The sequence below is a fragment of the Hydrogenophaga sp. genome (genome assembly GCF_011390835.1).
Classification (GTDB): Bacteria; Pseudomonadota; Gammaproteobacteria; order Burkholderiales; family Burkholderiaceae_C; genus Hydrogenophaga.
Genome location: NZ_JAABRQ010000005.1, coordinates 1 through 55,933, shown reverse-complemented (window position 1 = coordinate 55,933; position 55,933 = coordinate 1). Strand labels below are relative to the sequence as shown.

The 55,933-nt window shown below is 64.9% G+C and carries 54 protein-coding genes and 2 tRNA genes; 41 read left to right on the top strand and 15 right to left on the bottom strand.

Features of this window, described 5'->3' with window-relative positions; all coding sequences use genetic code 11:
- The first annotated feature begins 301 nt into the window (after positions 1 to 301).
- From GPT34_RS04995 to GPT34_RS04985, 3 genes are all read left to right on the top strand, one after another.
- On the top strand, positions 302 to 574 hold the full coding sequence (locus tag GPT34_RS04995; RefSeq protein WP_291010150.1) for a hypothetical protein: 273 nt from the start codon (positions 302 to 304) through the stop codon (positions 572 to 574).
- Positions 575 to 679: 105 nt separating this feature from the next.
- A complete protein-coding gene (gene xrtE / locus GPT34_RS04990) occupies positions 680 to 2,278 on the top strand; it encodes an exosortase E/protease, VPEID-CTERM system (protein WP_291010149.1) in 1,599 nt (532 codons plus the stop codon).
- Positions 2,279 to 2,579: 301 nt separating this feature from the next.
- The gene (locus GPT34_RS04985; protein WP_291010148.1) at positions 2,580 to 2,720 is read left to right on the top strand and encodes a hypothetical protein; all 141 of its coding nucleotides are present in this window, start codon (positions 2,580 to 2,582) and stop codon (positions 2,718 to 2,720) included.
- Between the two features lie 89 nt (positions 2,721 to 2,809).
- Here the strand turns inward: GPT34_RS04985 and GPT34_RS04980 are convergent, their stop codons facing one another.
- Positions 2,810 to 3,121: a DUF2853 family protein gene (locus GPT34_RS04980; RefSeq protein WP_291010147.1), complete on the bottom strand. Its 312-nt coding sequence runs from the start codon at positions 3,119 to 3,121 to the stop codon at positions 2,810 to 2,812.
- Between the two features lie 134 nt (positions 3,122 to 3,255).
- Positions 3,256 to 3,684 carry a hypothetical protein gene (locus tag GPT34_RS04975; protein ID WP_291010146.1) on the bottom strand — a complete coding sequence of 143 codons (429 nt, stop codon included), beginning with the start codon at positions 3,682 to 3,684 and terminating at the stop codon, positions 3,256 to 3,258.
- A 774-nt stretch (positions 3,685 to 4,458) separates the two neighbouring features.
- Here GPT34_RS04975 and GPT34_RS04970 point away from each other — a divergent pair.
- Complete coding sequence (locus tag GPT34_RS04970) at positions 4,459 to 5,868, top strand: NAD(P)-binding protein (protein ID WP_291010145.1); 1,410 nt, start codon at positions 4,459 to 4,461, stop codon at positions 5,866 to 5,868.
- On the opposite strand, the gene GPT34_RS04965 is transcribed toward GPT34_RS04970, so the two are convergent.
- The 3 genes from GPT34_RS04965 to GPT34_RS04955 all read right to left on the bottom strand — a co-directional run bounded on the left by GPT34_RS04965 (position 5,869) and on the right by GPT34_RS04955 (position 8,981).
- The gene (locus GPT34_RS04965) at positions 5,869 to 6,627 is read right to left on the bottom strand and encodes a 3-hydroxyacyl-CoA dehydrogenase (protein WP_291010144.1); all 759 of its coding nucleotides are present in this window, start codon (positions 6,625 to 6,627) and stop codon (positions 5,869 to 5,871) included.
- A 75-nt stretch (positions 6,628 to 6,702) separates the two neighbouring features.
- Positions 6,703 to 8,247 carry a HAMP domain-containing sensor histidine kinase gene (locus GPT34_RS04960; RefSeq protein ID WP_291010143.1) on the bottom strand — a complete coding sequence of 515 codons (1,545 nt, stop codon included), beginning with the start codon at positions 8,245 to 8,247 and terminating at the stop codon, positions 6,703 to 6,705.
- Complete coding sequence (locus GPT34_RS04955; protein ID WP_291010142.1) at positions 8,244 to 8,981, bottom strand: response regulator transcription factor; 738 nt, start codon at positions 8,979 to 8,981, stop codon at positions 8,244 to 8,246. Before GPT34_RS04955 ends, GPT34_RS04960 begins: the two co-directional genes overlap by 4 nt.
- 135 nt (positions 8,982 to 9,116) lie before the next feature.
- On the opposite strand from GPT34_RS04955, the gene GPT34_RS04950 reads away from it, so the two are divergent.
- The gene (locus GPT34_RS04950; protein ID WP_291010141.1) at positions 9,117 to 9,647 is read left to right on the top strand and encodes a sigma-70 family RNA polymerase sigma factor; all 531 of its coding nucleotides are present in this window, start codon (positions 9,117 to 9,119) and stop codon (positions 9,645 to 9,647) included.
- 234 nt (positions 9,648 to 9,881) lie between these two features.
- Here the strand turns inward: GPT34_RS04950 and GPT34_RS04945 are convergent, their stop codons facing one another.
- Positions 9,882 to 10,901, bottom strand: a complete 1,020-nt coding sequence (locus tag GPT34_RS04945) for an extracellular solute-binding protein (protein WP_291010140.1) — start codon at positions 10,899 to 10,901, stop codon at positions 9,882 to 9,884.
- Between the two features lie 181 nt (positions 10,902 to 11,082).
- Between GPT34_RS04945 and GPT34_RS04940 the strand changes: the two genes are divergently transcribed.
- A complete protein-coding gene (locus GPT34_RS04940) occupies positions 11,083 to 11,979 on the top strand; it encodes a patatin-like phospholipase family protein (RefSeq protein ID WP_291010208.1) in 897 nt (298 codons plus the stop codon).
- 225 nt (positions 11,980 to 12,204) lie between these two features.
- Here GPT34_RS04940 and phaP read toward each other — a convergent pair whose 3' ends face one another.
- A complete protein-coding gene (gene phaP, locus GPT34_RS04935; protein WP_291010139.1) occupies positions 12,205 to 12,747 on the bottom strand; it encodes a TIGR01841 family phasin in 543 nt (180 codons plus the stop codon).
- A 265-nt stretch (positions 12,748 to 13,012) separates the two neighbouring features.
- On the opposite strand from phaP, the gene GPT34_RS04930 reads away from it, so the two are divergent.
- The 23 genes from GPT34_RS04930 (at position 13,013) to GPT34_RS04820 (ending at position 37,406) form a co-directional block, all read left to right on the top strand.
- Positions 13,013 to 14,002 carry a histone deacetylase gene (locus GPT34_RS04930; RefSeq protein WP_291010138.1) on the top strand — a complete coding sequence of 330 codons (990 nt, stop codon included), beginning with the start codon at positions 13,013 to 13,015 and terminating at the stop codon, positions 14,000 to 14,002.
- Positions 13,995 to 14,444 (top strand): thioesterase family protein, encoded by a 450-nt coding sequence (locus GPT34_RS04925; protein ID WP_291010137.1) that lies wholly within the window; start codon positions 13,995 to 13,997, stop codon positions 14,442 to 14,444. Before GPT34_RS04930 ends, GPT34_RS04925 begins: the two co-directional genes overlap by 8 nt.
- Before the next feature lie 65 nt (positions 14,445 to 14,509).
- Positions 14,510 to 15,166 carry a nitroreductase gene (locus tag GPT34_RS04920; RefSeq protein ID WP_291010207.1) on the top strand — a complete coding sequence of 219 codons (657 nt, stop codon included), beginning with the start codon at positions 14,510 to 14,512 and terminating at the stop codon, positions 15,164 to 15,166.
- A 40-nt stretch (positions 15,167 to 15,206) separates the two neighbouring features.
- Complete coding sequence (locus GPT34_RS04915; RefSeq protein ID WP_291010136.1) at positions 15,207 to 15,554, top strand: FKBP-type peptidyl-prolyl cis-trans isomerase; 348 nt, start codon at positions 15,207 to 15,209, stop codon at positions 15,552 to 15,554.
- A 5-nt stretch (positions 15,555 to 15,559) separates the two neighbouring features.
- Positions 15,560 to 16,552, top strand: coding sequence for a D-glycerate dehydrogenase (locus tag GPT34_RS04910; protein ID WP_291010135.1), 993 nt, complete (start codon positions 15,560 to 15,562; stop codon positions 16,550 to 16,552).
- Complete coding sequence (gene rmuC, locus GPT34_RS04905) at positions 16,549 to 18,069, top strand: DNA recombination protein RmuC (RefSeq protein WP_291010134.1); 1,521 nt, start codon at positions 16,549 to 16,551, stop codon at positions 18,067 to 18,069. The genes GPT34_RS04910 and rmuC overlap by 4 nt, the downstream gene beginning before the upstream one ends.
- A complete protein-coding gene (locus tag GPT34_RS04900; RefSeq protein WP_291010133.1) occupies positions 18,066 to 19,235 on the top strand; it encodes an MFS transporter in 1,170 nt (389 codons plus the stop codon). The genes rmuC and GPT34_RS04900 overlap by 4 nt, the downstream gene beginning before the upstream one ends.
- A gap of 134 nt (positions 19,236 to 19,369) precedes the next feature.
- A complete protein-coding gene (gene mbhE, locus GPT34_RS04895) occupies positions 19,370 to 21,670 on the top strand; it encodes a hydrogen gas-evolving membrane-bound hydrogenase subunit E (protein ID WP_291010132.1) in 2,301 nt (766 codons plus the stop codon).
- Positions 21,670 to 22,113 carry an MnhB domain-containing protein gene (locus GPT34_RS04890; protein ID WP_291010131.1) on the top strand — a complete coding sequence of 148 codons (444 nt, stop codon included), beginning with the start codon at positions 21,670 to 21,672 and terminating at the stop codon, positions 22,111 to 22,113. The genes mbhE and GPT34_RS04890 overlap by 1 nt, the downstream gene beginning before the upstream one ends.
- Positions 22,110 to 22,538: an NADH-quinone oxidoreductase subunit K gene (locus tag GPT34_RS04885; protein WP_291010130.1), complete on the top strand. Its 429-nt coding sequence runs from the start codon at positions 22,110 to 22,112 to the stop codon at positions 22,536 to 22,538. The genes GPT34_RS04890 and GPT34_RS04885 overlap by 4 nt, the downstream gene beginning before the upstream one ends.
- Positions 22,539 to 22,546: 8 nt before the next feature.
- Positions 22,547 to 24,001 (top strand): proton-conducting transporter membrane subunit, encoded by a 1,455-nt coding sequence (locus GPT34_RS04880; RefSeq protein WP_291010129.1) that lies wholly within the window; start codon positions 22,547 to 22,549, stop codon positions 23,999 to 24,001.
- Between the two features lie 2 nt (positions 24,002 to 24,003).
- Positions 24,004 to 24,354, top strand: coding sequence for a Na+/H+ antiporter subunit E (locus tag GPT34_RS04875; protein ID WP_291010128.1), 351 nt, complete (start codon positions 24,004 to 24,006; stop codon positions 24,352 to 24,354).
- Positions 24,351 to 24,638, top strand: a complete 288-nt coding sequence (locus tag GPT34_RS04870) for a monovalent cation/H+ antiporter complex subunit F (protein ID WP_291010127.1) — start codon at positions 24,351 to 24,353, stop codon at positions 24,636 to 24,638. Before GPT34_RS04875 ends, GPT34_RS04870 begins: the two co-directional genes overlap by 4 nt.
- Positions 24,635 to 24,967 carry a monovalent cation/H(+) antiporter subunit G gene (gene mnhG / locus GPT34_RS04865; protein WP_291010126.1) on the top strand — a complete coding sequence of 111 codons (333 nt, stop codon included), beginning with the start codon at positions 24,635 to 24,637 and terminating at the stop codon, positions 24,965 to 24,967. Before GPT34_RS04870 ends, mnhG begins: the two co-directional genes overlap by 4 nt.
- A 160-nt stretch (positions 24,968 to 25,127) precedes the next feature.
- On the top strand, positions 25,128 to 27,998 hold the full coding sequence (locus tag GPT34_RS04860) for a monovalent cation/H+ antiporter subunit A (protein ID WP_291010125.1): 2,871 nt from the start codon (positions 25,128 to 25,130) through the stop codon (positions 27,996 to 27,998).
- Complete coding sequence (locus tag GPT34_RS04855; RefSeq protein WP_363356371.1) at positions 27,998 to 28,390, top strand: Na+/H+ antiporter subunit C; 393 nt, start codon at positions 27,998 to 28,000, stop codon at positions 28,388 to 28,390. Before GPT34_RS04860 ends, GPT34_RS04855 begins: the two co-directional genes overlap by 1 nt.
- The gene (locus tag GPT34_RS04850) at positions 28,390 to 30,051 is read left to right on the top strand and encodes a monovalent cation/H+ antiporter subunit D (RefSeq protein WP_291010124.1); all 1,662 of its coding nucleotides are present in this window, start codon (positions 28,390 to 28,392) and stop codon (positions 30,049 to 30,051) included. The genes GPT34_RS04855 and GPT34_RS04850 overlap by 1 nt, the downstream gene beginning before the upstream one ends.
- Positions 30,048 to 30,608 (top strand): Na+/H+ antiporter subunit E, encoded by a 561-nt coding sequence (locus GPT34_RS04845; RefSeq protein ID WP_291010123.1) that lies wholly within the window; start codon positions 30,048 to 30,050, stop codon positions 30,606 to 30,608. Before GPT34_RS04850 ends, GPT34_RS04845 begins: the two co-directional genes overlap by 4 nt.
- An 11-nt stretch (positions 30,609 to 30,619) precedes the next feature.
- Positions 30,620 to 30,895, top strand: coding sequence for a K+/H+ antiporter subunit F (locus tag GPT34_RS04840; protein WP_291010122.1), 276 nt, complete (start codon positions 30,620 to 30,622; stop codon positions 30,893 to 30,895).
- 12 nt (positions 30,896 to 30,907) lie between these two features.
- Positions 30,908 to 31,252 (top strand): Na+/H+ antiporter subunit G, encoded by a 345-nt coding sequence (locus GPT34_RS04835; protein WP_291010121.1) that lies wholly within the window; start codon positions 30,908 to 30,910, stop codon positions 31,250 to 31,252.
- Between the two features lie 234 nt (positions 31,253 to 31,486).
- A complete protein-coding gene (locus tag GPT34_RS04830) occupies positions 31,487 to 32,716 on the top strand; it encodes an efflux RND transporter periplasmic adaptor subunit (RefSeq protein WP_291010120.1) in 1,230 nt (409 codons plus the stop codon).
- A 12-nt stretch (positions 32,717 to 32,728) separates the two neighbouring features.
- Positions 32,729 to 35,881 carry an efflux RND transporter permease subunit gene (locus tag GPT34_RS04825; protein WP_291010119.1) on the top strand — a complete coding sequence of 1,051 codons (3,153 nt, stop codon included), beginning with the start codon at positions 32,729 to 32,731 and terminating at the stop codon, positions 35,879 to 35,881.
- 142 nt (positions 35,882 to 36,023) lie between these two features.
- Positions 36,024 to 37,406 carry an efflux transporter outer membrane subunit gene (locus tag GPT34_RS04820; protein ID WP_291010118.1) on the top strand — a complete coding sequence of 461 codons (1,383 nt, stop codon included), beginning with the start codon at positions 36,024 to 36,026 and terminating at the stop codon, positions 37,404 to 37,406.
- A gap of 146 nt (positions 37,407 to 37,552) precedes the next feature.
- Here GPT34_RS04820 and GPT34_RS04815 read toward each other — a convergent pair whose 3' ends face one another.
- From GPT34_RS04815 to earP, 4 genes are all read right to left on the bottom strand, one after another.
- Positions 37,553 to 38,437 carry a TIGR00730 family Rossman fold protein gene (locus GPT34_RS04815; RefSeq protein WP_291010117.1) on the bottom strand — a complete coding sequence of 295 codons (885 nt, stop codon included), beginning with the start codon at positions 38,435 to 38,437 and terminating at the stop codon, positions 37,553 to 37,555.
- A 40-nt stretch (positions 38,438 to 38,477) separates the two neighbouring features.
- Positions 38,478 to 39,356, bottom strand: coding sequence for an AEC family transporter (locus GPT34_RS04810; protein ID WP_291010116.1), 879 nt, complete (start codon positions 39,354 to 39,356; stop codon positions 38,478 to 38,480).
- A gap of 76 nt (positions 39,357 to 39,432) precedes the next feature.
- A complete protein-coding gene (gene efp / locus GPT34_RS04805) occupies positions 39,433 to 39,987 on the bottom strand; it encodes an elongation factor P (RefSeq protein WP_291010115.1) in 555 nt (184 codons plus the stop codon).
- 151 nt (positions 39,988 to 40,138) lie between these two features.
- Positions 40,139 to 41,251, bottom strand: a complete 1,113-nt coding sequence (gene earP, locus GPT34_RS04800) for an elongation factor P maturation arginine rhamnosyltransferase EarP (RefSeq protein ID WP_291010114.1) — start codon at positions 41,249 to 41,251, stop codon at positions 40,139 to 40,141.
- 41 nt (positions 41,252 to 41,292) lie between these two features.
- On the opposite strand from earP, the gene uvrC reads away from it, so the two are divergent.
- From uvrC to GPT34_RS04785, 3 genes are all read left to right on the top strand, one after another.
- On the top strand, positions 41,293 to 43,368 hold the full coding sequence (gene uvrC / locus GPT34_RS04795) for an excinuclease ABC subunit UvrC (RefSeq protein WP_291010113.1): 2,076 nt from the start codon (positions 41,293 to 41,295) through the stop codon (positions 43,366 to 43,368).
- Between the two features lie 143 nt (positions 43,369 to 43,511).
- A complete protein-coding gene (gene pgsA / locus GPT34_RS04790; RefSeq protein WP_291010112.1) occupies positions 43,512 to 44,081 on the top strand; it encodes a CDP-diacylglycerol--glycerol-3-phosphate 3-phosphatidyltransferase in 570 nt (189 codons plus the stop codon).
- A gap of 6 nt (positions 44,082 to 44,087) precedes the next feature.
- Positions 44,088 to 44,993 (top strand): DMT family transporter, encoded by a 906-nt coding sequence (locus tag GPT34_RS04785; RefSeq protein ID WP_291010111.1) that lies wholly within the window; start codon positions 44,088 to 44,090, stop codon positions 44,991 to 44,993.
- Here GPT34_RS04785 and GPT34_RS04780 read toward each other — a convergent pair.
- Positions 44,944 to 45,915, bottom strand: coding sequence for a LysR family transcriptional regulator (locus GPT34_RS04780; protein ID WP_291010205.1), 972 nt, complete (start codon positions 45,913 to 45,915; stop codon positions 44,944 to 44,946). The two genes, GPT34_RS04785 and GPT34_RS04780, sit on opposite strands and share 50 nt — an antisense overlap.
- A gap of 65 nt (positions 45,916 to 45,980) precedes the next feature.
- Between GPT34_RS04780 and GPT34_RS04775 the strand changes: the two genes are divergently transcribed.
- The 7 genes from GPT34_RS04775 to GPT34_RS04745 all read left to right on the top strand — a co-directional run bounded on the left by GPT34_RS04775 (position 45,981) and on the right by GPT34_RS04745 (position 51,529).
- Positions 45,981 to 46,880 (top strand): alpha/beta hydrolase, encoded by a 900-nt coding sequence (locus GPT34_RS04775; protein ID WP_291010110.1) that lies wholly within the window; start codon positions 45,981 to 45,983, stop codon positions 46,878 to 46,880.
- A complete protein-coding gene (locus tag GPT34_RS04770; protein WP_291010109.1) occupies positions 46,877 to 47,971 on the top strand; it encodes a tartrate dehydrogenase in 1,095 nt (364 codons plus the stop codon). The genes GPT34_RS04775 and GPT34_RS04770 overlap by 4 nt, the downstream gene beginning before the upstream one ends.
- Before the next feature lie 270 nt (positions 47,972 to 48,241).
- Complete coding sequence (locus GPT34_RS04765) at positions 48,242 to 48,514, top strand: HU family DNA-binding protein (RefSeq protein WP_066158910.1); 273 nt, start codon at positions 48,242 to 48,244, stop codon at positions 48,512 to 48,514.
- A 23-nt stretch (positions 48,515 to 48,537) separates the two neighbouring features.
- Positions 48,538 to 48,613 (top strand) — tRNA-Val (locus GPT34_RS04760).
- An 83-nt stretch (positions 48,614 to 48,696) separates the two neighbouring features.
- Positions 48,697 to 50,616, top strand: a complete 1,920-nt coding sequence (locus GPT34_RS04755) for a SurA N-terminal domain-containing protein (protein ID WP_291010108.1) — start codon at positions 48,697 to 48,699, stop codon at positions 50,614 to 50,616.
- A 65-nt stretch (positions 50,617 to 50,681) separates the two neighbouring features.
- Positions 50,682 to 50,757, top strand: a tRNA-His gene (locus GPT34_RS04750).
- 112 nt (positions 50,758 to 50,869) lie between these two features.
- Positions 50,870 to 51,529, top strand: a complete 660-nt coding sequence (locus GPT34_RS04745) for a DUF6538 domain-containing protein (RefSeq protein WP_291010107.1) — start codon at positions 50,870 to 50,872, stop codon at positions 51,527 to 51,529.
- 26 nt (positions 51,530 to 51,555) lie between these two features.
- Here GPT34_RS04745 and GPT34_RS04740 read toward each other — a convergent pair whose 3' ends face one another.
- Positions 51,556 to 51,909: a hypothetical protein gene (locus GPT34_RS04740; protein WP_291010106.1), complete on the bottom strand. Its 354-nt coding sequence runs from the start codon at positions 51,907 to 51,909 to the stop codon at positions 51,556 to 51,558.
- A 638-nt stretch (positions 51,910 to 52,547) separates the two neighbouring features.
- Positions 52,548 to 52,961 (bottom strand): hypothetical protein, encoded by a 414-nt coding sequence (locus tag GPT34_RS04735; RefSeq protein ID WP_291010105.1) that lies wholly within the window; start codon positions 52,959 to 52,961, stop codon positions 52,548 to 52,550.
- Positions 52,962 to 53,192: 231 nt separating this feature from the next.
- Between GPT34_RS04735 and GPT34_RS04730 the strand changes: the two genes are divergently transcribed.
- Entirely contained in the window at positions 53,193 to 53,945 is a 753-nt protein-coding gene (locus GPT34_RS04730; RefSeq protein ID WP_291010104.1) for a response regulator, read from the top strand.
- Positions 53,942 to 55,246, top strand: a complete 1,305-nt coding sequence (locus GPT34_RS04725; RefSeq protein WP_291010103.1) for an ATP-binding protein — start codon at positions 53,942 to 53,944, stop codon at positions 55,244 to 55,246. The genes GPT34_RS04730 and GPT34_RS04725 overlap by 4 nt, the downstream gene beginning before the upstream one ends.
- A gap of 142 nt (positions 55,247 to 55,388) precedes the next feature.
- Here the strand turns inward: GPT34_RS04725 and GPT34_RS04720 are convergent, their stop codons facing one another.
- A complete protein-coding gene (locus tag GPT34_RS04720; RefSeq protein WP_291010102.1) occupies positions 55,389 to 55,565 on the bottom strand; it encodes a hypothetical protein in 177 nt (58 codons plus the stop codon).
- Positions 55,566 to 55,933: the final 368 nt, after the last annotated feature.

Genomic DNA, 55,933 nt, shown 5'->3' with positions numbered 1-55,933 from the left:
TTTTTCTTGCTGAAACGGTACGGTGACCATGCTCCTTGAGCACCCGCGCGTGCAGCTTTGACCCGCCATTCAGCTGATCAAAGCCGAAGTGAGAGAAATCCTGGAGGTACGGGCTACACGTCCAGGTGGTCGTCTTGTCTCGCTCAGCCTATGCCGTCTTCAGAAAGATGTGAAAAATCTCACCTGAGCTGAGCGAAACATTTACTAACGAGTGAGGAGATAAGTTAACATATTTTCTCTGGGTCGATGTTCTCGGCAAATTTTTAGACGTTTCGTCCCGCATTTTCCATAGGAAAAAAAGATGATTTATAAGGCTCCTCTCGCACTGCTCGTAGGGTTGCTCCTCGCTAGCAACGCTATGGCTTTTGGTAACTCCAGCGGCATCAAGCGTGACTTTGCAATCAATAGCTTGAAAGAAAAAACAGAAAAACCTGACAACAAGGGAAGCAAGAACAACGCGACAGCGCCCAAACCGACGTCGGTACCGGAGCTGGACGGCAGCATGGCGGTGATGGCACTTGGGTTGACCCTCGCAGTGGGCGGCCTGATTCGAGAAAAGCGTCGCTCGCGCTGATTCTGTCTCAATCTGCCAACCGGCCGCTTCCCTTGGCAGGTTGAGCGGCCATTCACAATCCAGCACCTGGTCTGCATCGGGTGATGCTGGGTTGTCTGCTCGCCGATGCGAACCACCACCGCCCGCCTTTTCTTGCTGGTTCTGCTGATTGTTGGCGAGGCAATGGCAATCTCTGTTGCGTTTGATGCGCAGACCCTGCCGCAACAGCACGCCGCTGGCAACTATTGGTGGCTGGCCCACGCGGGGGCCGCATCAAAAATTCTGTTCATCTGGGTCGTTGCGCTGCTTGTGGCGCTGGGTCCCAGGCTGAAGCAATGGAGCCGGCAGCTGCAAGTGGCTGCCGATGGGCATCGCTACCATTTGTGGCTCTCGCTGCAGCTCAGCGCCTATCTGCTGTTTTTCGCCCTGACCTACCTAGTCTTTTCGACGACAACAAATCGTTGGGATGGGCGCGGAATCCCTCTGCCTCTTTTCTGGTTGGCCGCGCTGGCGTTTGTCGTAGTGCTTTGGCTGAACACAATCGCACCCATCAGATTCTGGTTCCGGTTTGTGCGGGAAGAGGTGATCACCATCGGATTTGCCAGCGTCATCGCCACGCTCACCTGGGGATTCACGCTGGTTACCCAGGGTCTGTGGGATCCATTAAGCGGTGCCACTTTTGACGCGGCGACCTCAGTGCTTCATCTGTTTTACGCCGATATCGTTGTCGACCCGCAGCAACGAATTCTTGGGGTCGGCGACTTCGTCGTTGAGATTGCAGCAGTGTGCTCCGGCTACGAAGGTATCGGCCTCGTGCTGATATTCACTGGGTTTTATCTGATCATCTTCCGCCAGGATTTTCGCTTCCCCCAAGCTTTGTTGCTGCTGCCGCTGGGCGTGGCCACGATCTGGCTGTTCAATATCTTTCGCATCGCGGCGTTGATTGGCATCGGTGCCGAGATTTCGCCAGAGCTGGCGCTTGGCGGGTTTCACAGCATGGCCGGCTGGATCAGTTTCGTCCTTGTCACCGCCTGCATCTTGCTCCTGGCTCACAACAGCGCCCTGTTCAGCCGTTCACCTCAACGATTAAGCGCACAACCGATCAATTTCAGGATGGCGCTGCTGATCCCGCTGGTTGTGCTGCTGTCGACGACACTTATTACTTCGGCCATGACGATCACGGTCGACTGGTGGTATCCACTGCGAGTCGTTCTCACCGCTTGCGCGTTGGCGCTTCTATGGCGGCACTATCGCCATATTCCGTTTCGGATCACATGGTTTGCAGTTGCAACCGGTGTGCTGGTGTTTCTGCTTTGGTTGCTGCTAGTGCCAGATGATCCCGTGGCGAGCACGATTACCGACCAGTATCTGCACGAAATACCTTCTGGTCTGTTGTTCGCCTGGTTGCTGTTTCGGACGCTGGGAGCTGTCATCACCGTGCCGCTCGCAGAAGAACTCGCTTTCAGAGGTTATCTTTTTGAGCTGCTGGGAACTGACCGCCAATCCAGCCGCCGGTCCCAGTATCCGTGGCTCGCCTTGATCGTGTCTTCTGTCCTTTTTGGCCTGCTTCACAGCGCCTGGTTGGCTGGTCTGCTCGCAGGGGTGGCTTACGGCCTGGTTCGCTGCTACCGCAACAATGTCGCCGACGCGTTTGTCGCCCATGCGATCACTAATGGTCTGCTGTCGGTTTACGTTGTAACCACGGGAAGTTGGTCACTTTGGTAGGTTTGACTTTTGTATGGGCATCGTGTGGGTCTTTGAGTGATTGCCTCTTGATCTGCGCGGGGGCCCAGCCCTATGGTCGCCGCCGCCCCTGCTATTTGAGATTCGGTGTATGGACTGGCGGGTGAGTGTGTTGGAGTCGCGCCGAACTCGGATCTGTCAGTGCAGGCCAGCCCCATCGGTGACATTGGTCGGCGCTTCGCTTCACAGATGACCTGCTCAGGATCGCCGACTGGCCGCAGAAAGATGCAGCGAGCCTCGCAGCCGATCACGGGCTCAGTTGTGCTGATGAATCAACACATTTGTGCCGGGTGAGAACGCCGACAACTACGACTTCACCAGTGGACTGCCGGTGCAGTTGCTCAAAATCCTGGCGCTCAAGCTCATGCCCTTGCTGGATGCCGAGGGAAACAGCTCGCCTTACGTGCTGGCCTGTCGCGGCTGAGTGCGGGGGGAGCACGGCAGCACCCGCGGAAACAGAGGCCCATGAAAAAACCGGTCATTTGACCGGTTTTTCAGAATTGCCTGAGGCGCTTAGCCAAGCTTGGCCAGCGAGCCAGTGGCCTCGGCCAGCAGGTAGTAGAAGGTGACGCGACTCTTGCGGTTCACACCTTTCATCTTCTCCGCCACGCGCGCAATGCCGGCGTCAGCGGCTTCGGCCGACAGGCCCAGCTTCTTGGCGGCGAAACCGTCGCGCACCGTGGCCAGTTCTTTCGGGTCGGTGCCCGAGACCAGCGATGAATCGGCATTGCGCAGGGCGATCCCGCAGTACTTGACGATGGCATTGACAGCGGTTTCGCTGGCCTGGGGGGCGTACTTGCGGACATCGGCGAGGTAGTCAGACATTTTTTCTCCTGATGATGGACGGATCGACTGGGTCGAACGGGACAGCGGGCCGGTATTCACCCCTGTGGTTCAAGTGTGCCGCACTCGGCCTGGCAATGGAAGCTGAAAGTAGTATTTTGTGCAGCAATCGGTGGTCAGGACTTGCCTACCACGGCGAGCGCCGGTGCCTTGCCCTGCCACTCGCCTACGATGCGCCAGCGGTCATCGGGTCCACGCACGAGTTCGAGCGTCTTGGGCTGCGCGGTCTCGCGGTAATGGCCCGAGACGTAGTCCTGCAAAAAGCGCACCCGCACCCGGTCGTCCTCCAGGGGAAGGACCTGCAGATCCTTGATCTGCACCTCGATGGACGTGCGCCCGCCCACGTTGCGGTAGCGGCTGGCGATCCAGTCCCGGCGAGACGCGCCGTCTGCAGGGGTGAACGCCTCGCCGTAGTGATCCAGGTAGGCCATCATGTTGCGGGCGGCCCAGTCCTGGCGCCAGGACTCCACCGCGCGGGTGACCTGATCCTCCAGCGGGACCTCCGGCGCCTTGATCGGCTCTGGAGCGCTGACGGCGGCTTGCACGGGGCTGGGGGCGGGCGCTTGTACCAGTGTGTCGGCCTCAAGCGGCGCTGCGGGGACTGGCTGAGCGTTTGGGCTGGGTGCGGGGGCCACGGCCGGCGACGCGGCGCTCGCCAAAGAGGTGGCGGGCGCTGGTGCAGCCTGCTGGGTTGACCACAATGCCCATCCAGCGATCATCGCGCCCAAGCCCAGCAAGAGCATGGTGGGCCAGCTCCGTCGTTGGCCGGGGCCATCTGGCGCCAGCGCTTCCGGTCCGGACGAGGCTTTTGGCGTCATCGCAGCCGCCCAGGGCGCCGCGTCTTCCGTTTCGCTGGGCGCTTGCCCCAGCCGGCGCTGAGTGGCGGCCTCCCTGGCCTTTTCAATTGCGTACCTGATGCGTTCCATCTGACAGATTTCTTTCTATTCCGGAGGGGAGCCCTGCGGTCACTCCACGACCCAATGGCATGCCCTCAACGAGCACACCCGGCCAGCAAACCGGTCCCAGGCTGGCGGTTAGCCCTTGACACCACATCGGGAGTGGTTGGCACTCGGTTGCGGTGGCGACCACCCGGGTCGTTGGCAGCGGGCTCGTGTGGCCCGGAGGTGGTAGAAAAATTGTGTTGCAACTGGGGTCGTTTGGCCTACTTTTCCCAACCCGTGAAAGGCCGTTTGTGTGGAAAGAGGCACAAACAGGGGACTTCTTGAGCGTTTCTGAAAGCTCGGACCAGCCGGTGTGAGGCTGCGATACTGGCCGCTGCTGCATTCGCCCGGTGGCGAAACAGTCCACCGGAGATCCGCTTGAACACCCTGGAAACCGATTACCTGGTCGTCGGCAGCGGCGCTGTCGGTCTGGCGTTTGCCGACACCTTGCTGCAGGAAACCGACGCCCGCATCACCATCGTCGACCGCCACGGCAAGCCCGGTGGCCACTGGAACGATGCCTACGCCTTTGTGGCTTTGCACCAGCCCTCGGCGTTTTACGGCGTGAACTCGCTGCCGCTGGGCAGCAACCGCAAGGACGCCGTCGGCGTCAACCAGGGGCTGTACGAGCTGGCCTCTGGCCCCGAGGTCAGCGGCTATTTCGACGCGGTCATGCGCCAGCGCCTGCTGCCCAGCGGCCGGGTGAGCTACCACCCCATGAGTGACTACCTGGGCGGGGGCCGTTTTGTGTCGATGCTGTCGGGCGAAGAAACCCAGGTGCGCGTGGCCCGCAAGACGGTGGACGCCACCTTCTTCGGCACCTCGGTGCCCGCCACCCACACCCCGCGCTTCGCGGTGGCCGACGGCGTGGACCTGGTGCCGCCCAATGCCTTGCCTCAGCTGTGGATGAAGCCGGCTGCACAGCGCCCCCAACAATTCGTGATTGTGGGCGCGGGCAAGACGGCGATGGACGTGGGCGTGTGGCTGCTGGGCAGCGGTGCCAGACCCGAGAGCATCCACTGGGTAGTGCCTCGAGACTCCTGGTTACTCAATCGGCTGCACGTCCAGCCCGGGCTGGAGTTCTTCCAGGAGACCCTGGGCGGCCAGGCCGCACAGATGGAAGCGTTTGCCGCAGCGAGCTCGCTGGACGATCTGTTTGAACGGCTGGAAGCCGCCGGCATCATGATGCGCATTGACCGCTCGGTGCACCCCAGCATGTTCCACTTCGCCACCATGTCCACCGGCGAGATCGAGACTTTGCGCCGCATCACCCAGGTGATCCGCATGGGCCGTGTCCAGGCCATCGATGGCCAGGGTCTCGCGCTGGACCAGGGCAGGGTCGACATGCCGCCTCGCACGCTCTACATCGACTGCACCGCCTCGGCGGTAGAGCCCCGACCGGGCAGCCCGATCTTTCAGGGCGACCGCATTGTGCCGCAGCTGGTGCGTGCGCCGCAGCCGGCATTCAGTGCCGCGCTGATCGCCTACGTGGAAGCGCACTACCCGGACGACGCGACCAAGAATGCGCTGTGCGCCACGGTGCCGTTCCCCCACAAGCTGCAGCAGTACCTCCACTGCAACATGGCCAACATGGCCAACCAGTTTCGCTGGGGTCAGGACAAGGCGCTCAGTCGCTGGATCCGCGACTGCCGGCTTGACGGCTTCGGCAAGGTGATCGCGGCGACCTCGCCAGACGACACCGAAAAGCTGGCGGTGCTCGGTCGGATCCGCGCTGCCGCCATGCCGGCCATGGCCAACTTGCAGAAGCTGGCGGCTCAGGGTGTCTGATCAGCGAGGCGCCAGGCGGATCGCGCCGTCCAGGCGAATCACCTCACCATTGAGCATGTCGTTTTCGATGATGTGCTGGGCGAGTTTGGCGTAGTCGGTTGGCGTGCCCAGGCGGCTGGGGAAGGGCACGCTGGCGGCGAGCGCGTCCTGCACCTCTTGCGGCATGCCAAAAAGCATGGGCGTGCCGAAGATGCCGGGGGCGATCGTCATGTTGCGGATGCCGTTGCGCGAGAGGTCGCGCGCGATCGGCAGCGTCATGCCGACGATGCCGCCCTTGCTGGCTGCATAGGCTGCCTGGCCAATCTGGCCGTCGTAGGCCGCCACGCTGGCAGTGGAGATCATCACGCCGCGCTCGCCAGTGGCCTCGGGCTCGTTCTTGCACATGGCGTCGGCCGCTAGGCGGATCATGTTGAAGCTGCCGACCAGGTTGACCATGATGGTCTTGGTGTAGACCGACAGCGAATGCGCGCCGTTCTTGCCCACGGTTTTCTCGGCCGGAGCGATGCCGGCGCAGTTGATCAGGCCCATGAGCTTGCCCATGGCGACGGCTTTGGCCACCACCGCCTGTCCATCGGCCTCCTGACTGACATCGCATTTCACGAAAGCACCGCCAATTTCCTTGGCCACCGCTTCGCCCTTGTCGGCCTGCATGTCGGCGATGACCACCTTCGCCCCGTTGGCTGCGAGCATGCGCGCCGTGCCTTCGCCCAGACCCGATGCGCCGCCGGTGACGATGAATACCTTGCCTTGAATGTCCATGGGATGCTCCTTCGGGGAATGTGTCGGAATTGACGTTGACGTAAACGTCAATTATCACCGACGCGCTTGTCGAACTCAGGCGGCTGGCAGCGCCAGCGTCACCACCGTGCCCGTGCCCGGCGTGCTGCTTACTGACAGCTGGCCGCCATGCAGTTCAGCAATGCGCTTCACGATGGCCAGGCCCAGGCCCTTGCCGCCCTCGCCAGTGGCGGGCGCAACTTGGCGGCGGCACTGGTAGAAGCGGTCGAAGAGGTGGGGCAGGTCGTCGGCTGCAATGCCTGGCCCGCGGTCGCTCACCGTGACCAGAGCCTGCGCACCGTCGGGGCCATCGACCCGCTGCGCACGCAGTGCGATCGCGCCGCCCGCGCCTCCGTACTTGAGCGCGTTGTCGATCAGGTTGGCCACCGCTCGCTCGATCAGCTGCACATCCACCCGCGCCAGGGCGGCGCTGTGGGACTGCCCCGTTGGGTTGCTGGTGGACAGCGTCACGCCCAGCTGACGCGCCCGCTCGGCAAAGCGGATCATCACGTCGTCGAGCAGCTCGCCCAGGTCCAGTACCTCGGTTTTCAGCTCAAACGCCGGCTCGTCTAGCCGCGCCAGATCGCCCATGCTTTGCACCAGGCGCGCTGCGTTGTGCGTGTTGCGCAGCGCCACCGCCACCAGTTCGCGGTCGGCGTCGCGGGCTGGATCGCCCTGCCACCGGTTGTCCAGTGTTTCCAGGCAGGCGCTGGTGGCAGTGAGCGGTGAGCGCAGGTCGTGCGACAGGTTGCTCACGCCTTCGCGGCGGAAGTGGTCGAGGCGGCGCAGCGTGCTCCATTGCTGACGCAGGGTCTGCAACATGGCGCCGATGCCACGCGAGAGCTGGCCAAACTCGTTGTGCTGGTCGCGTGCATCGGGCAGGTTCCAGGGAGCGTCGGCGTCGTTGGCGGCGAGGGGTACCTTGTCTTGCAAACCTTCGTCGCGGATGCGGCTGACCGAGGCGGTGAGGCGGGTCAGCGGGCGCGTGACGGTGGCGGTGATCCAGGCTGCCAGCCCGGTGGACAAGGCCACCACCGCCAGCATCAGCAGCACAAACGGTTGCGACAGCGCACTGTGCAGCGCAGCGCTGCGGCTTGCAGTGAAACCGCGCGGGCGGCTCACCAGGTAGAGGTAGCCGGCCACCGGCGGGTCGGGGGCGATCGACATCGGTTTGAGCGCGCGCGCCGCCACCACCACCCGTGCGTCCATGCGCTCGGGGTTGTCGCCCAGCACGTAGGGCATGGGTTCCTTGCCCGAGGCCAGCATCACCGGTCCCATGTTGACCCGGAAATCGGCCGCCAGTGGCGTCTGGCCGGTGGAGCTGAGCACCCGGCCTTGCGGGTCCAGAAGGTAGAGCTGGGTGTCGGGCTCGTAGAGCACCAGATTGGCCAGGAAGCTGTCAAAGTCCTCGCCGAAGCGCGCCTTCATGCCCAGCAGGTCGCTGTGCTGTTCGGTCACCCGTTTGAGGAAGGCGTCGGCCCGGTAGTAGCTCGACTCGTGCTCAAACCGCTCGTAAGCGAGCACCAACGCCAGCACCACGCCGAGCGCGGTCAGCAGACCGGTGAACAGGATCGTGAGGGCGATCTTGGCGCGGACCGTCATGTGCCGGCGCCCGGGCGCTCGCGCATCTTGTAGCCCGCGCCGCGCACCGTGAGGATGAACTCCGGCCTGAGCGGGTCGTCTTCCAGCTTGGCGCGCAGGCGGTTGATGTGGGTGGTTACGGTGTGCTCATAGCCGTCGTGGCTGTAGCCCCAGACCGCGCTCAGCAGCTGGCTGCGCGAATACACATGACCCGGGTGCTGCGCGAAGTGCATCAGCAGATCGAATTCCAGCGCGGTGAAGTCGAGCGCCCGGCCGCGCACCCGGGCCTGGCGCTTGATGGGCTGGATCTCCAGCTCGCCGTTGACCAGCGCCGCGCCCGCGTCGCTGGGCGCGGCCTGTGCTGCCAGCGCAGCACGCAGCTGATCGGCACGGCGCAGCAGGACCTTGATGCGCGCCATCAGCTCGGCGAGCGAAAACGGCTTGGTGAGGTAGTCGTCTGCGCCCAGCTCCAGACCCAGGACGCGATCGAGCTCGGTGGATTTGGCGGTGAGCATGAGGATGGGCGTGGTGTCGCCGCGCCCACGCAGCGTCTTGCACAGCTCCAACCCGTCCAGGCCCGGCATCATGAGGTCGAGCACCAGCACATCGCAGGGCGCCTCGGTCTGCAAGGCCAGTGCCGACAGACCATCGCGGGTCTCGCTCACCGCATAACCGGCCGCGCGCAGGTTGAGCACCAGCAGGTCCCGGATGTCGGTCTGGTCTTCGGCCACCAGGATGCGTTTGGGCTCGGTCATGGGCTTAGGTCGGGGTTCACGCTCCATTCTTACGCCGAACCCGGGCGCGATGTGATGCAAATGTGAGGTTATGCGAGGTGGCTGTGATGCCCGGCCTGCACAGTGGACCCATCGCCACCCGACACGGACCCCGCCATGACCTCAGCCGCACTGCTTTCTCCTTCCCCGACCTGCGGCCTGTGCTGGCACGAGGTGCTGGAGCACCGCGATTACCTGGTGCGCTTTGCACGGCGCAAGCTGCACGACCCGGCACTGGCCGAAGACGTGGTGCACGACGTGTTTGAAGTCGTGCTCGGCGGCCGTGCCCGGTTTGGCGGGCGCAGCGCGCTGCGAAGCTGGCTGGTCGGCATCCTCAAGAACAAGCTGGTCGACCTGATCCGCGACCGCGTGCGCTACAGCGCCCTTGACAGTGATGAAGACGAAAGTGGCGAATCCAACAACCAGCAGGTTTGCGGCGCGCCAAGGCCTGATGACCTGGCCGAGCAGCGCGAACGGCTGGCCCTGGTGATGGCCCGCATTCAACAGTTGCCCGATGGGTTGCGTGAAGTGATGGAATGGCGCGTGCTCAACGACGAACCAACTGATGTGGTGTGCGAGCGCCTGGGTATCAGCCAGGACAGCCTGTTTGTGCGCCTGCACCGGGCGCGCAAGCGGCTGGACGCCTGACCCATCCCCGCGCCGGCCCGTTGCTCGGGCCGTCCCACCCTCAAGGAGGCAATGCAAGTGGCCCGGCAAAGCCGGTTCCACCGCATCCTGAGAACAGGCACGCCACGCCGGAAGGGAAGTTGGCTCAGGGAACCGCGGAACCGGCTCTGCCGGGCCGCCAGTGCCGCCCCCCCTGGAGGGGGTGACGCCGCAGGCGGCGCGGGGGTGGGCTCTCGTGCCCCGGCGCAGGGGGGGTCACCTGTACCCGACGCGGTCCAGCATCTGCTGCACCTTGGTCATGTTCTTGGCCACCACACTCAGGGGGATGGTCTCGGCCTTGAAGCCGTCGCCGCCCATGGCGCGCAGCGCCGGGTTGTCAATCTTCACGCCCTTGGCCGCCGGAAACTCGTTGTTGCCGTTCGCGAAGTAGTCCTGCGCAAACGGGCTGGCCAGGAACTCCATGAAGGTGATGGCGTTGTCTCGATGCTTGGCGTGTTTGGCCACGGCCGCGCCAGCGATGTTGACGTGGGTGCCGCTGGTGCCCTGGTTGGGGAACACCACCCGCACCTTGCCCATCACGGCCTGGTCTTCGGCCTTGTCCGACTTGAGCAGGCGGGCGGCGTAGTAGGTGTTGGTGATGGCCACGCCGCATTCGCCCGACGCCACCGCCTTGATCTGGTCGGTGTCACCGCCCTTGGGAGCGCGCGCCATGTTGTTCACCAGGCCCTGCAACCAGGCTTCGCCTTTGACGTCACCCAGGCGCTCGATCACGGTGGAGAACAGCGACAGGTTGTAGGGGTGTGAGCCGGAACGCGTGCACAGCAATCCTTTGAGCTTGGGGTCGGCCAGCTGTTCGTAGGTCGCCACGTCTTCGGCTTTGACCCGCTTGGGGTCGTAGACGATGACCCGGGCGCGGGTGGAAAAGCCGGTCCAGGTCACGCCGTCTGCAGAGGCATTGGCGCGCAGGTTGGCCGGGATGGCCGCGTCCAGCTTGGCCGACTTGATGGGCTGGAACAGGCCGAGCGCGTCTGCCGAGGCAATGCGCGCTGCGTCCACCATCAGGATCACATCGGCTGGGGAGGCCGCACCTTCGGCACGCAAGCGGGCCACAATGCCGGCGTCGTCGGCATCCACTCGGTTGATCTTGATGCCGGTGGTTTTTGTGAAGGTGTCGTACATCACCTCGTCGGTCTGGTAGTGCCGGGCCGAGTACAGGTTGAGAACCTTGTCCTGGGCCAGAGCGGGCAGGGCACTGCACAGGACCAGCGCGGCCATGATTGGGAGGCGGGCGATGGACGGGGCCTGGGAATCGAAAAAGGATGGCATGGTGACTTTCGGGTTGAAAAGACCGTGTTGCCTCAGCCACCAAGGCTTAGACAACGCCGCGTTGAACTCGGAATGGATGCTAACATAAATGCGAATAGTTCTCAATAAACAAATTTGGATCTGGATCCACATCGCGTTGCTGGTTCTGCTCTCGGGCTGCTCCCTGCTGCCCACCCAGACCGAACCACCCCCGGTCATTCCGCCCGTGGTCACGCCGCCGGCCGTGATCGAGCCGGTGCGCAGGGCACCCCGTCTGGGTCTGGTGTTGGGTGGTGGCGCAGCGCGCGCTTTTGCCCATGTTGGGGTGATCCAGGAACTGGAGCGAAATGGGATTCGCCCCGACTTGGTGGTGGGTACCTCGGCTGGCAGCCTGGTGGCGGCCCTGTACGCCAGTGGCATGGACGCCGCCGCGCTGGAGCGTGCCGCGCTCAGCATGGACGAAGCGACGCTGACGGACTGGATGCTCCCCATCCTCAGCCGCGGCATGTTGCGGGGCGACGCACTGGCTCGCTACGTGCGTCAGGCTGTGGGCGGACGCTTGCTGCAGGACATGAGGTTGCCGCTGGGCGTGCTGGCTACCGACCTGGGTAACGGGCAAGGTGTGCTGTTTCGCCGCGGTGACGCCGCCCAAGCGGTGCGCGCCTCCAGCGCTGTGCCTGGCGTGTTCGCGCCGGTGCAGATTGCTGGCCGCGAGTATGTCGATGGTGGGCTGGTGGCCCCGGTGCCGGTGGGCCAGGCGCGGGCCATGGGGGCGGAGGTGGTGCTGGCGGTCGACATTTCGGCTGATCCGCAGGGCAACGATGCCAGCGGCATGCTGGGCCTGCTGCTGCAAACCACCGCCATCATGGGCCAGAGCATCAACCGCTTCGAGCTGGCGGGTGCCGAGGTGGTGGTGCGACCGGCGCTCAGCGGCGTGGGCAGTGCCGACTTTGCCTCGCGCCAGCGCTCCATCGAGGCCGGTCGCGTGGCCATGCAGGCGGCCATGCCGCGCCTCAAGGCAGAGCTGGCCAAACTGCGCCAGCCATGAGCCCGGAGCAACGCGCACAAATCATGGGCACAAAAAAAGCCCCCACTTTGCGGTGAGGGCTTAAGGGATCCGATGACATCCAATGTCGAAAAGGACCCGAGGAGACAACCAGAAAAACCGGTTGGGGTCATCGACGGCTCTGTGGCTGGTCGATGCCCGATATTTGCAGTGTGACCGTGTCACCGGGAGGCAAAGCGGTCATGAGCGGGGCGTTCCCGCCGCAATTCAACGCTTCTTGGAAGAGGCCTTGACAGCGCTGGTGGCCTGGGTGGTCACGGTGTTGAAGTTGGACTCGGCCATTTCGGTGGCTTGCTTGACAGCCTTCTGCACCGATTCCATGGCGTTGTTGGCAGCCGATACGGCGCTCTTCATCATGGTCACAGCGGTCTCGGAGCCCGCGGGCGCATTCTTGGCGGCGTTGTCGACCACAGCCATGAATTTCTTCTGGGCATCAGCCGACTGGGCTTCAGCGGCCTTGGTGAACTCGGCGCCGGTGCCCGAGGCGATGTCGTACAGGTGACGGCTGTAGGCCACGGTCTTTTCGGCCAGGGGCTGCATCAGGGCGGCTTGCAGGGTCAGCAATTCCTGAGCATCTTTCACGCTCAGCATGGCTTGGGCGTTGTTGGCGGACTCGGACATGGCGGCCTTGGTGGCTTGCACGTTGAGTTCAACCAGCTTTTCGACGCCTTCGAAAGCCTTCTGGGTCAGGCCGAAGATGGTTTCGATGTTGGCTTTCTGGGCGGCGACGATTTGTTCAGCGGTCAGCATGGTGGTACTCCAAATATTGAATGTTCAGACGAGGTAAAAAGAACCTAGTTGAGAGCTGCTCCCGAACCCGCGCTGTCTCGACGCTGTTGTTCTCGTTCGCTTTGCTGCGCTGCAACATATCTCAAATTATAGGGATTACCCGCGGGTTTGCAAGGCCTTTTTTGCTGCAACGCAACATATTAGACGGTCGCTCCTAAATCCTGGGGATACCGGCTGGCTTTCATGCCGCCGCCACAATCGGGTCAGCCCGTTTCTGCTCTCTGCTGTGCACGCTTACTACGCCGACCATTTCATCCTGCCCTTGCCCACGGGGCACCGCTTTCCGATGGCCAAGTACGGCCGTTTGCGCCAGCGCCTGGCGGCCGAGCTGCCCGGCGTGACCTTGCAAGAAGCCCTGCCGGCCACCAATGGCGAGCTGGCGCTGGTGCACACGCCTGACTACATCCGCGCCGTTGCCGAAGGCACGCTGAGCCCTGCCGCCCAGCGCGAAATCGGTTTTCCCTGGAGCCCGGCCATGGCCGAGCGGGCGCGCCGCTCGGTTGGCGCCACGTTGCTGGCGGGTCGCCGCGCCCTGGGCGGTGATGGGCTGGCCGCCAACCTGGCTGGTGGCACCCACCACGCCTACGCCGACAAGGGCAGCGGCTTCTGTGTGTTCAACGACGCGGCGGTGACGACCCGCCTGTTGCAGGCCGAGCACGCGCGCCAACACCGCGCGGCCGGCCTTCTCCGGGTGGCCATCATCGACCTCGATGTGCACCAGGGCAACGGCACGGCACGCATCTTTGCCAGCGACGAGTCCGTGTTCACGCTGTCGCTGCATGGCGCGCGCAATTTCCCGTTTCGCAAGGAGCCTAGCGATCTGGATGTGGAGCTACCCGATGGGTGTGGTGATGTCGAGTACCTGGACGCGCTGGAGCGCGCTCTTGAAGAGCTGGAGCAGCGCTTTGATCCCGGGCTGGTGATCTACCTCGCCGGGGCCGATCCGCATGAAGGCGACCGGCTGGGGCGCCTGAAGATCAGCTTCGACGGCCTGGAGGCGCGCGACCGGCGCGTGATGGATTGGGCCTGGCAGCGGCGCGTGCCGCTGGTGTTTTGCATGGCTGGCGGCTACGGCACCGACCTGGAAGCTACGGTACAGGTGCAGGTGAACACCTACGCCGTGGCGCTGGAGTACCACGCGCGCTGGCAGCGATGGCAGGCGGCTCCGCGACAGGTGCCCACTGAGGCCGCTGGCACAATGACCGGCCATGAGTGAAGTTTCCTCCGCGGGGCGCCCGCAAGCCCGGCCTCGCAGCCACTACCGCGTGTTTCGCGACATCGGCACTCGCTGGATGGACAACGATGTTTACGGCCACGTCAACAACGTCGTCTATTACAGCTGGTTCGACACGGCGGTCAACGCCCACCTGATCGAGCAGGGCGCATTGGACATTCACCAGGGCGCGGTGATTGGCCTGGTGGTGGAAACCCAGTGCAACTACTTCGCGCCGGTGGCCTTTCCCCAGACCGTGCAGGCTGGCCTGCGGGTCACCCAGCTGGGCCGCTCCAGCGTGCGCTACGAGGTGGGTCTTTTCGCCGAAGGCAGCGCCACCACAGCCGCCTGCGGCCACTTTGTGCATGTGTATGTCGACCGCGCGACCCAACGCCCGGTGCCTCTGCCCGAATCCTTGAAGAACACCCTGGAGACCTTGCTTTGAGCCAGAACCTGACCCCACTGCCCGTGATCGACGCCGCCAGCGTGGACGCCGCCATCAACACCCGCATGTCGGCGCGCGCCTTCCTGCCCAAGCCCGTGCCGCGCTCCACCGTCGAGCACCTGCTGACCCTGGCCAGCCGCGCGCCTTCGGGCACCAACACCCAGCCGTGGAAGGTGTACGTGCTGCAAGGTGCCAGCCGCGACGGCCTGGCGGACAAGGTTTGCGCCGCGCACGATGCGCTGCGAGCCGACCCGTCGCTCGCCGGCGAATACCGCGAGGCCTACGACTACTACCCTGAGCAGTGGGTCAGCCCCTACATCGACCGCCGGCGCGAAAACGGCTGGAGCCTGTACGGCCTGCTGGGCATCACCAAGGGCGACAAGGACAAGATGCACGCCCAGCACCAGCGCAACTTCCGCTTCTTCGATGCGCCGGTGGGGATGATGTTCACGCTCGACAAGGTCATGGGCCGAGGCTCGCTGGTGGACTACGGCATGTTCCTCGAAAACCTCATGGTCGCGGCGCGCGGCCACGGTCTGCACACCTGCCCGCAGGCCGCCTGGAACGGTTTTGCCAAGATCATCCTGCCGCACATCGGTGCCGGCGACAGCGAGATGCTGGTCTGCGGCATGGCGTTGGGCTTTGCCGACCCTGACGACAAGGTCAACGGTTTTCACACGCCGCGCGAGCCCTTGGCCAGCTTCACCCAGTGGCTGGAATAATCCATCCTTTCTTTCAACGACTCAACACGAGGACACCACCATGATCACCACCCCCAGCGGCCTGCAATACGAAGACACCACGGTGGGCAACGGCGAGGTCGCCCAGGCCGGCCGGCCGGTGCAGGTGCACTACACCGGCTGGCTGTTCAACGACGGCGTGCAGGGCGCCAAGTTCGATTCCAGCAAAGACCGCGGCCAGCCGTTTGAATTCCCGCTGGGCGCCGGTCACGTCATCAAGGGCTGGGACGAGGGCGTGCAAGGCATGGCCGTGGGCGGCACCCGCCGCCTGGTCATTCCGGCCGCGTTGGGTTACGGCGCGCGCGGCGCCGGCGGCGTGATTCCGCCCAATGCCACGCTGCTGTTCGAAGTCGACCTGTTGGCGGTCTGAGCGCCATGGCAGCCACCGCCAAGCCCGCGATCCTCGTCGCCCGCGCCGTCTTCCCCGAGGTGATCGACGCACTGCGCCAGCACTTCGAAGTCGATACCAATGACGATGACGTGGCACTCACCCCCGACGAGCTGACGCAGCGCCTGCAAGGCAAGGTGGGTGTGCTCACCACCGGCAGCGAGCGGGTCGACGCGGCCCTGCTGGCGGCCTGCCCGCAGTTGCGGATCGCGGCCAACATCGCGGTCGGTTTCAACAACTTCGACGTGCCCGCCATGACGGCCGCCGGTGTGCTCGGCACCAACACGCCCGACGTGCTCACCGAGACCACCGCCGACTTCGGTTTTGCGCTCATCATGGCCACCGCCCGTCGGCTGACCGAGAGCGAGCATTTTTTGCGCGCGGGTCAATGGAACAAGTGGGCGCTGGACATGTTTGCCGGCGCCGATGTGCATGGCAGCACGCTCGGGATCCTGGGCATGGGTCGCATCGGCCAGGCGATTGCGCGCCGCGGCGCGCTGGGCTTTGGCATGAAGGTGATCTATCACAACCGCTCGCGGCTGGATGCAGGCATCGAAACCGAGCTGCGCGCGCGCTATGTGAGCAGGGACCAGCTGCTGCAGCAGGCCGACCACCTGATCCTGGTGCTGCCCTACAGCGCCGAATCGCACCACGCCATTGGTGCAGCCGAGATCGCGCGCATGAAACCCACGGCCACGCTGGTCAACATCGCACGCGGCGGCATCGTGGATGACGCCGCACTGGCCGCTGCCTTGCGCGATCGCCGCATCGCGGCCGCGGGTCTGGATGTGTTCGAGGGCGAGCCCAAGGTGCATCCTGACCTGCTCACCGTGCCCAACGTGGTGCTCACGCCCCACATCGCCAGCGCCACCCTGGCCACGCGCCGGGCCATGGCCCAGCTGGCGGCCGACAACGTGATCGCTTACCTGACCGAGGGCCGTGCGCTCACGCCGCTCAACCCCGACGTGATCCGGGCATGACCACCGAGACGCTGATCTGGGCCCTGCTGGTCGGCGTCGCGCTCAACCTCGTGCTGTTGCTGTGGCTGCTGCTGCGCCCGCGTGCCGCTGGCGCTGATGAGCTGGCGCACCGCCAGTTGTTGCAAAGCCAGAACCAGCAGATCGCACAGCGCGTGGAGCATGTCGAGGCCGAGCTGCGGCGCGAGATCGGTGACAACGCGCGCGGTGGCCGGCAGGAAATCCAGCAGACGCTCAGCGGGTTTCAGGAAGCGGTTTCGCGCCAGAGCGCCGAAGCCGCGCGCACGCAGAACACCCAGCTGGATGCTTTTTCTCAGCAGCTGATGCAGCTGCGCGGCACGCTGGGCGACACCCTGACCCAGCAGCTGCAGGCCATCAGCCTGGGCATGGGGCAGCAGGCCGCTGAGGCCACGCGCACGCAGAACGCACAGATCGATGCCTTTGCCCAACAACTGGTGCAATTGCGCACCTCCTTGTCCGACACCCTGATTCGGCAGCTGCAGGACATGAGCGAGAGCAACGCGCGCCGTCTGGCCGAGGTTCGCACCACGCTCGACGGGCAGCTGGCACAGCTTCAGCAGAGCAATGCCGCCAAGCTCGACGAGATGCGCGCGACGGTGGATGAAAAGCTCCAGAGCACGCTGCAGGCGCGCCTTGGCGAAAGCTTCAAGCAGGTGGCGGACCGGCTGGAGCAGGTTCACAAGGGACTGGGCGAGATGCAGACCCTGGCGCAGGGTGTGGGTGATTTGAAGCACCTGCTGACCAATGTCAAAACGCGCGGCATGTTTGGCGAGGCCCAGCTCGGTGCCTTGCTCGAACAGGTGTTTGCGCCCGACCAATATGCAACCCAGGTCGCCACCCGGCCCGGCGGCCGCAACGTGGTCGACTTCGCGATCCGCCTACCGGGGCGGGGCGATGACGGCGCGCCGTGCTGGCTGCCGATCGACGCCAAGTTTCCCAACGAGGACTACGAGCGCCTGCTCGATGCCCAGCAGCGCGCCGATGCCGAAGGTGCCGAGGCCGCTGCGCGCGGCCTGGAGCAGCGCATCCGACTGGAAGCCAAGTCGATGGCCGAGAAGTACCTCGAGCCGCCGCACACCACCGACTTCGCCATCCTCTTCCTGCCTACCGAGGGCTTGTACGCCGAGGTACTGCGCCGCCCGGGCCTGATGGAGGTGTTGCAGCGCGAGCACCGTGTGACCCTGGCCGGGCCAACCACGCTCATGGCCATGCTGAACTCGCTGCAGATGGGCTTTCGCACGCTGGCGCTGGAGAAGCGCAGCAGCGAGGTCTGGCAGGTGCTGGGCGCGGTGAAGACCGAGTTCGGCAAGTTTGGTGATGTGCTGGCCCGGGTGAAGAACCAGACCCAGACGGTGCTCAATACCATCGACGCGGCCGAGACCCGCAGCCGCGCCATGGGGCGTGCGCTCAAGACGGTCGAAGCTTTGCCGCAAGACCAGGCCAGCGCCTTGCTGCCGCTGGACCCGAGCGATCGCGATCCTGCCGCCGGTGAGGTTTGAGTCCACTGCCGCGCACTGAGCTGGCGCGGCTGATTGCTGCGCAAGTCTGTCTGCACGCCTGCATGACGGGCTTTCGCATGGCCGCGCCGCTGATGGCGCTGCGCGAAGGCCACAGCGCCGCCGCGGTGGGCATGCTGCTGGCGCTCTTCGCGCTGGCGCAGGTGATCCTGGCGCTGCCTGCGGGGCGGCTGGCCGACCGCCACGGCATCCGTCGCCCGCTGCAGCTGGCGATCGGGGTCGCGACGTTCGGCGCTTTGCTGTCGCTGGCCTGGCCGTTGTTTGGCGTGCTGTGTGTGACCGCGCTCACCAGCGGCGCGGCCACCTGCCTGACCATGACGGCCGTCCAGCGCCACGCCGGCAAGCTCGCCCATGACGGCACCCAGCTCAAGCAGGTGTTCAGCTGGCTGGCGATCGGCCCGTCGATCTCCAATTTTGTCGGCCCTTTTCTTGCGGGTCTGCTGATCGACGCCTCGGGCTTTCGCGCGGCCTATCTGCTGCTGGCCTTGCTGCCGTCGCTGGCCTGGTTATGGGCGCGCCAGCTGACCGAGATACCTGCGCAGCACAGCGAGGCGCCGGGCAGCAGCGGATCGGCCTGGAACCTGTTGCGGCAGCCCGATCTGCGCCGACTGATGATCATCAACTGGATGCTGTCGTCGTGCTGGGATGTGCACACCTTCCTGGTGCCGGTGCTGGGTCACGAGCGCAGCCTGAGCGCCTCGGCCATCGGCGCCATCCTCGGCGGCTTTGCGCTGGCGGCCACCGCGATCCGCCTGCTCATGCCCTGGCTGGCCATGCACCTGCGTGAGTCGGTGGTGATCGCGTCGGCCATGGTGGCCACGGCCTTGCTGTTTGCTGTCTACCCGCTGGTGCAGGCCGCCTGGGCGATGGGTGTGCTGTCCATCCTGCTCGGCGTGGCGCTGGGTTCGGTGCAGCCCATGATCATGAGCACGCTGCACCAGATCACGCCCAAGCACCGTCACGGCGAGGCACTGGGCCTGCGCGCGCTGGCCATCAACGGCTCCAGTGTGGTGATGCCGCTACTGTTCGGCTCGGCTGGCGTGGTGATCGGCGTGGCCGGCGTGTTCTGGGCGGTGGGAGCGATGGTGGGAGCGGGCTCGCAGCTCGCGCGCCGCATGCCCTCCACCGCGACATCGCCGCGACCCTGAGGCCCTCGCGGGCTCGAACAGCCCGATTGAGCGAAAGCCTTTGATCGGACCACTATGATGATGGCCTTTGCGCTTTCGGACCACAGCGATTCACCCTGAGGCCATTGGCCAGGCTTTCATCCACCCATCATTTCATGGCTCAAGCCCTTTCACTCGATGCATCCGCGACCAGCCTTGGCTGGCCGGGCCGCTCCGCATTCATCGCGGTGCCGGTGACGGCGTTGTTCGGGCTGATCTGGCTGCTGTGGCGTTTTGATCTGCCACTGCAGTGGAGCATGGCCTGGGTGCCGGCGCTGGGCGTGGAGTTTTCGTTTTATGTCGATGGCCTGTCAGCGCTCATGTTGCTCATGATCACCGGCGTGGGCAGCGCGGTGTTCGTGTACGCCGGTGGCTACTTGGCCGGTCATCCCCAGCAACACCGGCTCTACATCCTGCTGTCCCTGTTCATGGTGGCCATGATCGGCTGCGTCACGGCCGACAACCTGATCGTGCTGTTCCTGTTCTGGGAAATGACCAGCCTGACCTCGTTCATGCTGGTGGGCTTCAACCACGAGCAACCCGACAGCCGCAAGTCGGCCCAGCAGGCTTTGCTGGTCACAGGCACCGGCGGTCTTGTGTTGTTGGCGGGTTTCATCGTGCTGGGTCAGGCCATGGGCAGCTGGTCGATGAGCGAGATCGTCCTGCGCCTGCCCGAGATGGAGCAGACGCCTCAGCTCACCACCGCGTTGGTGCTGATCCTGGTCGGGGCCTTCACCAAGAGTGCGCAGTTCCCGTTCCATTTCTGGCTGCCCAACGCCATGTCGGCGCCGACACCGGTGTCGGCTTACCTGCATTCAGCCACCATGGTCAAGCTCGGCGTGTTCCTGCTCGCGCGGCTGGACCCGGGGTTTGGCGAATGGGCGCTGTGGGAGTGGGCGCTCAAAGGCGCGGGTTCGATCACCGCGGCCTGGGGCATGGCGCTGGCGCTGCGCGAGCGCGACCTCAAGCGCATCCTGGCCTGGTCGACCGTGGCCACGCTGGGCACGCTGGTGATGCTGGTCGGCCTGCGCGGCGAGGGCGCCACGGTGGCGGTGGGGGCCTTGTTGCTGGCACACGCTCTGTACAAGGCGCCTCTGTTTTTTGTGGCCGGCAACGTGGATCATGGCACCGGCACCCGCGTGATCGACAAGCTCGGCAGCCTGCGTCACGCCATGCCGTGGACGGCGGCGGTCGCCTTGCTGGCGGGCGCATCGATGGCGGGCATGCCGCTGTCGTTTGGTTACATTGCCAAAGACCTGATCCTGGAGGCCAAGGCCTCGGGCGATGTGTTTGCTTTTGCCACGGCCGCCTACACCGTGTTCGGTGCAATCGCGGTGGCAGTGGCCGGTGTGGCGGCGATCCGCATTTTCTGGCGACCGCGCAGCGAAAACCTACCGCCGCCCGATGCCCACGAAGGTGGGCCCTCGCTGGTGGGTCCACCTCTGGCGCTGGCCCTGATCGGCATGGCTTTGGGGGTGTTCCCTTTTCTGATTCAGGGCCTGATCTCAGACGCCTCACTTGCCATGACCCCCGACACCCAGGTGGCCGCGCTCAGCCTGGCTCTGGATCTGGGCCCGGCCTTGAGTTCGCTGGCCGTCACGCTGGCGATCGGCGGCCTGATCTACGTTTTCTGGGACCCGCTGCATCGGCTCTTCGAGCGCCTGTCTGCGCTCACCGGCCACTTCGGCATGATCTCGGTCTACGAGCGCTCGCTCAAAGGCATTCCGCAACTGGCGGCCGGCGCCACACGCTGGATTCAGGGCGGCAGTCTGCCGAGCTACACGCTGCTGACCGTGAGCAGCCTCTCGCTGGCCTTGCTGACTTTGCTGCTGGCGGGCTGGGGGCAGTGGGTCTGGCCTGCTTGGGAAGCGCCGTCGGTGGGCTTCGTGGGCGCGTGTCTGTTGATCATGGCCGGCGCCGTGCTGGCCTGTGGCGTTCGCAACCGGTTGGTCCTGTTGCTGGCCACCGGCCTGGTGGGCTTTGGCTGCGGCGTGCTGTTCCTTTTCACCGGCGCGCCCGATGTGGCCTACACCCAGTTCGTGGTGGAGACGGTGTTTGTGATCGTGGTGGCGTCGGTGCTGATCCGGCTCAAACGCCAGGGTCGCGGCAACAGCCTGCCCGAGCCGTCGCTGCGCCCGCTGGCGCTGGCGGTGGCGCTTCTCGCCGGCACGGTGCTCACTGCCTTGCTGTTGCTGGCCACGGCCGGCGCCTTCGACACCAGCCTGACCGATTTTTTTGCCACCCGCAGCGTGCCCGAGGCGTTTGGCCGCAACGTGGTCAACGTGATCCTGGTGGATTTCCGCGCGCTCGATACCTTGGGTGAGATCACCGTAGTGATGCTGTCCTTCCTGGCGGCCTGGCCGCTGCTGCAGGCCCTGCGCACCCGGCGCACCTCGACACCGAAAGGCGGGGTGTGATGCGCGATCGCCTGGTCATTCTGGAGGTAGTGGCGCGGCCGCTGTACTGGATCATCCTGGCCGCTTCGGTCTGGGTGCTGTTCACCGGCCACAACGAGCCAGGTGGCGGGTTCATCGGCGGGCTGGTGGCAGTGAGCGCGACCGTGTTGTGGGCGGTGGCGCATGGCTCGCAAGCGGCCGAGCGGCGCCTGCCGCTGGGCGACTCGGTCCGGCTGGCGGCCGTGGGCGTGGCGTTGGCGGCGGTGTCCGGTGTGCACGCTTTTTGGGACGGTCAAGACTTTCTCACCCACGCCTGGGGCAGCCTGCCGCTGGGCTTCACCTCGCTCAAGGTCTCGACCGTGATGATCTTTGATCTGGGCGTCTACCTTTGCGTCTGGGGCGGTCTGGCGGGTTATTCGCTGGGTTTGCTGGGTCTGGATGAACGGAAGGATGGCGGCGCGTGATCTGGTTGCTGGCCCTGACTGTGTTTGTCTGCATCACCGCAGGCGTGTACCTGGCGCTGTCGCGCGACGTGTTCCGTTGCGTGCTCGGCCTGGGCGTGCTGGGCGCGGCGGCCAATCTGGTGCTGTTTGCCGCGGGCCGTCTTGGCTCGGCGCGGCCGGCCATCGTGCCGCTGGGCGAGCAGGTGCTGGGTGAAGCGGGCAATGCGCTGCCGCAGGCGTTGGTGCTGACCGCGATCGTGATCGGCTTTGCGCTGATCTGCTTTGCGCTGGTGCTGGTGTTGCGGTTGATCCAGGTGGCCGACACTGACGACGCCGAGCAGCTGCGCCACGCCGAGCCGCGCCCCGACGATCCTGTGAAACCCCCTTACACCCCCGCGGCGCTTGAGCCGGTGCACCCGTCGATAGCGCGGGGAGAGCGCACATGAGCGGGGCGATGAACGCGCTCGTGATCTCGCCGGTGCTGGTGCCGCTGACCACCGCGGTGTTGGCCACGCTGGCGCGCGAACGCGCTGGCCTGCAGCGCACCATCAGCTACGCCGGTGTGCTGCTGTTCCTGGGCTGCGCAATCTGGCTGGTGCAGATCGCTGCCACGGGTGCGGTGCCGAGCGCGGCCTTTGGTGGCTGGGCGGCGCCATACGGCATCGAGTTCCGCATCGACCGCACCGGCGCCTCGCTGGTGCTGATCACCGCCCTCATGGGCTTGGCCAGCCTGCTGTTTCTGGCCAGCGATGCCGACACCGGCGAGCACCACGGCCTGTTGCTGCCGTTGTTGCACGGCCTGCTGGCCGGAGTCGGGGGTGCGTTTGTCACCGCCGATTTGTTCAACCTATACGTCTGGTTCGAGGTGATGCTGATCTGCGCAGTGGGCCTGTTTGCCATCGGTGGGCGGCTGGATCAGCTCGACGGCAGCTTCAAATACCTGGTGCTGAATCTGGTTGGCACGCTGTTGCTGCTGATGGCGGTCGGCATGGTGTACGCCGTCACTGGCCACCTGAATTTCGGCGCGCTGGCCGAGGCCGCACCCGGCATGCCGGGCGCCTTGTCGGTGCTGGTGCTGGGCACGTTGCTGCTGGCCTTTCTGGTCAAGGCGGGCGCTTTCCCGCTGTTTGCTTGGCTGCCCGCCTCGTACCACACGCTCCCTGCGCCGGTGCTGGCGCTGTTTGCCGGCCTGCTGACCAAGGTCGGGGTCTACGCGGTGCTGCGCACGGCGGGAGATGTGTTTTCGCCAGCGCCGGCGGTGCTGATGGAGGCCCTGGGCTGGATCGCGGCGGCCACCATGCTGTTTGGCGTGTTCGGCGCCGCTTACCACTGGGACATGCGGCGTATCCTCGCTTTCCACATCATCAGTCAGATCGGTTACATCCTGCTGGGCATCGCGCTGGCCAGCGAGGCCGGTAACGCGGCCACGCTATTTTACACCCTGCACCACATCGTGGTGAAAGCCAACCTGTTCCTGATTGCCGCGCTCATCTGGCGCTACACCGGCAGCTACGACCTGCGGCGCATCGGCGGTCTGTACGCGGCCAAGCCGCTGCTGGCGCTGCTTTTCCTGGTGCCTGCGCTTTCGCTGGTGGGCATTCCGCCTCTCTCGGGTTTCTGGGCCAAGCTGATGATCCTGCAGGAGGCCATTGGCCAGGGCCGCATCGTGTGGACAGCGGTGGCGCTGGCGGTCAGCGTGCTTACGCTGTATTCGATGATGAAAATCTGGATGGAAGCGTTCTGGAAGCCGCATCCCGATGCCAGCTGGACGCTGCCGACCCATGCCCGCGTGGCACCCGCCTGGATCGCCACGCTGGGTCTGGCGGCGGTGACACTGGCGATCAGCCTCAACCCGCAGGCCCTGGTGGCCTACGCGCAGGCGGCTGCCGCCACCTTGGGAGGGCAGTGAACATGCTGGGCAAACTCGGAGCGCTGTTCGTGCTTCTGTTGCGTTTCCTGAAAGCGGTGGTGCTCTCGGGCCTGCAGACGGTGCAGGTGATCCTGGCGACTGCGCCCGGTGGCGCGCCGGCGCGCACTGGCACCTTTGTGCGGGTGCGGTTTGCGCCGATGAGTGCCACAGGTGCAGCCATCCTCGGTTGCATGGTGTCGCTGACGCCGGGCACGACCACGCTGGACATCGACATGGACCACCACGAGCTGCTGCTGCACGTGCTGGATGAGACCGCGGTGCAGGAGATGCTCGACGGCATTCGCACCGACTTCGAGCCGGGACTGGTGGCGGTGTTTGGAGAGCCCGAATGATCGCCTGGGCAACAACCGCGCTGGTGGTTGCATCGCTGCTGGCGCTGGCGCTGGCCAGCGTGCGCATCGTGGTCGGCCCCACCCACGCCGACCGCATTGTGGCGCTCGACATCTTTCTGGCCGCCGGGGTGGCACTGGCGGTGGCGGCCTCGCTGCTGACCGCGCGCACCGTGTTTCTTGATGTGGCGATCGGTCTGGCGCTGGTGGGCTTTGTCGGCACCATCGGCTGGGCTCGCCTGGTGCAGAAGGCCGATCCCGACGATGCGCAGGAGGACCGCCCATGACTGTCCTGGCCACGGTGCTGATCCTCGCCGCTGCGGTGTTGCTGCTGATCGCCGCTTGGGGGGTCATCAAGCTGCCCGATGCGCTGGCGCGCCAGCACGCAGCGACCAAGGCGGGCACGCTCGCGCTGGCGTTGTTGTGTGTGGGCGCCATGCTTGTCATGCCCGAGTGGGAGTGGGTGCGCCGACTGCTGCTGATCGTTGTGTTCCTGCTGGTCACCTTGCCGGTGGCCTCGCACCTGCTGGCGCGCGCGGCGGTGCGCGAGTCGGTGGCGCACCAGCGCGGCATCGACGAGGCGCCCGTGCTCAGCACCCGCCATCCGCCGCCCTGAGCGACGGCGCACCTTCCGACTGGGCGCAGCAAGTTGTGCGCCAGGCGCTCGTTTAACATCCAGACTTCCGCGAGCAGACCCTGTCTGCTGTTGATCCCGCTGATTTAGACCGCGGCCCCTGCATGGGGGCCGACTGGCTCACCCCGAAAGTTCGAAAAACGTGCTGTTGTTGATCGTTCTGCTTCCCCTGCTGGTGGGCACCCTGAGCACCATGTGGCTCGGCAACCGTTCCCGGCTGGGTTCGGCGGTTTTGGCCTTCGCGATCACCTCGGCCAGTCTGGCGCTGCTGGTGGGGCAGGGTGCTGCGGTGATGGCCGGCGAAACGGTGATGAACAGCTGGCCCTGGGTGCCCTCACTGGGCCTGAACCTGGGCTTCCGGCTCGACGGCCTGTCGATGATGTTTGCTGGACTGATCCTGTTCATCGGCCTGCTCATCATCGTTTACGCGCACTTCTACCTGAGCGCAAAAGACTCCGCGGCCAAGTTCTACAGCCTGATGATGCTGTTCATGTCGGCCATGCTGGGCGTGGTGCTGTCGGACAACCTGCTGCTGCTGGTGGTGTTCTGGGAGCTGACCAGCCTGTCGTCATTCCTGTTGATTGGTTTCTGGAACCACCGCCCGGACGCGCGCGCCGGCTCTCGCCAAGCGCTGGCCGTCACTGGCGGCGGCGGCCTGGCCATGCTCGGGGGTTTTGTGTTGCTGGGCCAGATTGCCGGCACCTACGAGCTCAGCGCCATGGCGGCCAACGCGGCGGCCATCCAGGCCGATCCCATGTTCCTGCCGGCGCTTTTGCTCATTCTGGTGGGCGCGTTCACCAAGAGCGCGCAGTTCCCTTTCCACTTCTGGTTACCCGACGCCATGGCGGCGCCCACGCCGGTGTCGGCCTACCTGCACTCGGCCACCATGGTCAAGGCAGGCATCTTCCTGCTCATGCGCATGTACCCGGTGCTGGCGGGCTCGGGTTACTTTGAGGTGATCGTGACCACCGTTGGCCTGATTACGGTGGTGTTCGCGGCATTCGTGGCGATCTTCAAGCACGATCTCAAAGGCCTGCTCGCGTATTCCACCGTGAGCCACCTGGGCCTGATCGTGTTCCTGATCGGCCTCGGTTCGCCGCTGGCTGGTGTCGCGGCGGTGTTCCATGTGCTCAACCACGCCACCTTCAAGTGTTCGCTGTTCATGATCGCCGGCATTGTGGACCACGAAACCCACTCGCGCGACATGCGCCAGCTCGGTGGCCTCTACAAACTCATGCCGTGGACCGCCACGTTGTCGATGGTGGCGGCCGCCTCAATGGCTGGTGTGCCGTTGACCAACGGCTTTTTGTCCAAGGAAATGTTTTTCACCGAGGCGGTGGTGGGCACGGCTGGCGTCTGGGCCTGGTTGGTGCCTGCGTTCGTGACGCTGGCCGGTGTGTTCAGCGTGGCCTACTCGGTGCGCTTCGTGCACGACACCTATTTCAATGGCCCGATCGGCGACGTCCCCAATCCGCACCCGCACGAGCCGCCGCTGGGCATGAAACTGCCCGCAATCTTGCTGGTCGTGATGTGCATCGTGGTGGGCCTGCTGCCCGCGATCACCTTCGGCCCGCTGGTCCACGTGGCCGCCACGGCGCTGGCTGGACAAGCCCTGCCCGAGTACCACCTGGCGCTGTGGCATGGCTTCAACCTGCCGCTGCTCATGAGCGCGATCGCGCTGGCGGTGGGCGTGTCGCTTTACCTCTGGCTGGCGCGTGCGCGTTGGTTGCACCGCATCAGCAGCGAGGCGTGGTTTGGTCGCTTCACGGGCCGTTCAGTCTTTGAAGGCGCCAGCGACGCGCTGTTTTCCCTTTCCGGGCGTCTGTCGATCCGCTTGGAGAACGGATCGTTGCAGCGCTACCTGGCCTGGCTGGTGGGCGCAGCGGTGGTGGTAGGCGCTGCACCGCTGCTCAGCGGCGGCGGCATAGGCGCAGGTTCACGCGAGCTGTTGCCCGCCAACGCGCTGGCGGTGGCGATCTGGCTGCTGCTGGGTGCGACCTGCCTGGCGATCGTGCTCACCCACCACCGGCGTTTCCAGTCGGTGGTGCTGCTGGGTGTGGTGGGTCTGGCCGTGTCGCTCACCTTTGTGAGCCTGTCGGCGCCGGACCTGGCCTTGACCCAGCTGTCCGTGGAGCTGGTGTCGACCGTGCTACTGCTCATGGGCCTGGCGCTGTTGCCTTCGCAGTCACCGCGCGAGTCGACTGCTGGTCGCCGCACGCGCGATGCGGTGCTGGCGCTGGCCGGGGGTGCGGGTGTGGCTTGGCTGGCCTGGGTGCTGCTCACGCGAGGTCACGAGTCCATCGCCTGGTTCTTCCTGGAAAATTCGTTGCCGCTGGGTGGCGGCAGCAACGTGGTCAACGTGATCCTGGTGGACTTCCGCGGCTACGACACCTACGGCGAAATCACGGTGCTGGGCATTGCGGCCATCGGTGTGCTGGCGCTGATGGAAGGCATGACGGCACGCCGGCCGCTGGCCGATCCGGGCGGGCGGCGCTGGACCTTTGTGGATCAGCCGCTGCTGCTGCGGGTGGCGGCGTCGGTGGTGTTGCCCGTGGCGCTGGTGTTCAGCATCTACATCTTCATGCGCGGTCACAACATGCCTGGCGGCGGCTTTATCGCTGGCCTCATTACCTCGGTGGCGCTGGTGCTGCAGCTCATGTCGCTGGGGCAGGCGCGCGCCGAAGCGGTGCTGCGGGCCCATGGTGGACGGCGTTTTGTGCGCTGGATAGGCACCGGCCTGGGCATTGCCGGGCTCACGGGCGCAGGTGCGTTCCTTTTTGGCAAACCCTTCCTCACCAGTGCGCATGGCCACCCGCAGGTGGGATGGCTGGGTGAGTTGCCGCTGGCCAGCGCTGCGCTGTTTGACCTCGGTGTGTATTTCACGGTGGTGGGCGCGACCCTGCTGACGATCTCGGTGCTGGGAACTGCCAGTCGCGAGGGCATTCCGAGCCGGGACGCCGGGCCGGTGCACGACAGCGGGCCTGGCACCAATACGCTGGGAGCACGCCCATGATGCTGAGCATGGAATTTCTGCTGGCCTCGGGCATTGGCCTGGTGACCGCTGCCGGCATCTACCTGCTGCTGCGCGGGCGCACCTTTCCGGTGGTGATCGGCCTGTCCCTGATCGGCTACGCGGTCAATGTGTTCATCTTCGTGATGGGCCGCCTGTGGTTCGATGCCAACCCCATCCTGGGTTCGGGCGACCAGCTGGCCGACCCGCTGCCGCAGGCGCTGGTGCTGACCGCGATCGTGATCGGCTTTGCCACCACCGGCTTCGTCATCGAGCTCGCCCTGCGCAGCCACCATGAGAGCGGTAACGACCACGTCGATGGCCACGAGCCTCACCCAACAGGCGCTCGGAGCCTGGCTGAGACCACGACCGGATCGAAGAAGGGGGCCAGCTGATGTTCGACACCATCGCTTCCTTCTGGCTGCAGCACGCACCGGTGCTCTCGGTGCTGTTGCCAGCCTTCTCTGCCTGCGTCTTGCTGCTGCTGGGCGACACTTCGAGCCTCACCACAGTGGGCCACGCCGAAGGCCGTGTGCGCTGGCGCCGTCGCTTGAGCCTCGGTTCGGCGCTGCTGGGGCTTTGGATGGCAATCCGGCTGGTGAGGCTGGCCGATGGCGGCGCGCTCACCGTCTACCCGCTGGGCGACTGGCCAGCGCCGTTTGGCATCGTCATGGTAGTGGACCGGCTCTCGGCGCTGATGGTGCTGCTGACCTACGCGGTGGCTGTGCCCGCGCTTTACTACGCCACAGGCGGCTGGGACAACCGCGGGCGCTATTTCCACGCGCTGTTCCAGTTCCAGCTCATGGGGCTGTGCGGCGCCTTCCTGACCGGTGATCTGTTCAACCTGTTCGTGTTCTTCGAGGTGCTGCTGATCGCCTCGTATGTGCTGCTGCTCCATGGGCTGGGTCGCGAGCGGTTCCGGGTCGGAGTGCACTACGTGGTCATCAACCTGACTGCGTCGGCCCTTTTCCTGATCGGGCTGGCCCTGATCTATTCGGTGTCTGGCACGCTCAATATGGCCGACTTGGCCCATCGTGTGCCTCTGATCACTGGCGACATGGCCTTGCTGGCGCGTTCGGCGGCGCTGATCCTGCTGCTGGTGTTCGGGGTGAAGGCCGCGCTGGTGCCGCTGTACTTCTGGCTGCCGTCGACCTACGCAGCGGCCAGTGCGCCAGTGGCTGCGCTGTTTGCCATCATGACCAAGGTGGGGGTGTACAGCATCATCCGGGTGCACTGGGGCATCTTTGGCGCCAGCGGTGGCGAGGCCTCGCTTGCGGTGGTCGACTGGCTGCTGCCGCTGGCGCTGACCACCAGCGTGCTCGGCGTGCTCGGCGCGCTGGCGTCCCACAGCATGGGTCGTCTGATCGCCTATCTCACCGTGTCCTCGGTGGGCACCATCCTGGCCGCGGTCGGGCTGTTCACCACCGCCAGCCTGTCAGCTGCGCTGTACTACACGCTGCACAGCACGATCGTGATCGCTGCGCTGTTCCTGCTGGTCGAACTCATGGCTGCGCAGCGTGGCGAGTTTGGCGACCGGCTGCAGCCGGCGATGGCGGTGCGCGAGCCGGTGCTGCTGGGCCTGATGCTGATCTTCGGCGCCGCCTCGGCCGCCGGCCTGCCGCCGCTGCCCGGTTTCCTGGGCAAGATCATGGTGCTGCAAAGCAGTGCCGGGCTGGAGGCGCAGGCCTGGGTCTGGTCGGTGGTGCTGCTGGTGGGCTTCTTCTCGCTGGTGGGTCTGGCGCGCGCCGGCGTGGTCGTGTTCTGGCACATCGAGCCCGAGGCTGGCCGCGCCGAGTTGGTGGCGGGCAGCAGCCCCAAGTTGCTGGCGGCCACGCTCTCGCTGATGGTGGTGACGGTGGGGATGGCGGTGCTGGCCTCGCCCATCAAGACATACACCGATGCCGCCGCGCTACAGCTGGCCGACCGGGCGGGTTACGCCGAGGCGGTGTTGCGCGCACAGGGTGGCGCTGACGCGAGCACCACCCGGCCGTACGACGGCGTCCCGCCCGCCGCGCACATGCCGCCCAAGCCGCCGGTGAAAGAGGAGACCCGATGATGTCCACCGACCGTGCTCCCGCCAGCACCACGCCAGGCCCAGGCCTGCTCACGCGCATCTTTCCGCACCCTGCGCTGTCGATTCAACTGGCATTGAGCTGGCTGGTGCTCTCGCACAGCCTGGCGCTTGTTCATCTGCTGTCTGCGGCCCTCATGGGCTGGCTGCTGCCCCACCTGTTGCGCGGTTTTCTGGCTGACGCCAGCGCCTTGCACTGGCCCACGGTGTTTCGCCTCACCGGCGTGGTGCTGTGGGACATCGTGCTGTCCAACATCACGGTCGCGCGCATCACCCTGGGCAGCCTGAAAGGGATCCAGCCGGCCTGGGTGCCGGTGTCGCTGCAGAGCGACCACCCGCGGGTGAACACGCTGCTGGCCAGCATCATCACCATGACCCCGGGCACCGTGTCGGCGGTGCTGTACGCCCAGCGTCGCGAGATTCTGGTGCACGCGCTCAATTGCGATGATCCGGCTGCGCTGGCGCGCGACATCCAGCTGCGCTACGAAGCACCGCTGCTGCGCATTTTTGGTAGCGAGTGTGCGCCGTCATCCACCACCTAGGAGGCACTGCCATGACTCTGCTCACCATCGCCCTAGATCTGGGCACCGCCGCCGTCACGGTGGCCGTGGCCTTGTGCGCCTGGCGACTGCTCAAGGGCCCCGAGATCAGCGACCGCGTGTTGGCGCTGGACACGCTTTACATGAACGTGGTGGCGCTGATCATCCTGCTCGACATCCGCTGGGACACCGAGCTGCTTTTTGAAGCCGCGCTGCTGGTGGCGATGATGGGCTTTGTGTCCACCGTGGCGCTGGCGCGCTACATCACACGCGGCGACGTGATCGAATAAGGAGGCACTGACATGGACAACTCTCCGCTCGAACTGGTGGCTGCGCTGATGATCGTGATCGCCGCCTTCTTTTTGCTGGTGGGCGCCATCGGTCTGGCGCGCTTTCCGGACTTTTACATGCGCCTGCACGCGCCTACCAAGGCCTCCACGCTGGGCGTGGGTGGTGTGCTGATCGCGTCCATGCTGGTCACCGCCGACCACGGCCGCCCCGGACTGGCCGAGCTGCTGATCACGCTGTTCGTGTTCGTGACAGCGCCGGTCTCGGCCAACCTGCTGGCGCAGGCGGCGCTTCACCTGCGTCACCGTTCGCTGGCCCCGGTACCCGATACCGCGGTGCCAGAGCGCCGGCCTGGCTGAGTCCGGGCCTGCTCACGCGCGGCGCGGCCGGGTGTTCAGCCGCCCCGTGAAGGCAAGTCTGTCCCGCCTTGACCCTCGCGCTGCAGCCGGACGGCGTCATCGCTACACTGCCTCTTTGCTTTTTGCGCAAGCGGTGCCACGCGCCGCCGCTACTGCGGTCGCCCTTTGAAGGCCCCGCCAGGCGAGCGCTTCGTTGCCGAGGTTTCCATGTTTGGTTCATTCCCCCTCCTGAAGATGGGTTCTGCTGCCCCCAGGCCGCCAGGCGCTCGCCTGGGCCTGTGGACTCTGCTGTTGGCGGCGGGCGTTGGTCTTGCGGCTTGTGACAAGGCCCCGAGCCCCGGAGCGGCGCCAGGTTCGCCCGGCGCGGGCGGTCCGCCGCCGGCTGAAGTTGGCGTGGTCACGGTGGCACCGGGTGATGTGGGTCTGATCACGGAGCTGCCAGGTCGCCTGGAGGCGTCGCGCGTGGCCGAGGTGCGGGCGCGGGCGGCCGGCATTCTGCAGCAGCGCGTGTTCCGCGAAGGCAGTGACGTGAAGGCAGGTCAACTCTTGTTCCGCATCGATGCTGCGCCCTACGCGGCTGCGTTGCAAAGCGCTGAAGCTTCGCTGGCGCGCGCCCAGGCCAATCGCACGCAAGCCACGGCGCTGGCCAATCGCTACAAGCCGCTGCTGGCCGAAAATGCCATTAGCCAGCAGGAATTCGCCAATGCGCTGGCCGCCCAGCAGTCGGCCGAAGCCGACGTGGCCGTGGCCCAGGCGGCGGTTCAGACCGCACGCATCAACCTGGGCTACGCCAGCGTCACCGCGCCGATTGCCGGTCGCATCGGTCGTGCGCTCGTCACCGAAGGCGCGCTGGTGGGCCAGGGCCAGGCCACCGAGCTGGCGGTGATCCAGCAGGTCAACCCGCTGTTTGTGAACTTCACCCAGTCGGCAGCCGAGGTGCTGCGGTTGCGGCGCTCGCTGGAGGCTGGCCAGCTCAAGGGGGCTGGTGCCGGCGCGGCGAGCGTGCGCGTGGTGCTGGAAGATGGCAGCGAATACGGCCGCTCCGGCAAGTTGCTGTTCTCGGACCTCACGGTCGATCCCGCCACCAGCCAGATCACGCTGCGCGCCGAGGTGCCCAATCCGGACGGCGCGCTGCTGCCCGGGCTTTATGTGCGGGTGCGGCTGGAGCAGGCCACTGCGCGCGATGCCATCACCCTGCCGCAGCAGGCGGTGACGCGCTCGGCACAGGGCGACACGGTGATGGTGGTGGACGCAGAGGGCAAGGTCGCGCCACGACCTGTCAAAGTGGGTGGTCAGCAAAACGGACAGTGGGTGGTGCTCGACGGCCTGAAGGCCGGCGAGCAGGTCATGGTCGACGGTTTCCAGAAGCTGCGCGGTGGTGCGCCGGTGAAGCCGGTGCCCTGGGTTCCGCCCGGCTCGCGCGAGGCCGCCAAGCCCGCAGCACCCAAGACCGAAGCCAAGTAAGGGCCGCACAGCATGGCCCAGTTTTTCATCAACCGACCCATCTTCGCGTGGGTGATCGCGCTGTTCGTGATGGTGCTCGGCGTGGTCTCCATCACCCAGTTGCCGGTGTCGCAATACCCGCCGGTGGCGCCGCCGTCCATCGTGGTCTCGGCCGCCTACCCGGGCGCGTCGGCCTCAACGCTGGAAGACAGCGTGTTGTCGGTGATCGAGCAGGAAATGAACGGCTCGCCGGGCCTGATCTACATGGAAGCGGTGGCCCAGGCCAACGGCACCGGTAACCTCACACTGAGCTTCGAGCCCGGCACCGATCCCGATCTGGCGCAGGTGGATGTGCAGAACCGGCTGGCGCGGGCTACGCCCCGCCTGCCGCAGGCGGTGATCCAGCAGGGTGTGCGGGTCGACAAGTCACGTGGCAACTTCCTGATGTTTGTCATGTTGTCGTCCACCGACGGCCGGCTGGAGCCGGTGGCGCTGGGTGACTACGCTTCGCGCAGCATCGTGCCCGAGTTGCAGCGTGTGCCCGGCGTGGGCCAGGTGCAGCTGTTTGGCACCGAGCGCGCCATGCGGATCTGGGTCGATCCGGCCAAGCTGATCGGCTTCAACCTGAGTTCGGCCGACGTGACCGCGGCCATCCGCGCACAGAACGCTCAGGTATCGGCTGGCGAAATTGGTGCATTGCCCAACGTGGCTGGCCAGGGCATCGCAGCCACGGTCATCGTCAACGGCCAGCTCTCCACCGTCGAGCAATTTGGCAATGTGGTGCTGCGCGCCCGCGCCGACGGAGGTACGGTGCGCCTGAAAGATGTGGCGCGCATCGAGCTGGGCGCCCAAGCCTATGCGACCTCGGCGCGGCTCAATGGCCAGCCCGCCACCGGTATCGGCATCCAGCTCTCGCCCAGCGGCAACGCACTGGCCACCGCCAAGGCCGTGCGCGACAAAATGGCCGAGCTGGAGCGCTTCTTTCCTCAGGGTGTGGGCTACGCGGTGCCTTTCGACAGCTCGCGCTTCATCAGCATCTCCATCCAGCAGGTGGCGATTACCTTGCTCGAAGCGGTGGGCCTGGTGTTTCTTGTGATGTTCCTGTTCCTGCAGAACATACGCTACACCTTCATTCCGACCATCGTGGTGCCGATCGCGTTGCTGGGCACCTTCGCGACGTTGCTGGCCATGGGTTTCTCCATCAACGTGCTCACCATGTTCGGCATGGTGCTGGTGATCGGCATCGTGGTGGACGACGCGATCGTGGTGGTGGAGAACGTCGAGCGCATCATGAGCGAGGAAGGCCTCTCGCCGCTGGAGGCAACGAAAAAGGCGATGAGCCAGATCTCCAGCGCCATCATCGGCATGACGCTGGTGCTGATCGCGGTGTTCGTGCCGCTGGCCTTTTTCAGTGGATCGATCGGCAACATCTACCGCCAGTTCGCTGCGGTGATGGGCGTGTCCATCACCTTCTCCGCGTTTTTTGCACTGTCGCTCACGCCAGCGCTGTGTGCCACCCTGCTCAAGCCGGTGCAGGCGGGACACCACCTTGAGAAGAAAGGCTTCTTCGGCTGGTTCAACCGCGGCTTCAAGCGCACCGCCGGTGGCTACGAACGCGGTGTGGCTGCGCTGCTGCCGCGCGCAGGGCGCACCATGGTTGTGTACCTCGCCATCGTCGGTGCGGCGGTGCTGGTCTACAACCGACTGCCGACCTCGTTCCTGCCCAATGAGGACCAGGGCAACCTGCTGATCAACGTACAGCTGCCGCCGGGAGCCACGCAAGAACGCACGCGCGCCGTGATGGAGCAGGTGGAAGACTTCATGCTGAAGCAGCCTGAGGTGCAAAGCATGGTGGGTGTGCTGGGTTTCAGTTTTTCGGGGCAGGGTCAGAACGCGGCGCTGGTGTTCGTCACGCTGAAAGACTGGGCCGAGCGCACCGCGCCAGGCAGTTCGGCCGAAGCGGTGGCCGGTCGGGCTTTTGGTGCGTTGTCGCGCATCCGCGATGCCTTCATCCTGCCGCTGAGCCCGCCACCCATCCGTGAACTCGGTAACTCCTCGGGTTTCAGCTTCCGGCTGCAGGACCGCGCCGGTCTAGGGCGAGACGCCCTGCTGGCCGCGCGTGGCCAGCTGCTTGGCATGGCGTCGCAGAGCAAGATCATCACCGGCGTGCGGCCCGACGGTCTGGAGGATGCACCGCAACTGCAGGTGGACATTGATCGCGACCGCGCCAGTGCGCTGGGGGTCGGTTTTGATGCCATCAACAGTGCCGTGGCGACCGCACTCGGGTCGAGCTACGTCAACGACTTTCCCAACAACGGCCGCCTGCAGCGCGTGGTCGTGCAGGCCGACGCGGCCTCGCGCATGCAACCCGACGACTTGCTGCGACTGAACGTGCTCAACAACCAGGGTCAAGCAGTGCCGCTGTCGGCCTTTGCCAGCACCCGCTGGGCCAACGGCGCGATGCAGACGGTGCGCTACAACGGGTATCCGGCGATGCGCCTGAGCGGCAGCGCTGCCCCGGGCTACAGCACGGGCGACGCATTGGCCGAGATGGAGAAGTTCGCGTCGCAGCTGCCACGCGGCTTCGGTTTTGAGTGGTCGGGCCAGTCGCGCGAAGAAAAACTGGCTGGCTCGCAGGCCATGGTGCTCTACGCGTTTGCCATCCTGGCGGTGTTCCTGTGTCTCGCCGCCCTGTACGAAAGCTGGACCGTGCCGCTGGCGGTGGTGCTGGTTGTGCCGCTGGGGGTGCTGGGCGTGTTGCTCGCCACGCTGCTGCGCTCCTATTCCAACGATGTGTACTTCCAGGTGGGACTGGTCACCATCATCGGCCTGTCGGCCAAGAACGCCATTCTGATTATCGAATTTGCGAAAGACCTGCAGGCGCAGGGCAAGACCGCGATCGAGGCGGCGCTGGCCGCCGCGCATCTGCGCTTTCGCCCGATCATCATGACGTCGATGGCGTTCACCCTGGGCGTGCTGCCGCTGGCCATCGCCACCGGCGCGGGCTCAGCCAGCCAGCGGGCGATCGGCACCGGCGTGATGGGCGGCATGGTCACCGGCACCGTGTTCGCCGTCATCTTCGTGCCCGTGTTTTTTGTGGTGGTGCGAACGCTCTTCAAGGGCAGCGAGCGCCAGCAGCGGCGCGATGCTGAGGCGGCTGCACAGCATGGGGTCACGCATGACTAACCCCCCTGCGTCGCTTTGCGCCTTCCCCCCCAAAGGCGGGCCATGCCAGCAGCCCGGCGAGGCCGGTTCTTCGGCATGCGCTGGTGGGCATACCTTCACTCGTGTCGCAGCGCCCTGCGCTAAGCAAGTTGGAATTCAGGACATGACTTTCCGCCGAAACCTGATCCCTGTCACCCTGAGCCTGTTGAGCTTGGCGCTCGCTGGCTGCTCTTTCATCCCGACCTACGAGCCGCCACCCTTGCCGGTGGCCGCGAGCTTCCCTGAACAAGGCGCGATCCAGGCGGCGGAGGACATTCGCTGGCAGGACTTCGTGACCGATGCGCGGCTGCGCGAGCTGATCACGCTGGCGCTGACCAACAACCGCGATCTGCGGGTGGCCACGCTCAACATCGAGCAGGTGCGCGCGCAGTACCAGATCCGGCGTGCCGACCAGCTGCCAACGCTCAACCTGGCGGCCAGTGGCAGCCGCCAGCCCAATGCGAGTGGCGGCACCAACACCAGCTACAGCGTGGGCTTGGCCATGAGCAGCTGGGAACTGGACTTCTTCGGGCGTGTCGCCAGCCTGAAGGAGGCCGCCCTGGCCCAGTACCTGGCCAGCGAAGAGGCGCGCCGCGCCGCGCAGACCAGCCTGGTCGCCGCGGTGGCCAGCACCTGGCTCAGTCTGCAGGCCAATGATGACCTGCTGGCGCTGACCCAGCGCACCCTCGCTACCCGCAACGACTCTCTGCGCCTGACCCGTCTGCGTTTCGACAACGGCGCTTCCTCGGCACTTGACCTGCGCCAGGCCGAATCGCTGACCGCCGCGGCCGAATCGGCGCTGGCTCAGCAGCAGCGCCAACGCGCGCTGGACCGCAATGCGCTGACCCTGCTCGTGGGGCAGTCGGTGCCAGACGTCCTCTTGTTGAACCCGGGGAGCGCGGGCCAAGCCCCGCTCATGGCGACCGTGCCCGCCGGCCTGCCTTCGGACCTGCTCAACCGCCGCGCCGACATCCGCCAGGCCGAGCAGCAACTCATCGCCGCCAATGCCAACATCGGTGCGGCGCGCGCCGCGTTTTTCCCCCGCATTTCGCTCACCGCCGGACTGGGCACAGTGAGCAACGAGCTGGCCGACCTGTTTAAGAGCGGTTCCTGGGGCTTGAGTATGGCGCCGCAGGCGGTGCTACCCATCTTTGACGCCGGGCGCAATCAAGCCAATCTGGACGCAGCGAAGGCCGCGCGCGAGATTGCCGTGGCGCAGTACGAAAAGGCCATCCAGACCGCGTTTCGCGAAGTCGCCGATGCGCTGGCGGGTCGCGCCACGCTGGGCGAGCAGGTGAGGGCGCAACAGGCGCAGGCGACCGCGGAAGCCGATCGTTTTCGGCTGGCCGAGCTGCGCTACCGCAATGGCGTGGCCAGTTTCCTCGACGTGCTGGACGCCCAGCGCTCGCTGTTTGGTACGCAGCAGAGTCTGGCGCTCAGCCAGCTGGCGTTGCAGCAGAATCAGGTCGCCTTGTACAAGGCGCTGGGTGGCGGCTGGGCGGAGTAGAGCTGCCCGCGCCCCGCCGCTGCGGGGAGCGCTGCCTCCCGGAGGGGGCTGTTTCACCTTGGGGCGGCCCAACGGCGAAACCGTGTTCTCTTGCCAGCTGCATCCAGCGGGTGCGACTTGCGGCTCCGCAGCCGCCGCTGTTTAGCCTACACCGCTGGCAGGTTGTAGAAGCGCACGATGCAGTCCCAGGCGGCCTGCGGATCGTCGACGTACTGGAACAGCTGCAGGTCGTCGGCCGAGATGGTGCCTTCCTCGACCAGCAGGTCTAGGTTGATCAGGCGCTTCCAGTAGTCGCTGCCGAACAGCACGATGGGCACCGGCTTGGCCTTTTTGCATTGCACTAGGGTTATGACCTCAAACAGCTCATCCAGCGTGCCAAAACCGCCGGGAAAAGCCACCAGTGCCTTGGCCCGCATCATGAAGTGCATCTTTCGCAGCGCGAAGTAGTGGAACTTGAAGCACAGCTCGGGTGAGATGAAGCGGTTGCCTTCCTGTTCGTGGGGCAAGGCGATGTTGAGGCCGACGTTCAGGGCGCCTTCGTCGTGTGCGCCGCGGTTGGCCGCCTCCATGATGCCCGGGCCACCCCCGGTGCAGATGTAGAGCTGATCGTCCTTGGGGCAACGCTGGCTGTAGCGCGCCACGGTGCTGGCAAAGCTGCGGGCTTGGTCGTAGTAGGGGGCGTTGCGCACCAGCGCCTGCGCGCGTGCGATGGCCGCTGCGTCTCCGTCGGCTTCGGCCTGTGCCAGCAGGGCCTGGGCCTCGCTGGTTTCCTTGAATCGTGCGCTGCCAAACACCACCACGGTGTTTTCAATACCCAGGTCTTGCTGCGCCAGATCGGGCTTGAGCATCTCCAGCTGAAAGCGGATGCCCCGCGTCTCGCGGCGCAGCAGGAACTCCGGGTCGGCAAAGGCCAGGCGGTAGGCGTCGGCTTCCAGCGCGTTGCCGTTGGTGGCATGAGCTTGAAGCTCGGCCCAGGCGTCGGCCAGGCGCCGCTCGGTGATGTCTTCGCTCAGGTGTTCGGTGCTTTGCACAGAGTTCTCCAATAGGATGAGGGTCGGTCGCGGGGCCACCTCAAAGGCCGATGGCCAGTGCCAGCGGCACGAATAGCACCGCCATCGCGTTGCCCAGCATGATCATGGCACCCACCTTGTCCGGCTCCTGCTGGTAACGCTCGGCCAGCATGAACTGGATTACGGCCGGCGGCAGCGCGGCAAACAGCAGCAGCTGACCGCGCGCTGCGCCTTCCAGGCCCAACGCCCAAGCCAGAGGGATGCCGATGGCTAGGCCGATCAGCGGGCGCGCCAGCGCACCCAGGAAACCCAGCGCCAGACCCTGGCGCGTGAGTGCGGTCAGGCGCACACCCAGCGCAAACAGCATCATGGGCAGCAGCGCGTCGCCCAGCAACTTCATGCCCGAGAGCAATACGTCGGGCGGACGCAGCTCGGTCATGGCGCTGCCAAAGCCGAGCAGGGTGGCGATCATCAGCGGGCTGGTGAGCAGATCGCGCGAACGCGCGGCCGCGCTGGTGATGCGCGCGCCGAGCGAAAAATGCAGCAGGTTGCTGATCGAGAACAGGGCCACCGCGGCGCCGAAATGTTCGCTGCCGAATGCCAGCAAGGCCAGCGGCAGGCCCATGTTGCCGCAGTTGTTGAACATCACCACCGGCACGAGGGTGCGCGGCTGGGCGCCAAATGCGCGCGCCAGCGGCCAGGCCAGCAGCCCGCTGCCCAGGATGAGGATGGCGCCGCCGACCAGCAGCGCGACGTGATCGCCCAGGCGGAAGTCCTTGGCCGCCAGCGCCGAATACACCAGCAAGGGCGCCAGCACATCGAGTGCGATGCGGTTGAATGCGGACAGGTCGGGCGCACGGCGGCGTGCGTAGCCATAGCCGATCGCTACGATCAGGAAGACCGGGATGATGACGTCGGCGATGCGGGCAATGAGTTCCATGGCAGCAGGTTCGGATTTCGAATGCAAGAAGGCTCCCGCAGGAGCCTTCTGGTCAGATCAGCTGAGGCCAGCAGATTCAGACACGCTTGCGGTACTCACCGGTGCGGGTGTCGATTTCGATCTTGTCGTCCTGGGCCACAAACAGCGGCACCGACACTTCAAACCCGGTGGCGATCTTGGCCGGCTTGAGCACCTTGCCCGAGGTGTCGCCCTTGACAGCGGGTTCGGTCCAGGTGATCACGCGCTCCACGCTGGTGGGTAGTTCGACCGAGATGGCCTTGCCCTCGTAGAACACCACTTCGACGGTCATGCCGTCTTCCAGGTAGTTCAGCGCATCACCCATGTTCTCGGCTTCGACTTCATACTGGTTGAAGTCGCTGTCCATGCATACGTACATCGGGTCGGCGAAGTAGGAGTAGGTGCACTCCTTCTTGTCCAGAATGATCTGGTCCATCTTGTCGTCGGCCCGGCAGACCACTTCGGTGGCCATATTGTTGAGCAAGGCCTTGAGCTTGAGCCGCACGGTGGCCGCACCGCGGCCGCCACGGGCGTATTCGGTCTTGAGGACGATCATCGGGTCTTTGCCGTGCATGATGACATTGCCGGCGCGCAATTCCTGGGCGATTTTCATAGGGGTTCCAACGGTTGGGCCGCGGGTTCCGGCGGGGAGGGAAGTCCCGGGAACGCTGCTGATGGCAACACTCTGTGCGGCGAGGCAGAAGGCTGGCGGTCCGGGATGCAGGCGCTGGGCCGGCAACCGGTTTTCCGCAAAGCCTTGAATTTTATCGCTTTTTGGCCACGAAACCGAGCAACTGGCTGCTCAGGTCGTCCTGAGCCAGCAGCCGGGCACGCGCCGCCTGCACGCAGGTGCGCCAGCCATCGACCACTCCCCACCCCGGCCAAACGGGTCCGGCTGCTGGGACCATGCCGTTCCACTGGTGGTGAAAATGGCGCAGCGAAGCGGGCGCGTCCAACCAGTCGAGGAACGCATCGAGCTTGGCGTGATGGGCGTTGTCGTGTTGTGGGTAGATGTGCCACACGAAGGGCTGGCCAGCCCAAAGCGCGCGCACCAGCGAGTCTTCACCACGCACACAATTCAGGTCGCTTGCCCAGAGCAAGTGGTCGAAGTCGTGCTGGGTCAGTGCTGGCAGCGGGTGCAGCGAAGCCGGGTGCTTGGAAAGCGCGGCTACCGCCTGAGCCGCGCGGCCAGGCGTCACCAGCCAGTGGCAGCCTGGACCTTCTTGGGCCGCCGCTTGCATCACCTTGCCCAGGACCGGCGGCTCATAGCAAAAGAGGCTGATGTGCCGCGCTGTACCCAAGGGCAGTTGCTGCGACTGAAGCCAGGCTGGGCGATGGAAAGCAGCCTGGCGCGCGAGCAGGTCGGGTTCGCGCAGCAAACCGCCGGTAGAGCCCGTGAAGCCGGGGTAAAAAAACCATTTGGTCAGACCCCGGAGCGGGTCCTGGTTCACCAGTGAAGGCAGGCGGTGGCAACGCTCCACATAGCCCTCGGCGCTCAGGTACTCTAGGTTGATCCACACCGGTGTTGGGCCACCCTGGGTGAGTTGCTCAGCCAGTCGTGCCATGCACTCGGCGGCCGGGTCGCAGCCGAACGTTTCGACCCACACATCTCCTGGCACCCAGTCTGCCAATGCGTGGGCCGACAACGGATCGTGCCAGTGCTGCACTTGTACGCCAGGCACCTGACCTTCCAGCGCGCCGGGGGCCATCCAGCGCAGCGGCCCGGGCTGGTCGATCCAGAGCCGAACCTGCTGGCCGCGCGCTGCCAAGTCGGCGCTCAGGCGCCAGCACACACCGATGTCGCCGAGGTTGTCGACCACCCGACAAAAGAGATCCCAGCGCAAAGCGGGCAGGGAAGAGTAAGGGGCGCTGACCATGGGCGAATCATGCCGCAGCCAGCGCCGCCACAATACAGACCATGGAACCCGCGTTCTCTGACCAACTGCTGAGTGAAGTGGCTGCCTTGCCCGGTCTGCCGGGCGTGTACCGCTATTTTGATGCGCAGAACCAGCTGCTCTATGTGGGCAAGGCGCGCAACTTGAAAAAGCGGGTGACCAGCTATTTCCAGAAAAGCCATGACGGCACGCGCATCGGCCACATGGTCAGCCGCATCCACCGCATGGAAACCACGGTGGTGCGCTCCGAGGCCGAGGCCTTGCTGCTCGAAAACAACCTGATCAAAACGCTGGCGCCGAAGTTCAACATCCTGTTCCGAGACGACAAGAGCTACCCTTATCTCAAGATCACCGGTACGCGCGAGGCTTTTCGCGTCACAGCCGCCAAGCCCGTGCCCTCGCTGGCCTTCCCACGCATGGCCTACTACCGCGGCGTGGTGGACCGGCGCCATAGCTACTACGGGCCTTACCCTAGCGCCTGGGCGGTGAAAGAGTCGATCACGCTGCTGCAAAAGGTGTTTCGCCTGCGCACCTGCGAAGACACGGTGTTCACCAATCGCACGCGGCCTTGCCTGCTGTACCAGATCAAACGCTGCAGCGGCCCCTGCGTGGACCTGATCGATCAGGCGGTTTACGCGCGCGACGTGGCCGATGCCGAGGCTTTTTTGCGCGGCGAGACTCGGGCGGTGCTGGCCACGCTGGAGCAGCGCATGATGGCCCACGCCGACCGACTGGAGTTCGAGCAGGCGGCAGAAATCCGCAACCAGATGGCTGCACTTTCGCGCGTGCTGCACCAGCAGGCGATGGACAACGTGTCCGACAAGGACGTGGATGTGCTGGCGGTCAAGGTGCATGGCGGCCGCGCCTGCGTGAACCTGGCCATGCTGCGCGGCGGTCGCCACCTTGGCGACCGACCCTATTTTCCCGCGCACGTGGAAGACGCGACTCAGATCCATCAGGCCTTGAGCCCTGAGACCGCTGGCGCAGCGCCTGCGGTCGATCCAGCTGAGCGCGTGGCGGTGCAGGTGCTCGAAGCGTTCATCGCCCAGCACTACCTGGGCGTGGCCATGCCGCACACGCTGGTGACCAGCCACCCGGTGAGCAAGGCGCTGCTGGACGCCCTGAGCGAACAGACTGGCGTCAAGGTCAACGCGGTGCACCAGCCTCGCGAACACCGCCGCATCTGGCTGGAGATGGCGCAGAAAAACGCCGAGATCGCGCTCGCGCGGCTGCTGGCCGAAGAAGGCTCTCAGCAGGCGCGCACCCGAGCACTGGCCGACGCCCTGCAACTGCCCGACGACCAGCTCGAAACCTTGCGCGTCGAGTGCTTCGATATTTCACACACGGCCGGCGAATCCACCCAGGCTTCTTGCGTGGTGTTTGAAGACCACAAGATGCAGAACAGCCAGTACCGGCGCTACAAGATCGAAGGCATCACGCCGGGCGACGATTACGCGGCGATGCGGCAGGTGCTGATGCGGCGCTATGGGCGCGTGGCCGAGGCACTGGCCGCGGAGGCGGCCGAGCCCGCCACCGCCCTGGCTGAAGGCGAGCCTGTCGCCGAAGCTGCCGCCAATTCAGCAGACGCCGCGGAGCGACCGCCCGCGGAGCCTGCCACCGACGCCACCAGCGGCCTGCCGAGCGGCCCGCGCATGCCCGATCTGGTGCTGGTCGACGGCGGCAAAGGCCAGGTGAGCATGGCTCGCGATGTGTTTCAGCAGCTCGGGCTCGATGTGTCGCTGATCGTGGGCGTGGAGAAGGGCGAGGGTCGCAAGGTGGGGCTGGAAGAGCTGGTCTTTGCCGATGGCCGCGAGAAGGTCTATCTGGGGCACGATTCGGCGGCGCTGATGCTGGTGGCGCAGATCCGCGACGAGGCGCACCGCTTCGCCATCACCGGCATGCGCGCCCAGCGCGCCAAGGTGCGCACCGGCGCCAGCAAACTGGAAGACATCCCGGGCGTGGGGCCGAGGAGGCGGGCGCGGCTGCTGCAGCGTTTCGGCGGTGTGCGCGGCGTGACCAGCGCCAGCGTGGAAGATCTCTGCACCGTAGAAGGCATCTCGGCCGATCTGGCCGATGCGATTTACCGCGCGCTTCACTGAGGGCCCCATCCCGCTCCCTGCGGGTGCGGCCTGCGGCTCCACCTCGTTGCGGGTCGGGGCCCTCAAAGGGGCTGATCCGGCTTGGGAGGCGCCGGCGCCGGGTCGTTCGCCGGCGCGCTTCATCACTCCCCCATAATCGGCGCATGTTCTTCAACCTTCCCACCTTGCTGACCTGGGCGCGCATCGTCGCGATTCCCTTGATCGTCGGGGTGTTCTACCTGGAAGGGGTGAGCCCGGCGCAGCAGAACCTGATCGCCACGGTGATGTTCATCGTGTTCGCGCTCACCGACTGGGCCGACGGGTATCTCGCGCGCAAGCTCAACCAAACCTCGGCCTTCGGCGCCTTTCTGGATCCGGTGGCCGACAAGTTCCTCGTCTGTGCCAGTTTGCTGGTGCTGGTCCACCTGGACCGGGCCGATGTGTTTGTGGCGCTGATCATCATCGGTCGCGAGATCGCGATCTCTTCGCTGCGCGAATGGATGGCCATCATCGGCGCAACCAAGAGCGTGGCGGTGCACATGGTGGGCAAGGCCAAGACCATGGTGCAGATGATTGCGATTCCGTTTCTGCTGTTCAACGGCACGGTGCTGGGTGTGGTCGACACCCGCGTCTGGGGCACCTGGCTGATCTGGATCTCCGCGGTGCTGACCATCTGGTCGATGGTGTACTACCTGAAAAAAGCCTTGCCGGAAATCCGCGCGCGATCGCGCTGAGCACAGATGTCCGCCGAGGTACGTGACAACGGCTGGCTGCGCGCCATGCCCTGGGTATTTGTGCTGATCTGGAGCACCGGCTTCATCGTGGCGCGCTTCGGCATGCCCCATGCGCCGCCGATGTCTTTCCTGGCGGTGCGCTACGCCTTGTCCATCCTGTGTTTCCTGCCCTGGATCTGGGTCGCTGGTGTGAAGTGGCCGGTGAACCGTACGCAATGGCTGCACTTGTCGGTGACCGGGGTGTTGATGCACGCGGGTTACCTGGGCGGGGTGTGGGCGGCGGTCAAGGCCGGCATGGGCTCGGGCTTGTCGGCATTGATCGTGGGCATCCAGCCGGTGCTCACCGCCATCTGGCTGAGCGCCATGGGCGGCGCCGAGGGCCATGTCTCGCGCCGGCAGTGGGCCGGGCTGCTGCTTGGCTTTGCGGGCTTGGTGCTAGTGGTCTCGCGCAAGTTTGAACACGGCGGCGCAGGAGACCATGCCGACTGGCTGAACCTGTCGTTGGCCGTGCTGGCGCTGTTTTCGATCACGGTTGGCACGCTGTACCAGAAGCGCTACGTGAAGGCCTGCGACGTGCGCAGCGCCAACACGGTGCAGCTGCTGGCCGCGCTGGTGGTGACGCTGCCGCTGGCGCTGCTGGAGGTCGAGAGCATGCGCTGGAACGGCGAGTTGGTGGGCGCCATGGCCTGGTCGGTGCTGGGGCTCACGCTGGGCGGCAGCTCCCTGCTGTACCTGCTGATCCAGCGTGGCGCCGCGGCCAAGGTGACCAGCCTGATGTACCTCGTGCCACCGTGCACCGCACTGATCGCGTGGCTGCTGTTTGATGAACCCGTCACCGTGTTCACCGTGGCGGGCATCGCGCTCACAGCGCTGGGCGTGAGCCTCGTGATTCGCCCGCCGAAGACGGTCTGATGCGCCAGGGCTCTTCGCGAAAGCGATGGGCCAGGAAATCGACCAGCAGGCGAATGCGTCGCGGGATTTGCGCGCGGTAGGGCGCCAGCCAGTGGATGTCGGCCTCGGGCATGGTGTATTCGGGCAGGACCTGCACCAGCTCGCCGTTGGCCAGGCGCGGCGCGATGTCCCAGCGGCTGCGCAGCATGATGCCGTGGCCGGCCAGGCACCAGTCGCGCACCATCTCGCCCGAGTTGCTCGACAGGGGCCCGCGCACCGCCACGTGGTGCGTCTGCCCATCGCGCGCAGAGTGCAGGCGCCAGTGGTCGAAGCGCTGGCTGACGCCGCCGCCGTTTTCCCGGACCACCAGACAGCGATGCAGCGACAAATCCGCCAGGCAGGTGGGCACGTCGCGCGAGGCCAGGTAGGCTGGTGCTGCCACCAGCACGCGCTGGTTAGGTGCCAGGCTGCGCGCCATCCACTCGGCGCTGCGTTCGCCCGGCGCGCTCCACAGCCAGATTGCGCCATCAAAGCCCTCGACCGCTAGATCCGGCAGCTGTTCGGTGAGCTGCAGCTGCACGCTCACCCGCGTGTGTCGGGCCTGAAAATCGGCCAGGGCGGGGCCCAGCCATCGGCGGCCAAAACCGAAAGTGGCCGCCAGCCGGATCGGCCCGGCTGGCTCCTGGTGGTGCTCACGCAGCTCGGACTCCATGGCTTCAAACCCCTGCAGCAACTCAGCCGCCCGCGCGCACAGGGTCTCGCCCTCGGCCGTTGGGCTCACGCGGCGCGTGGTGCGCTGGAACAGGCGCAGGCCGAGTTGCGCTTCCAGCGACGCGAGGCGTTTGGTGACGCCAGATGGGGCTAGCTGCAGCACACGGGCAGCCTGCGCCAGGCTGCCGTGCTGGCGCACTGCCAGCACCAGTTCCAAGTCGGCACGGTCCAATTGTTTCTCCCAGAGCATGAATCAATTGCCGGATTATTGCCTTTGTTCGACGTAAGCTGGAGCGCATGCTTGACGCCTTCGCTCCCCGCACCGTGGTCCACGACGGGCTGGCCCTGCACACCCGGTCGGGTGGCGACGGGCCGCCGCTGCTGCTGTTGCACGGGCATCCGCAGAGCATGGCCATGTGGCACCGCGTCGCGCCCCGGCTAGCCGAGCACTTCCATCTGGTGATGATGGACTTGCGCGGTTATGGCGACTCCGGGCGGCCCGCCGCCGATGCCGAGCACCAGGCGCACAGCAAGCGGGTGATGGCCCAGGACGCGGTGGCCGTCATGCAGGCGCACGGGTTTGATCAATTCGCGGTGCTGGCGCACGACCGCGGCGCGCGCGTGGCGCACCGGCTCGCGGTCGACCATCCGCAGGCGGTGAGCCGCCTGATGCTGCTCGACATCGCGCCCACGCTGGCGATGTACGGGCAAACCACCGAAGCGTTTGCTCGCGCCTACTGGCACTGGTTTTTCCTGATCCAGCCACCGCCTCTGCCCGAGGCGCTGATCGCATCCGATCCGGTGCGCTACCTAAAGAGCGTCATGGGCAGCCGCCATGCGGGCCTGTCTGCGTTTGACCCGGCGGCACTGGCGGAATACGCCCGCTGCATCACTCTGCAGGGCAGCGCAGAATCGATGTGTGAGGATTACCGCGCCAGCGCCGGCATCGACCTGGAGCATGACCGCTCCGATGTGGCCGCCGGGCAGAAAGTGACGCAGCCGCTGCGCGTGCTGTGGGGCGAGCATGGCACGGTGGCGCGGTGTTTTGATGTGCTGGCGCTATGGCGCGAGCGCGCCCTTTACGTCAGCGGGCAGGCCTTGCCCAGCGGGCACTACCTCGCCGAAGAAGTGCCCGACGCCTTGCTGGCCCAAGCCATTCCTTTTTTCAAACTCACCCCACCCAGGAGCACACCGTGAACAAAACCCATCGCATCGCCGTCATCGCTGGTGACGGCATCGGCACCGAAGTCATGCCCGAAGGCTTGCGCGTGATGGAGGCTGCTGCCTCGAAATTCAATATCCCGCTGCAGTTCGATCACTTCGGTTTTTCGAGTTGCGCCTACTTCGAGAAGCATGGCCAGATGCTGCCCGATGACTGGAAAGACCAGATCGGCGGCCACGACGCGATCTACTTCGGCGCCGTCGGCTGGCCCGACAAGGTGCCGGATCACATTTCTCTCTGGGGTTCGTTGCTGATGTTCCGTCGCGAGTTTGACCAGTACGTGAACATCCGCCCGGCCAAGCTGATGCCGGGCGTGACCGCGCCGGTGGTGCGGCGCGACGGCACGCCCAGGCAGGCGGGCGAAATCGACATGGTGATCGTGCGCGAAAACACCGAGGGCGAATACTCCAGCATCGGCGGGCGCATGTACGCCGGTACCGATCGCGAGATCGTGGTGCAGGAAACCGTGATGTCGCGCATCGGCGTAGACCGCGTGTTGCGGCATGCTTTCGAAGTGGCGCGTTCGCGACCGAAGAAGCACCTGACCAGCGCCACCAAAAGCAACGGCATCGCCATCACCATGCCCTACTGGGACGAGCGCGTGGCCGAAATGGCCAAGCAGTACCCGGACGTGACGGTCGATAAGTTCCATATCGACATCCTCACCGCACACTTTGTGCAGCGCCCCGACTTCTTCGACGTGGTGGTGGGCAGCAATTTGTTCGGCGACATCCTGAGCGATCTCGGCCCGGCCTGCACCGGCACCATCGGCATCGCGCCCAGCGCCAACCTCAACCCCACACGTGCCCACCCTTCGTTGTTCGAACCAGTGCACGGCTCGGCGCCTGACATCGCCGGCAAAGGCATTGCAAACCCCATTGGTCAGATCTGGTGCGGCGCCATGATGCTCGACCACCTGGGCTACCGCAACGCGCATGATGCCGTGATGAACGCCATCGAGGCCGTGTTGCAACCCGGCAGCGGCGCACCCCGCACCGCCGATCTGGGTGGCCAGGCCAGCACTGCCGATGTGGGGCGCGCGATCGCGAAGGCGCTGGTCGGCTGAGGCTCGAGCCTGCGCAAAAAGTCACGGCGCGCGCGGGCTGCCGTGGGGAAAAGGTCTAGAATCGCGCCTCTTGCCAGCCTGTGTGGCGGCCTTCGCGGATGTGCTTATTGACATCGACTGGGCGCCATGGGTCTAATCAAGCCGCATCTGTTGAAGCTTTCGGGCAACAGCACAGCAAGCAGGGCGGGCCTGTGTTGACGGCAACATCACCGTTTTTTGCATCGGGTCCGTTCGCACGGATTCTTCTAATCAATTCAAGAGGGGCTATTTGTGAACAAAACCGAACTCGTCGAACACATCGCCAAGCACGCCGATATTTCCAAGGCGGCTGCTACGCGCGCGCTCGATTCGACCATCACCGCCATCCGCACCACGCTGAAGAAGGGTGGCACCGTTTCCCTCGTGGGTTTCGGCTCGTTTGCTGTGACCAAGCGGCCTGCTCGCAAGGGTCGTAACCCCCGCACCGGCGCTGAGATTAAAATCAAAGCAGCCAAGGTGCCCAAGTTCCGCCCGGGCAAGGCACTTAAGGATGCGCTGAACTGAGGCGCACCACGGGTTTTCCGGTGGGGTGCTTAGCTCAGTCGGTAGAGCGGCGCCCTTACAAGGCGTAGGTCGGCGGTTCGACCCCGTCAGCACCCACCACCACCGAAAAGGCGAACACGGGTTCGCCTTTTTTGTTGTTAGGACCCCAGACCGGTCTGCAGTTCGTTTCAAGGTTTTTACGCATGTTCGAATCCATTCGCAATCACAAGAAGTACCTCATGGGGTTCTTGATGATCCTGATCATTCCCTCGTTCGTGCTGTTTGGCGTGCAGGGGTTTTCCGACGGCAGTGGTCGCGGCAAGACGGTGGCCACGGTCAACGGCGAAGACATTACGCAGCAAGAGTGGGATCAGGCGCACCAGGTCGAGTCGCAACGCCTGCGCGAGTCCATGCCGACGCTGGACGCGAAATTTCTCGATACGGATGAAGCTCGCTACGCCACGCTGGAGCGGCTGGTGCGCGAGCGCGTGCTCGCGGTGGCGGCGCAGAAGCTCAACTTGTACACCAGCGACCAGCGTCTAGCGCGCGACCTGCAGCAGAACGAAGCCATCGCCTCGCTGCGCCGGCCTGACGGTACGCTCGACACTGAGGCCTACCGCCAGCTGGTCGGCCGCCAGGGCATGACGCCCGAGATGTTCGAGGCCCGCGTGCGGGCCGACATTTCGGTTCGCCAAGTGTCTCAGGGCATAGTGGGCTCGGGCTTCGCATCGCCAGCGATCGCCAAGCCTTCGCTCAATGCTTTCTTTGAGCAGCGAGAGGTCCGTGTGGTGCGGTTCGCCGCCGCCGATTTTGCGGCCCGCGTGAAACCCAGCGACGCCGAGATCGAAACCTTCTACAACGACAACCCTCAGCTGTTCCAGGCGCCCGAGCAGGTCGACATCGAGTACCTGGTGCTCGACACCGAAGAGCTGCAGAAAACGGTGAGCCTGAACGAGGCCGATGTGCGCGCTTTCTACGATCAGAACGCCTCGCGCCTGTCGGGCAACGAGGAGCGTCGCGCCAGCCATATCCTGCTCACCGTGCCACCCGGCGCTTCGGCCAGCGACAAAGCCGCGGTCAGGGATCGTGCCGCGGCGCTGCTGGCGCAGGTGCGTCAGGCCCCCGACACCTTTGCGGCCGTGGCCACGGCCAATTCGCAAGACCCCGGTTCCGCAGCCAATGGTGGCGACCTGGATTTCTTCGCCCGCGGCGCCATGGTCAAGCCGTTCGAAGACACGGTGTTTGCGCTGAAGAAAGGAGACATCTCCGACCTGGTGGAAACTGAATTTGGTTTTCATATCATCCGCGTGACCGACATCAAGGCGCCTGAGGTCAAGAGCTTTGAATCCATGCGCGCGCAAATCGAGACCGACCTGAAAAAGCAGCAGGCGCAAAAGCTGTTTGCCGAAAATGCGGAGGCGTTTAGCAACCTGGTGTACGAACAAGGTGACAGCCTGGCGCCGACCGCCGAGCGCCTGAAGCTCACGGTGCAGACTGCCCAGGGCGTGACCCGGCAAGGCCAGCCCGGCTCGGCCGTGTTGTCCAGCGACCGCCTGCTGTCAGAAATTTTTTCGGCCGAATCGGTGGAGAAGAAACGCAATGTGGCAGCAGTCGAGGTGCGTTCGGGCCAACTTGCCTCGGCGCGTGTGCTGCAGTACCTGCCCGCCCGCACCCGACCGCTGGCTGAAGTGCGTGACGCCGTGCGTTCCCAGCTGGTGGCGCAGCGTTCGGCGCAGCTGGCCCAGGAAGAGGGCGCGCAGAAGCTCGCCGCCTGGCAGGCTGCACCAGCCTCGGCCAACCTGCCGGCGGCGCTGACGGTGTCGCGCGAAAAGGCCCAGGACCTGCCCGGTGCGGTGCTCAATGCCGCGCTCAGTGCCGACCCGGCCAAGCTGCCCGTTTGGAAAGGCGTGAACCTGGGCAACCAAGGTTACGCGGTGATCCAGGTCGAAAAGGTGCTGCCGCGCGAAGCACGCGATGCTCAGGCCCAACAGCAGGAAGTGCAGCAATACGGCCAGTGGTGGAGCGCCGCCGAAGGCCAAGCCTACTATGAAACGCTGAAGGAGCGCTTCAAGGTTCGCATCGAGGTGCCGGCACCTCAGTCCATGAGCACAGCAGCTCGCTGAGTCCTGTAGACACGCAGTCCGCAGCCCGGTAAGGGCGCGGATGACGCTATAATTTAAAGCTCGCGGTGGCTGTAGCTCAGTTGGTAGAGTCCAGGATTGTGATTCCTGTTGTCGTGGGTTCGAGCCCCATCAGCCACCCCACCCCTTTCAAGAACCCAGCAAACTTGCGGGTTCCGCGCAGCTAGGGGCTTCCAGAAGATTGCACTGTTCCACAAACCTGTTCCACAACAGGTACATTTCGGAAGTGCAAGACATGAAGAAGCCCCCCCGTACTGAGAGGCGCGGAGGACAGTGGCAGTACCGCCGCAGAGTCCCCACCAAGCTGGTTTCCATCCTCGGATTCTCCGAGTACCGCGAATCCCTCCACACCCCCGACATGGACGTCGCCCGCATCCGGGCCGCTATCCGTGATGCCGAGGTCACCGTGGAGCTGAAGGCCGCATCCGAGCAGCTCAAGAAGCAGCAAGCGGACTGCACCAAGACCCCCATCAAGCTGACCCCCGAGGCCCTGGCCTACATCCGCGATGCCGTGAAGGCGCACGTCCTCCAAGTGGACGAGGACTTCCGCCGCTCCGGACCCGACGAGGACAGCCTCTTTGAGTACGAGCACACCCTCGGGGAGGACTTCCGAAGCATGGACGCCGCCCTGGTGCAGTACCGAGTCCCGAGCAGCCCCGAGGAGCTGGGCAGGGTGGGTGAGGCGCTGCAGGCGGTGGGTGTCCCGATGCTCCCCGAGGCCCCTGAATGGCCCGACGCTGTCCACAAGGCCGCAGAGGGCTACAACGAGGCGCTAGACGCCATCATGAGCCGCGCCCAAGGTCAGTACGTGCCGACCCCCTCAGCGCCCTCCAAGCCCTCTCAGATCGACCCTGAAGCAGCCCCTGCCGGTGGCCTGCTGTTGGGTGGTTGTTGATTTCCACGTAAATCTCACCCCTCGGGTCAGGATTGCGCGGAAATCAACAACCTGCCACCTTCGACCACGCGTTGCTGACAAAGGCACAACAAGCGAGTTGCGATGCATGCCACAAGGCACCCACTGACAATTTGCATCAGCAGCTGAAGGGTAATTGCGCGCAGTGCCACACGGAGGACCGCTGGAAGCCTGCGACCTTCGATCATGCCAAGCTGTTCGTGCTGGATCGTGACCACGACACGGAGTGCGAGACCTGCCACGTCAACAGCGACTACAGCCGCTACACCTGTTACGGGTGCCACGAACACACGCCGGCCAATGTGCGCGCGGAACACGAGGAAGAAGGCATCAGGAACTTTGAGGATTGCGTCGAGTGCCATCGTGACCCACGTGCCGATCCTGAGAACCGAGGTGGCTCCAGAGATACGGGCGACCGAGAGAAAGACTAGCCGTCTGGAATTCGGCTATTGACCCATATGGGGGGTGTGAATCGCACGCAGTTTTGAAGCAAGCCGGTCAACTTTGTTGAACTCGTCTGCCGCGCCAGGCGAAGCCCAGGCGGGTTGGCGTGGCAAGTTCGACGTTATCTCAACGGCCGTTGCCCGATCCTGGCGAGCCAGACTTTCCTGAGTTGCCAGCGCCAGCGCTGCCGTTGTTGCCTCTGCTCCCATTGGTGGCTCCAGCATCGGGGCTGCTGGTTGACGCGCCGCCGCTAGGTGGGACTGCTGCCGTCGGCAATTGATTTGCCTGCAGCCACCACTGCTGCCGTTGCTTGTACCCGGCCCCATAGGGAGGCGGGTCTGACCGCTCGACCGTGACATTCCTGGCGCCGTCAATGTGGACTTCGTTTGCGATCGATCGGGCGCGCTCAGAGGCAACCGCCTGGGGGCTTCCGGTTTTCGGTGGGGTGGTTGGGGAAGTCTCAGCCCAGGCGGGCAAAGCCAGTCCCGCCAGCATGGCGCCGGTCAACCCTATTCCACAGATTCGAAAGTTCATGACGGCACAACTCCTTTTCAGTTTAACGCTTGCCCGAGCCGCTCCGACCTGAGTAGCTGGAGCCGCTCGTTTGCGAACTCATGCTTTGGGTACGGGTCTGGGTGCGGACATGGTCATGCGTGTTGGTCTGCTCACGGGTTTGGATTCGATTTTGGACCATGGCCTGAAGTTGCAGTGGTTCACTTGCGTGTTTTCCACTCAATGTCGACAGCGTCTTGATGCGCTCGCGCTCCTGCAGTTGGCGTTGCATCTGACGTTGCCACTCGATTTGTCGTGTAGCGAACTCATGGACGCTCAGGCGCAATCGGGATTGCTCTTGCACGGTCAGGAGCCGGGCATCCTCCACTCTGGGGACATCGGTCGCCGCCGATGCCACGGCGGCGCTTAAGCTCAGGGCGGCGGCCAAGGCTGCGAAAAGTGTCTGCGAGCGAATCATGGTGATTTCTTTGAAAGAAGGTTGAATTGCACAAAGGACTAAAGATCGCCCTCAGTCGGGCTTCACTGCGACCACCGGGCCAATCCCGATGACTGAATGGTGCGCGGGCTGCGTCACTGGCCTATGTCAACGAGCCCTGGCTCTGTGCTGCTGCGTGTCGCTCTGTGTCGGTGCGTGTCAGCAAGGTGCCTGACCACGCGCTGCCGACCCAGCGGGCCTAAACTGATGTCCATGAATGCACTGAACCCCTCTCGCGTCTTGGTTGTAGACGACGATCCTGCTTTGTGCGCCCTGCTGTCGGATTACCTGAGTGCCAACGGCTTCCAGGTGCAAAGCGTGAGCGACGGTCCTGCACTGCGCGAGGCGCTTGTTGCAGGCCTGCCGGACATCATCGTGATGGATTTGATGCTGCCGGGCGAAGATGGCCTGGCCCTGACCCGCAGCATCAAGGCGCAATCGGATATCCCTGTGCTGATGCTTTCGGCACGGGGGGAAGAAATGGACCGCGTCATTGGGCTCGAGGTCGGGGCCGACGACTATCTCTCCAAACCTTTTGGTCCGCGTGAACTGCTGGCTCGCCTGCGCGCACTTCTGCGCCGTGCTCAGCCGCCCGCCTTGCCTACCAAGTCGCCCGACGCCAAGGCACAAGCGAGTGCAGCCATGTCCAGCGAGCGTCCCCACTTTGGGCCTTATGAGCTCGACGAGGCAGGCCGACGGCTATTGCTCGATGCTCAAGAGGTACCGCTGACCAGCGCCGAGTATGCGTTACTGGCGGTCTTCGTCAAAAACCCCGGGCGCGTGTTGTCGCGCGACACGCTGATCGACATGCTTAAGGGCTATGACCGCGATCCATTTGACCGCAGCGTGGACAGTCGCGTGACCCGCCTGCGCCGCAAGATCGAAACCGACTCCGCAGCCCCGGTTTACATACGCACTGTGCGCGGCGAGGGCTATCTGTTCAACCCGAATGGAGGCGATGTGTGAAGCGGTCTTCGGGTCTGGTCCGCCAGCATGCGATCCTGATAGCGAGTGCCTTCATCGCCATTGAATTGCTCACCCTGCTGGCTTTCGCCGGCCTGGTCATGCTGCCGCTGGCACGCCGGTCTGCCGATGATCTGGCAGGGCTCATGGTTCTCTCGGCACAGACCTGGGCCGAGCTGCCACCACAGACGCGTCCAGCCTTCGAGCACGAACTGCAAGCCAATCACACGCTGTTGATCCAACCTACGCTGGAGGGCAAGTCTGTGGCCGAGTGGCACGCCCCCTTCTTTTACCTGCTCGAATCGGCCCTCGCGAAGCGGGTGGGATCCACCCAGCACTTGATCCGGCGCCCTGACGCGCAAGGCGAGGACTGGTATTGGGCCGCTCTTCCGGCGGGCACCGATACGCTAGCGGTAGGGCTTTCGAGCCAACGCATCAACAGCCGACCGGTGATGGCTCTCCTCATCGCGCTGTTTGGCGGGCTGGTGCTGGCCGCCTGGCTCGCGGTGTTGTTGGCGCGCCGTGTGGTCGCGCCGCTGGCCAAGCTGGAGGAAGCCACGGCCCGACTGGGGCAGGGCGAAGCGCCCGATCTGCTGCCTGAGGCTGGGCCGACGGAAATCGTGGCGCTGAGCCGGCGCTTCAACACCATGGTGGTTCAGGTTCGCGAGCTGTTGGCAGCCCGGACCACCTTGTTGGCGGGGATCTCCCACGATTTGCGAACGCCATTGGCCCGCATGCGACTCGCGCTTGAACTGCTCAGAATCAAACCTGAACCTGCGCTGATTGAGCGCCTGGAAAACGATATCGAGCAAATGGATGAGCTCATTGGAAATGTGCTCTCTCTTTCCCGAGGTCTCGTTCGGGAAGTTCCCGTCTCGACAGCAATGGAGCCCTTGCTACAAGCACTCGCCAAGGAGTATTCAACGCCAGACCGACGCATTGAAGTGCATTGCGCCCCCGGCGTTCGCCTGCTGCCCGAACTGGCTTTACGACGGGTCTTGGGCAACCTCCTTCAAAACGCGCTGCGCTACGCACCCGAAGGTGTGATCGAACTGGTGTACGAGCAAGATGAATTGCAGGGCCGTGTCGGCGTTTTGGACCGTGGCCCGGGCATCCCGATAAGCCAGATCGAAGCTATGTTCCAGCCGTTTCATCGGCTGGAACCTTCACGCAGCCCCATGACCGGAGGCCAGGGTTTGGGCTTGACCATCGTGCGACAGCTGGCTCAGGCCAACGGCTGGCGCGTTTCACTAAGCCCACGTTCCGGTGGTGGCATGCAGGCCTGGATCGATTTGCCGAACTGAAGCTGACCAGGCGTCCGTCGGCATTGAGACCAAAAGCGATCGGGCTTCGGACAAACTCATTTATCCGAAGCCCGCTTCCATTTTATTGAGTGTCCCCTTGGGCAAGAGAGCTGTCCTCTCCCAAACAGTCACTGCACCTGGATCAGCTACCCATGCTGGTGAAGTCAAGGTCGGCATGCGGCGTGTCGGACACGTTCTCGTCAATCATCTGATAAATCAACTCGTCGACGATGTCCTCTGCCGGGTGATGGGCAAAAGCCGAGGCAGAAGCCAGGGCCAGAAACGATGCCAGAACGATGGGTTTTGCGAAGATTTTCATGATGAGTTCCTTGAATTGAAAGGGATCTTCCTAAGGTTTCACCAGCTTGAGGGCCTTGTCCTGGTGGACTGCACCCATACCACTGATGAGTTTCATCGTAGGCAGGCACAGTGTCTGACATGTGGCCGTTTCTTGTTTGCTTGTGGCAATGTGTGGCAGTTCAGCTTGCCTAGCAACGAGACTGGCGGATGTTGGAGCTGGTTCGAATAAATCCGAATCACGCTGATGCGCCAGCACCCGCCTTTGTCACCACTGACCTTCTAAGCCGCAGAGGCGAAGGTCAAGTCCCAGACTAGGGCGTGTTAACACTAATAGCAATCATGGTGATTGCTTTGGATAATCTCGGGCATGGAGATCACACCCGCACA

Bases quoted from the DNA above. Each gene is read 5' to 3' on its own strand.
- GPT34_RS04980 (WP_291010147.1), bottom strand. From the start codon at position 3,121: ATGTCTGACTACCTCGCCGATGTCCGCAAGTACGCCCCCCAGGCCAGC.
- GPT34_RS04870 (WP_291010127.1), top strand. From the start codon at position 24,351: ATGATCGCCTGGGCAACAACCGCGCTGGTGGTTGCATCGCTGCTGGCG.
- efp (WP_291010115.1), bottom strand. From the start codon at position 39,987: ATGAAAATCGCCCAGGAATTGCGCGCCGGCAATGTCATCATGCACGGC.
- GPT34_RS04840 (WP_291010122.1), top strand. From the start codon at position 30,620: ATGACTCTGCTCACCATCGCCCTAGATCTGGGCACCGCCGCCGTCACG.
- earP (WP_291010114.1), bottom strand. From the start codon at position 41,251: ATGGTCAGCGCCCCTTACTCTTCCCTGCCCGCTTTGCGCTGGGATCTC.
- GPT34_RS04875 (WP_291010128.1), top strand. From the start codon at position 24,004: ATGCTGGGCAAACTCGGAGCGCTGTTCGTGCTTCTGTTGCGTTTCCTG.
- GPT34_RS04740 (WP_291010106.1), bottom strand. From the start codon at position 51,909: ATGGCACTCGACGCAATCCTCAAAGTTCCTGATGCCTTCTTCCTCGTG.
- GPT34_RS04915 (WP_291010136.1), top strand. From the start codon at position 15,207: ATGATCACCACCCCCAGCGGCCTGCAATACGAAGACACCACGGTGGGC.
- GPT34_RS04855 (WP_363356371.1), top strand. From the start codon at position 27,998: ATGCTGAGCATGGAATTTCTGCTGGCCTCGGGCATTGGCCTGGTGACC.
- GPT34_RS04745 (WP_291010107.1), top strand. From the start codon at position 50,870: ATGAAGAAGCCCCCCCGTACTGAGAGGCGCGGAGGACAGTGGCAGTAC.
- GPT34_RS04735 (WP_291010105.1), bottom strand. From the start codon at position 52,961: ATGATTCGCTCGCAGACACTTTTCGCAGCCTTGGCCGCCGCCCTGAGC.
- GPT34_RS04995 (WP_291010150.1), top strand. From the start codon at position 302: ATGATTTATAAGGCTCCTCTCGCACTGCTCGTAGGGTTGCTCCTCGCT.
- GPT34_RS04845 (WP_291010123.1), top strand. From the start codon at position 30,048: ATGATGTCCACCGACCGTGCTCCCGCCAGCACCACGCCAGGCCCAGGC.
- GPT34_RS04910 (WP_291010135.1), top strand. From the start codon at position 15,560: ATGGCAGCCACCGCCAAGCCCGCGATCCTCGTCGCCCGCGCCGTCTTC.
- GPT34_RS04945 (WP_291010140.1), bottom strand. From the start codon at position 10,901: ATGGCCGCGCTGGTCCTGTGCAGTGCCCTGCCCGCTCTGGCCCAGGAC.
- GPT34_RS04755 (WP_291010108.1), top strand. From the start codon at position 48,697: ATGTTCGAATCCATTCGCAATCACAAGAAGTACCTCATGGGGTTCTTG.
- GPT34_RS04835 (WP_291010121.1), top strand. From the start codon at position 30,908: ATGGACAACTCTCCGCTCGAACTGGTGGCTGCGCTGATGATCGTGATC.
- GPT34_RS04820 (WP_291010118.1), top strand. From the start codon at position 36,024: ATGACTTTCCGCCGAAACCTGATCCCTGTCACCCTGAGCCTGTTGAGC.
- GPT34_RS04825 (WP_291010119.1), top strand. From the start codon at position 32,729: ATGGCCCAGTTTTTCATCAACCGACCCATCTTCGCGTGGGTGATCGCG.
- GPT34_RS04730 (WP_291010104.1), top strand. From the start codon at position 53,193: ATGAATGCACTGAACCCCTCTCGCGTCTTGGTTGTAGACGACGATCCT.
- rmuC (WP_291010134.1), top strand. From the start codon at position 16,549: ATGACCACCGAGACGCTGATCTGGGCCCTGCTGGTCGGCGTCGCGCTC.
- GPT34_RS04890 (WP_291010131.1), top strand. From the start codon at position 21,670: ATGCGCGATCGCCTGGTCATTCTGGAGGTAGTGGCGCGGCCGCTGTAC.
- GPT34_RS04850 (WP_291010124.1), top strand. From the start codon at position 28,390: ATGTTCGACACCATCGCTTCCTTCTGGCTGCAGCACGCACCGGTGCTC.
- GPT34_RS04950 (WP_291010141.1), top strand. From the start codon at position 9,117: ATGACCTCAGCCGCACTGCTTTCTCCTTCCCCGACCTGCGGCCTGTGC.
- phaP (WP_291010139.1), bottom strand. From the start codon at position 12,747: ATGCTGACCGCTGAACAAATCGTCGCCGCCCAGAAAGCCAACATCGAA.
- GPT34_RS04785 (WP_291010111.1), top strand. From the start codon at position 44,088: ATGTCCGCCGAGGTACGTGACAACGGCTGGCTGCGCGCCATGCCCTGG.
- GPT34_RS04775 (WP_291010110.1), top strand. From the start codon at position 45,981: ATGCTTGACGCCTTCGCTCCCCGCACCGTGGTCCACGACGGGCTGGCC.
- GPT34_RS04880 (WP_291010129.1), top strand. From the start codon at position 22,547: ATGAACGCGCTCGTGATCTCGCCGGTGCTGGTGCCGCTGACCACCGCG.
- GPT34_RS04965 (WP_291010144.1), bottom strand. From the start codon at position 6,627: ATGGACATTCAAGGCAAGGTATTCATCGTCACCGGCGGCGCATCGGGT.
- GPT34_RS04920 (WP_291010207.1), top strand. From the start codon at position 14,510: ATGTCGGCGCGCGCCTTCCTGCCCAAGCCCGTGCCGCGCTCCACCGTC.
- mnhG (WP_291010126.1), top strand. From the start codon at position 24,635: ATGACTGTCCTGGCCACGGTGCTGATCCTCGCCGCTGCGGTGTTGCTG.
- GPT34_RS04955 (WP_291010142.1), bottom strand. From the start codon at position 8,981: ATGACCGAGCCCAAACGCATCCTGGTGGCCGAAGACCAGACCGACATC.
- xrtE (WP_291010149.1), top strand. From the start codon at position 680: ATGCGAACCACCACCGCCCGCCTTTTCTTGCTGGTTCTGCTGATTGTT.
- GPT34_RS04925 (WP_291010137.1), top strand. From the start codon at position 13,995: ATGAGTGAAGTTTCCTCCGCGGGGCGCCCGCAAGCCCGGCCTCGCAGC.
- mbhE (WP_291010132.1), top strand. From the start codon at position 19,370: ATGGCTCAAGCCCTTTCACTCGATGCATCCGCGACCAGCCTTGGCTGG.
- GPT34_RS04830 (WP_291010120.1), top strand. From the start codon at position 31,487: ATGGGTTCTGCTGCCCCCAGGCCGCCAGGCGCTCGCCTGGGCCTGTGG.
- GPT34_RS04720 (WP_291010102.1), bottom strand. From the start codon at position 55,565: ATGAAAATCTTCGCAAAACCCATCGTTCTGGCATCGTTTCTGGCCCTG.
- GPT34_RS04960 (WP_291010143.1), bottom strand. From the start codon at position 8,247: ATGACGGTCCGCGCCAAGATCGCCCTCACGATCCTGTTCACCGGTCTG.
- uvrC (WP_291010113.1), top strand. From the start codon at position 41,293: ATGGAACCCGCGTTCTCTGACCAACTGCTGAGTGAAGTGGCTGCCTTG.
- GPT34_RS04810 (WP_291010116.1), bottom strand. From the start codon at position 39,356: ATGGAACTCATTGCCCGCATCGCCGACGTCATCATCCCGGTCTTCCTG.
- pgsA (WP_291010112.1), top strand. From the start codon at position 43,512: ATGTTCTTCAACCTTCCCACCTTGCTGACCTGGGCGCGCATCGTCGCG.